Raw genomic sequence first — 57,671 nt, 5'->3', positions numbered from 1 at the left:
TGCTTGCTGAGGAGCTTCGCGTGGCTCTTGATCGTGGGGTCGTGCGGAGCGCCCACCACGATGGTGGTGAGCCCGAGAGGATCGATGTACAGCGTCACGTTGGGCACGAAGCCCACGTCGTTCAGCGTGACGTCGATCCCCAGCGGATCTGGCGTGAGGAAGACGTGCAGCGCGGGGGCGTAGTGCCGGTGATGGTTGTAGTGCAGCCCGGTGAACGCGTCCTCGCGTTGCCCGGCGAACCGCAGATCGCCCGGCTGGCCGCTCCGGCGAGCGACCGTGCCCCACGCCGAGAGATCGATCTCGTCGCAGCCGTGGCTCGGATCCACGTAGAGCCACGGCGTGCCCGCCGCGTCGGTGGCGATCATCCGGAATGCGCGTCCGTCCTCCGCCTCGAGCAGCGGCACATACCCGTCGTCGCGGAAGACGCGGCGCACAACGCCTCCTTTCGTGCTGCGTTCCTCGACGGGGCTGTCGACGTCCCACCCGAACCAGGTGCTCTCGCCGTCGTCATACGTCTCCGCAAGGCGCCGCCCGAACGGGTCATAGAGGTACCGCACGCTTCGGCCGTCGCCGCGCCGCGCCTCGATCAGGCGATCGTTCTCGTCATAGGTATACGCCCAGCTCCGCAGCGGATCGGGGGTATTCTGCGCGGCGAGACGTCCGAGCTCGTCCCACGCGACGCGCACGTCACCGGCGTTCGTCGGGCGCCCGCCGCGACCGATCGCCCACGGCTGTGCGCGGGGCACCGGAGTGCCGTGAGGAGCGTAGTGGAAATGCTCCGCAGCTCCGAGCCCCTCCGCCGCGAGCGGTCGTCCGAGCGGATCGAGCTCGTACCGCCGCTGCCCGGCGTGGGTGTCGACGACTCGCCGCAGCGGCCCACCCACGGCCCACTCGTACCGTCGCTCGCGCAGCATTGCTTCGTCCTCGCCCAACACGGAGACGCGCGTCGGGAGCCCGTACGCATCGCTCTCCGTCGCGATGGCGCCTGGGCCGGCGGCGCGCCGGCGGAGCGTCTCCACCCCGCGATCGTCGTACTCGAAGCGCAGCTCTTCCGGGGTCGTCGCGACGGCACGCAGCGCGAGGGGGGCGCCGTCTCCCGGGCGTCGCATGAAGGAGACGCTCCAGCCGGTCGAGTACGCTTTCCCGAGGACGCCCCCGTTGTCGTCGTACTCCGTGCCGATCTCGAACCGCCACCCGCCCGCCTCCTGGATCTCGCGCAGGATGCGCCCGTCCTCGTCGCGCTCGAACTGCACGCGAACGCCCTGGCTCTCGGCCGCTGTCAGCGCGCCGCCCGCGCCGTAGGTGAACCGCTCGACGAGCCCGGTCGAGTGCTCCCGTGCCACGATTCGCCCCTCCGCGTCGCGCAGCAGGTGGATCCACGCGCCGTCCGCACGGGTGACGGACACGAGCTGGCGCGAGCCGTCGTAAGCGTACTCCGTCGTCACGCCCGCGAACGAGGTCTCGCGGACGATGTTCCCCGCGGCGTCGTAGGTGCGCTGGTAACGCTCGCCGGCCGGGTTTTCGATCCACACGAGGCGGCGCAGGGCATCATGACCGAACGCGTAGCGGGTTCCATCCGCGCGCACGCACTCGACCAGAGCGCCCGCGACGTGACGGTAGCGCGTCACCTCGCCAGACGGATCGCGCATCGCCTCGATCAGGCGGGTCGGGCCAACCCGGAACTCTGTCGTTTTGCCGCCTGGCTCGGCGATGAACACGAGATCGCCTCGCGAGTCGTAGCCGAGCTCGTACTCCGCTCCGCGCGGCGTCCTGATCCACACGGGGCGACCGAAGAGATCGAACGTGTACCGCGCCCGGCTGCCATCCTCGAAGGTATGCTCGCTTATGTTGCCGTGAGCATCGTACGAGCGCGTCTCCACCGTGCCGTCGGGATAGGCGATGTCGCGCAGCAACCCGTGGGCATCGTAGGCGAAGCGGGTGATGCGCCCGCGGGCGTCCTGGTGCTCCACCGTCCGCGTGCCGCACGTCGTCTCGATCTCCCGCTTGCCAGCGGCGTCGACGCTGACGACCTTGCTCTGCTCGTCGTCTCGCTTCCAGGCCCACCGCGCGCCGTCTGGCCTGGTGAGGCCGAGCATGCGGCCGTGCAGGTCGAAGCTGCGTCGCTCGACGCGACCCCCGCCGTCGCTGACGGAGATCAGGCGGCCCGCCCCGTCATAGCGGTAGGTCCAGCAATAGCCGCACGGATCAACGTACTCCTCCACGAGCCCGAGGGCGTTGCCCCGGTAGCGGTGCGCCCCGCCGGCCGCGTCGATCATCCGCGTCTCGAAGGGGCCAGGCCCGTAGTCGATACGAGCGTGGAAGAGGCCTCTCGCCTGCACAGGCGAGCCCGCGGAGCGCGCGCCGAGGGAGTCCAGTATGTCGCCTCCCTGCAGCTCGCCCCAGGTCTCGACACAGCGACGCTGCCCGGCGTGGTCGGCGTAGACGAAGCGATAGACCGTCCCGTCCGGCGAGCTCTCGCTGACGAGGTAATGCTGTTCGTCGTAAGCATAGCTCGTCTCGACGCCGCCCGCGTCGATGACCCGCACGAGATCGCCCCGCGCGTCGATCTCGTACGTGACGAGGCGTCGCTCGTGCGCCTTGCCGTCCTCGCCAGCGACCGACTGGATCCAGCTCCGGTAGGAGCCGTCGCGCCGCAACGTCGCGCGCCGTCCGGCGGAGTCGAGCAGGGCGACAAGCTCTCCGGCTTCCCAGACGCACTCGATGGCATTTCCGGTCTCGTCCCGCAGCGCCGCGAGCCGGTAGACAGGGGAGCCTGCCGCGCGGCGCAGCACGCGGAAATAGCCGTCGTCCAGCGCGACCACGATGTCGTCACCGACGAAGCGAACCTGGACGCCGAACGGGAGCGCGATGACCTCGTCCTCGCCTCGGAGCACGAGGGGAAACTCGCGGAAGTCGGGATCGACGAGGACGACGCGATCTCCGGCGCGCGTGGCGTGCCACGAGAAGCCGTGCGACCAGCCCCAGCCGAGGCCGACCTCGTGTCGCACCGCAGAGCTGCGGTATCTCCGGGTCATCTGCGTCGAGAGGCAGCCCGGCATCGAGAAATCGATCGTGGGATGGGTGAACATCGTGCCGGTCACGACATCGACCGGGTGCCCACCGCTGGCCTGCCCCTCGGCGCCCGGCGGCGCGGGCGGGCTCGGAGGCGCGGCGCCGCTGCTGCTCCCGCCGCCGCCCCCTCCGCCGTTGCTCCCCCCTTGCGGGCCGGCGCCGCCGGGGCCCCCGGCGCCGCCGGCGCCGCCCCCTCCACCGCCGCCGCCCCCGCCTGCGCCGCTCGCGCTGGCGCCGGCGCCGACGGTGATGGACTTGTTCATCTGCCCCATGCTGCCGGTGATGCCGGCCATGCCGAGCTCGATCAACACGTTGGGCGCGCCGAGCCAAGGGAAGCAGGGGCCGCCGGTGTTGAGGCTGACGACCTCCTTGAGCGTGCCCGGCTCATTGCCGTGGCACGCTTTCATGCAGCCGCCGACCGTGAGGATCTTCGCGCTCTCGATCTTCGTGCGCATGCACGGGTCGATGATCCCCTCCGCGACGGTGCCCATCGTGGGGTAGGGAATGGGCAGCGGGCTCGGCGCGGCCGGCGTGAGGCACACGCTCACGGCCATCCCCGTCATCTGATGACCGGATTTCTCGGTGATCGTGTCCATGCCGAGCGCGGTAACCTTCGCCATGGCGCTCGAGCGTCACATCTTCGGGGAGGGGAGGGCAAGGGGTGATGCAGGTCGAGCAAAGGGCTGCGCCTGACGCGCGGGCGCCGTCACGGAAGCAGGTGCGCCTGTCACCGGTGAAGGCGATGCGCCACGGGCGCGTCGTGCGCGCGTTGTGTGTGCGTCGTGTGCGCGGCGTCGGCGGCCGTCAGCGCCGCCGCGCGACGGCCCCCGGTCGCCGCCGGCCGAAGTAGATCTCGAGCAGCTCGCGCCCCACGAGGTTCGCCTTGGTCCGCCACGCGATGTCGTTGGCGAGCATCACGGAGACCGCGATCTCGGGGCGATCCGACGGCGCGAACGAGGCGAACCACGAGAACATCCGCGACGGGTTGCCCCCGACCAGCGTGCCGGTCTTGGCGGCGACGGGCATGGTGCCGAGGGCGCGGGTGCCGTCGGGCTTGCGGAACGCCTTGGCGCAGGTGCCCCGCCGCGTCGTGACCTCGAGCATCGAGCGGAGCGTGCGCGCGACCTCGGGCCGGAGGACCCGGCCGTCGGTGGTCCGCGTCGTGAGCGCGCCCGCGTCCTCGCGGGCCTGCGCGCCTGGCGGTGCGAGCAGCGAGAGGCGGACGCGCTCGCCGTCGTTGGCGATGGTCTGCATCGCGAACAGGGCGCCGAGCGGGCTGAGCCGCCCGCTCCAGAACCCCGCGGCGGCGCGGGCGAGGCCGAGCCCTTCGGCGGGGATGTTGGCGGTGCTCGGCGCGACGGGGACGTCGATGGGGACCTCGCCGTCGAAGCCGAGGTCGCGGGCCTTGTTGCGCAGGTCGTCGGCCGTGAGGTGCTGGCCCGCGAGGCGGGCGAACACGCCGTTGATGCTGCGGCCGAGCGCCTCGCCGAAGACGGTGCAGGTGGCGCCGCGCCCCTCCAGATCGCGCGCGGTGATCGCGCTCATGCCGCCCGTGTAGCAGACGGGCGTGGCGATGTTCACCTTGCGGCGCTCGAGGAGCGTCGCCGCGGTGACGATCTTGAAGAGGCTCGCGCTCGGCGCGAGCGGCGTGGCGACGTAGTCCCGGTCTCCGCGGCTCGCCCACACGAGGATGCGCCCGGTGCGCACGTCGGAGGCGACGATGGCGCCCTCGGGGGCGCCGGAGCGCGCGAGGAGCCGCTCGGCGGCGCGCTGGAGCTCGGGGTCGAGCGTGAGCCGGACCTGCTTGCCCGACGCGCCGACCGTCGCGTGGACCGCGCCGGCCTCGACGTGGAGCTTTCGGACGCCAGGCGGCGCCGGAGATGCCGTCGCCGGCGCGATCCCGACGGCGATCGCGGCGGCGAGCGCGAGGAAGAGACGCGATCGCACAGCGCGGAGATGCCAGGGGGCGCGGCGGAGGGCCAAGTTCCGCGCGGCGTTCGTGACGGGGTACCTGGCCGCCCGACGAGGAGGCGCGGGAGCGGCCCGGGAGGTGCTGTGCCCCCTGCTTCGCCCTGGAGCAGCTCAGCGCTCTTGTTCCAGGGCGATCTGATGGCCGTCGGGATCGACAACCGTCACGGGCGAGCTGCCTTCGGGGTCGATCGTGCCAACCGCCGCGCCCGACGCTCTCAGTGACGTCAGGATCCCACCGAGATCGGAGACGACGAGCCCCAGGCGGAGACCGGACGTCGTCTTGTCTCTGAGCGGATAGAGCTCGAGGACCATTCCTCCCACGTTGCACGCGTAGTGCTTCGGTCCGTTGCCGTGCTGCTCCGGGGACAAGCGCAGGCCAAGGCCTTCATAGAACTGCCGCGAGCGCTCGAGGTCAGCGCATCGGAGGACCACGTAGGCGACACGCTGCACGCTCATGGGAGGGGAGCCGCGCGCCCTGACCGAAGTCAGCGCCGCCCTTCCGGCACGATGGTCTCACCGCGCGCCAGCATCGCCACGAGCGCCGCGATCTTCTTCGCGCGCCCGGCGGGCGTCTTCACGTTGTTCATGCGAAACGCCAGCGAGAAGAGGTTCTGGCGTCCGAGGGTCTGGAACGTCTTGCGCGCCTGCGGGCTCGCCTCGATGGCCGCGCGGAGGTCCTCGGGAAGGGTGGCTTCTGTCGCGCTGCGCATGGGGGCGTAGGCGGCCTCCCAGCGACCGTCCGCCTTCGCGGCGTCGACGTGCCGCTGGCCGTGCGGGGTCATGCGGCCCGCCGCCGTCAGCCGGGCGACGTGATCCCTGTTGATCTGGCTCCAGACGCTCCTCCCCTTACGAGGGGTGTACCGCTGCAGAAACGAGACTTCGTCGAAGGCCTTCCGGATGCCGTCGATCCACCCCCAGCACAGGGCCACGTCCAGCGCTTGCGCGTAGGTCACCGTCGGCACGCCCGAGTCCTTCTTGTGAATCTTCAGCCACAGCTCGGTCTCGCGGGCGTGGTTCGCGGCCATCCAGGCTTCGAAGGTCGCCTCGGTGGGGAAGCTCTTGATCTTGTCTGGATTCGGGATGATCGGCGCCATGAAACGGCCCAGGTTGAAGCCTGTCGATCAAGAAGTCAAGGGAGCCGGCGCGCCGGGGCCACTGCATGTGCCACCGGCGGGACACGGAGAAGGCCATTGTGCGTCGTTTACGGGTACGGACTGCTCAGCTCTTTCTCGGTGAACGCGAGGTTTGTCGTCGGCCCGTCATCGGTGATCACCTTGCGTGCGACATGCTGTGTGATCGGCGCGAGGACGCTGAAGTGATCCATCCCTTCGACCGGAAGAAAGCGAATCGCCGGGTTCGATGACATCCTCGCCATCGCCCTCAAAGATCGCAGATTGCTCGGGGACTGGGCGCCCTCGAAGACAAAGGTGGGACTCTCGATCGACCGCAGCCAAAGTATCGGCGCCCGAAGCTCGCGTTCACGTGCCGACGACGTGTCGAACGGCAAAAACTCTGGACCATACTCGGCGACGTCCTCCACGGGCCCAAAGGAAAAGACGGCCCGAAAACGGTCGGATACCTCGGCCACGAGGAGAGCCAGAGTACCGCCTGTGCTGTGCCCACCCAGGTAGATCCGCTTGGGATCGACAAAACCCTGAGCGGCGAGGTAGTCCGCGGCGGAGAGGACGTCGTCCACTTCGCCGAAGAACCCCTCTCTGAAGCCCGGGTTGTCATTCCCTCCGCGAAGCGACGGAAACATCATGATAATCCCAGCCTTGCGGAACGCGCTGGCGGTCTGGTCGTTGTTCGCCGTCGCGTCCGACCAGACGTCGCCGATGGTGTTGCAGTCGCCGCCGGTGATCCAGATGATCGCCGGATGCTTCTTTCCGTCTTGCGGGTCCGGGGTGACGTACGCACCCAATTGACCTGCCGTGGAGCCGTACCGAACCGTGCGAAAGAGGTTGGGCGGAGGCGCTGGAACTGGCTCCTTCGCCGACTCACGCCGAACGAGCCCGGTCCGCGCGCCGCGCCTTGCCTCCGCCAACGACGGCGCCTTCCCTTGCGGGCGCGCGAGGGGAGACGGGGAAGATGTGTCCGCCAGCGGTTCATGCTGGCGCCCGCATCCGGTGAGGGCCACCCATGCCGTGACGACGAGACAGAACTGCGCACCCTTCATCATGAACAGAGCATCTCCTTGAGTGACGATGGAGAAGGCATCCCCTGCACCCATTCGAAGAGGCCGCAGGGACCGTCCTTTCCTTGCCAGCCGTCGAGCGGCGCCCGACACCTGGGGCAGGCGAGCTGCGGCAGCGGCGTGTACCAGTCGAACATCCCCATGCTGGAATCCCGTCATTATGGTCCGGCTGCCCAATGCTGCAATGCCGGCGCCCGGACCGCCCCCGGCGCCCGAGGTCACGGCGCCCGAGGTCACGGCGCCCCCGCCGTCACTTCTGTGACGGCCTGTCCGATCCTTTGATCATCGCCGAGATCCTGGCCACCAGCGCGTCGACGCTGCAGGACTTCGAGAGATATCCCTCTGCGCCATGGCTCTGGGCGAGCCGATCGAGCTCCTCCGGATCCATGCTGCTGTAGAGCAGGATCTTTGTCTTCTGTAGCTCCGGAGTCGAGCGGATGAGCTGCATGATGCGCGATCCGTCCAGCGCAGGCATGAGGATATCGAGGAGGATGAGGTCGTAGTCGCCTCTGCGGACGGCATGGAGGCTGCCGAACGGCCCGTGATGGCAGGTCACGTCGAACCCCGCGCCCGTCAGCCTAACCCTGGTCAGCTTGCTGGAAACCTCGTCGTCATCAATGACAAGAATGCGTGCCATCGTGTCTCTCCCGAGCAGTGCCAGAACAGCCGCGCGTCGCGCATTGTCAGAAGGACGACCGGCGGGCTGAACCAGCGATGTCAACGCGCGGAAAGGCGCTGCGCGATCGTGCTGGCCAGCGCGCGCGTGTCGATCGGCTTGGAGACGTATCCGTCGCAGCCGGCCGCGCGCGCCCTCTCTTCGTCTCCTTTCATCGCATAGGCCGTGACGGCCAGAATGGTGATGTCTCGAGTCCGAGCGTCGGCCTTGAGCAGGCGCGTCAGCTCGAAGCCGCTCATCCCCGGGAGCTGCAGATCCATCAGGATGAGGCGAGGCCGGAAACTCTTCATGACCTCGATGGCCTCCCTCGCGTCGACGGCGGTGCGTACCTCATACCCCTCCGTCGTCAGCAGGACGCGCAGGAGCTTCATGTTCGTCGCGTTGTCGTCGATCACCAGGATCGGTTCACCAGCCATGCCGCGTTCCCCAAGATCGATGTGGTTTGCTCTCGCGCGACGTCGCGCGCCTACGCCGGTGCTCCTGGCGCCGGCCTCTTCGACGCTCCGCCGTCCGTGTCCGCCTCGCGATGCGGCGCGCGCACACGCCGGATCTCCGCGAGGAGGACGCCGATGCTCTGCCGGCCCTTCTGGATGATCGCGTGCGCCGGCGCGCGGAGCCTCGCCCGTTCATCGTCTGTCAAGTCCTTGACAGTCCACACGAAGACGGGGATGCCGGTGGTACCAACCAGATCGCGGAACCGTTCCAGAAACTCGAATCCGTTCATCCCGGGCATCAGAAGATCGAGCACCACGGCCGCCGGGCGCTCCTTCACGACCGCATCGAGCCCGTCTGCCCCGTCATGGACGCACACGGCCTTGTATCCGAGCTGGGCGAGCGTCGCCGCGATGATCTTGCAGGCGTGCGGGTCGTCGTCGATCACGAGGATCCTGCGCTTCTGGTCCGCGAGCACGCCTGCTCGCCTCAAGGACGCGAGCAAAGCCTCTGGCTGGAGCGGCTTCATCAAGGCTTCGTGGATGGAGAAGCCGCTCGCGAGCTCTTGCTCGGCAGTGCGCGTGACCGCGATGACCGGCGTCGTCGTGTTCTGACCGCCCTCCCGCATCCGCCTCAGCAGATCGAGGCCATTCGCCCCCTCGATCAGGACGTCCAGGGTGATGGCGTCAAAGGCGCGCGTCTGGCAGAGGGCCAGGGCTGCAGCGCCCGTCGCGACCGCCTCGACGACGTAGCCGGCCTCCGTGAGCGTCCGGGAGAGCCACGACCGCTCTTGCGGGTCGTCCTCGATCACCAGCACCGTCGGGGCGCCGGCACGCTCGGCCTCGATCGGCATCGTCCGGCGTGGGAGCTCGGGGTCGCTGAGCCTCGCCGTGACCCTCGGCAGCACGGCGAAGAACGTGCTTCCTTGACCGACGCTGGTCACAACGCCGACGCGACCGCCGTGGGCCTCGACGATGCGCTTGGTAAGGGCGAGCCCGAGCCCGGTCCCCTGGTGCCTCTTCGACGCGCTCGCGTCGAGCTGCTGGAACGCGATGAACAGGTGATCGACATCCTCGGGTCGGATGCCCATCCCCTCGTCCTCGACCTCGACGCGGAACATCTCCGGGCCCTCGGCCTGCACGCGCACGGCCACGCGGCCGCCCTCATGCGTGAACTTCAGGCCGTTGGACAGGTAGTTGTAGAGTATCTGCTTCAGCTTGGGGACGTCGACGACGACCGAGCGCAGCGTCGGGTCGATCTCGGTCTCTATGCGTATCCCTCTCCGCGCCGCCATCTCGCGGAGCACATCTCGGATCTCCGTGACGACCGCGCTCGGATCCACCGGCTCGGGTCTGAGCTCCATCTTGCCGGCCTCGATCTTCGCGAGGTCGAGGATGTCGTTGATCAGCTGGAGCAGGTGCTGCCCGCTGCTCAGGATGTCTCCGATGTACTCCTTGTGCACCGCTGACAGCGCACCCACCTTGCCGTCATACATGAGCTCCGCGAAGCCGATGATGGCGTTGAGCGGCGTCCGGAGCTCGTGCGACATGTTCGCGAGAAATTCGCTCTTGAGCCGGTTCGCCTCCTGGTTCTGCAGGCTCATCGCCTCGAGCTCCTCGGTCTTCTTCCGGAGCTCCTCGCTGCGCTTGCGTTCGGTGATGTCCGTCTGCGTTCCGGCCATCCGGAGCGGTCTGCCAGCGTCGTCGCGCGCCACGACCTTGCCGCGCGTCAGCATCCACTTCCATTCGCCGCTCTTGCAGATCATCCGCTGCTCCACCTCGAACTGCGGCGTGGTACCCGCGAGGTGCGCGTCCAGCACGGCCCAGGAGGCTGCGCGGTCCTCGGGGTGCATGCGCTCGTCCCAGGTGCGGGTGTGCGGCGCGAGGTCCTCCAGCCGCTCGCCCAGCATCTCCGCCCACCGCCCGCTCAGCTGGAGGGCACCGGTCACGACGTCCCAGTCCCAGAAGCCGTCATTGCTCCCCTCGATCACGAGCTTCAGCCGCTCCTCGCTCGTCCGCAGCGCCTGCTGCGCCTCCCTGCGCGCGCTGATATCGACCGCCGTCACCACGGCCCCGAGCACCCTGTCGTCATGGCGAATGGGATGGGACCAGCACTCGACAATGACCCTCGTCCCGTCCTTCCGCCGCAAGATCACCTCCTCCGCGTGCGCGGGGGCGCCGCGCGCGAGGCTGTCCTGGATGAAGGTGCTCTTCCCCTCGGGGGTCAGCTCGCCCTCCAGGAGGTCGATCGGCGCCGAGAGGAGCTCGGACTCCTTCAATCCGAAGAGCGAGAGGCCCGCCTGATTGACGAACGTACATCGCCCCTGCCGGTCGAGCCCCACGATCGCCTCGGCCGTAGAGTCGAGCAGGAGGCGGATCTGCCTGCCCTGCTCCGCGAGCCGCCGCTGGTCCTCCGCCGCCTTCTCGGCCATCGCGTTGAGCGCCTCGCCGATCTGCACGAGCTCTCGAACGCCTGAGGCCCCGAAGCGCTGCTCGAGATCACCCGCCCGGAACCGCCCCGCCGCCGCGACGAGCTGCCGTACGGAGGGCAGGGTCACCCGCATGACCACGAGCACCGGCAGCATCACGAGCGCCAGGATCAGCCCCACCCCGGCGAACCAGTACCGCCGGTACGACGCCTTCACGACGCTCGCGAGCGCGCTTTGCGGAACTTCGGTGATCAGGTGCCAGTCCGGACCCGGGATGTGCGCCGCCATGAAGACGCGTTGCTGCTCCCCATCGATGATCGCGCGCGCCGCCCCGCTGGAGCGCTGCTTTGCCGCGTCGAACGCGCCCGTGAGCTCGGCGTCCCCGAGCGAGGCGAGCTTCAGCGTCCCCTTGCTATCGTGGATCCGGTCCTGGTGGAGGCTCGAGATGAGCAGGGTTCCATCGCTCCGTACGAGGGCGTGCTGCGTCCCCGGATACCGCGAGAGCTCCCGGAAGCTGTCCATCACCGCGTTGACCGTGACATCGTGCCCGCAGCTGCCCGCGAACACTCCGTCGCGGAAGAACGGCACCACGACGCTCACCATCCACTCGCGTGCCCCTGGGTCGTAGCTCGTCGGCGTCCAGCGCGGCTTTCCTTCAGGGTTGTTCGTCGGGAGCACGAGCGTCGTCCACTCCGAGTTGACGAAATCCACGGTCGTGTCGACCTGGTCGATGTAGTTCGTGTGGCTGGGCCAGTACATCACGAGCCCGTTCCGTCTGGGGATGAGCCAGGTGTTGATGGGCTCACCGGGCGCCCCCGCCGAGTACAGCTCGGTCATGCGCTTCAAACCCAGGAGAAAGACCTTCTCCTGGTCGTCGAGCGGGTACCCCGCCGGCAGCCAGACGACGGCATCCCGCTTGCGCTCGAAGCCCGCGCTGCGCGACACCATGCCGCCGTCGCGCGACGGCCCGACGATGGCGTCGAACTTCTGCGGGGTTTCTCCCTCGACTTCATGCAACGCCGAGGTGAGCATGCGGCCATACCGCGCGACGCTCACCTCTGCCTGGATCAGGCGGTCGCTCATGCGGCGGGTCCACTCGTCGTGCGTCCGCGCCAGGACGCGCATCTCCTCGTCCATCACCGCGCGCTCGATGAGCTGCGAGGTGAGCCACAGCCCGGGGAACACGACCATAAGCAGCGCCAGGACAAGCGTGCCCGCGACCCATATCGAGAGGCTGGGCACGACGACGCGGCGCTTGCCCTCTCGTGACCCCTCTCCCATAGAGATTGTGCTCGTACATGGACCTTGTGGCGGAGTAAATTGTAAGCCGGAATCCTTATGGAAGTCGGGCTTCTGCGTTGACCGCTCACGGCGTCGGCGTCGCCGAGTGGCTTTCGATCGTCGGAGGCGCCGTCGCGCGCGGCGAGGCGCCGCCCGGGGCCTGCGTCGGGGCGCAGCCACGATCCCTGGTTGCGCCCGCGGTACTTGCCGGACTTGGGCATCCCGCGCGACACGGTGGCAGGATGAGTCTTTCAGGCGCCGCGAATGAGCCAGCGATCGCGAAGGAGAGCCTCGCGCGGCTCGGGCTTGCGTTGGAAGTGCCGGCGAGCGCAGCGGCTCTCGCCGCCGGTCACTCGTACCACGTCGGCACGATCGCCCGCACCTCGGGCAGCGCGGCGATGCGGCAAACCTTGTCCCACGCCGCATCCTGGAGCGCGCCATGGCGCTCCGTGCACTCGGCGTCTCCCGTGGGGAAGAGGTACAGCGTCTCCGCGGGCGCATCGCAGCCGGCGCGCCCTCTCCCCGAGGCCGCCTGGACCGTCGGCGCGATGTCCCGCACGCGGGCGAGGAGCGCCTCGTCGCCGGTCGGCAGGCAGAACTCCACGGAACCATCGCTCCTGCACCCTGTGTCCCGGGTGAAGGCGAGCTTCTCGCCCGGACACGACGTCGCGGACGTCGCGGGGGGCAGAGGCCCCTCGGCGACCCCCTCGCCGGGCGTGGACGGCGGCGCGGACGTGCAGCTCGACAGGCACGCTGCCAGCAAACCGGAGATGGCGAGTCGTCGCATGGCGTTCCCTCCAAAAATCGAGCATGCCACGTGCGTGCGGCGCCGGCAGGTGAGTTCACCGCCTGCCCTGAAAAGCTCATCGCGGCGCGGCCAGCGCCTGGAGCACCGGGCGCTCCGCCTCGGCTCGCTCGCAGGACGCGCCCGGCCCGGCGGGCGGCTCGGGGAGACGCGCCAGCCCGGGGAGGCGCGCCGGTCGTCGCCGAGCGCCGGGTCTGGTAGGGTGCGCGCAGAGGTGCCCGTGCTCAAGCTGCCGAAAGATCTCGTCGCCGATCCGCGCCATGACGCGGTGTCCGATCTCCTCACAAAGCACGCGGGTCTCCTGTGGGAGAGCGGCCGGAACCAGGTGGCGACTCTCCCGATGACCGACGCGCTGGCCGTGGAGCTCCGCGGTGCGCTCGCGGCCGAGCACGCCTGCCACGGCCTCGAGCTCATCGCCGACAAGCTCGCCGGCGAGCAGAAGGGGCTGGACGCGGCTGCCAGGAGGGCCCCGGAGAGCCCGCAGAACGCCCGCGCGTCTCGCATCCTCTTCCTCGCGAGCGACGGCAGCACCCGCTTCTATCGCGACTGCGACGCGCTCCTCTCCCGCTACCCCCAGCGCCTCCTGGCCTGCCGGCTCGAGATCACGGGCGAGGCGCTGGGCGAGAAGCTCACGGGGAGCGCAAGGATGATCCGGAGCGTGCTTGTCCTCGACAAGAAGGTCGCCGCCAGAGCGCTTCTCGCCCTGCTCCCGCCGGGCTGACACCCTGCTCCCGCCGGGCTGACACCCTGCTCCCGCCGGGCTGACACCCTGCTCCCGCCGGGCTGACGCCCGGCAGCGCCACGGCGCGCTCCAGCGCAGCGCGCCCTCGATCTGCGCGGCGTTCGCGCGCAGGCAGCGCCTTCGCCGCGGCGTCCTGGAGGGGCGAGGCTCCGTGCCTGGAGGTCATGGCCTCCAGGCCACAGCCTCCACTCCGGTGCCTGGAGCACTTTAGCAGGAGCGTTGGCGTGCTCCCATGCCGGCGCTCGCTCCACGACCACCCCCTCAAGCTCGCCGGAAATCCCCGCCCGCCGCACCGGCACGCTGCGTGCTCAGCGTGCCCAGGAGAAAGGACAGCCAGTCGAACAAACAATCCCCGACCGGAGAGAACGCATCATGAAATCTACCGCATCCATCCTCAGCAGCCTCGTTGTTCCCATCGCCCTCATCGGTTGCCTCTCGGCCTCTGAACCTCCCGACGAGGGCCTCATGGACGTCGAGGAGGCCGCCGCCTTCCCCGAGGCGGCCCGCGTCGCGGCGGAGGCGCGGCCGTCCGAAGGCATCGGCGCGCAGAACACCGCGCCGGCCGCGGACGCCCTGGTCCAGCAGACGCCGATCCCCGTCGGTCAGCCTGGCACGGAGATCGCGGTCAGCTCCGGCGGCGCCGCGCAGCCCCTCGTCCTCCTCCAGCTCCCGATCGTCAACCTGCTCTATAACCCCGGCTTCGAGACCGCGCAGGCCGGCATCCCCTCGGGCTTCATCGATCATGGCAACGCCAACGCCTCGTGGTTCGCCGGCTGGGGCACCGCGGCGGACTCCTGGCCTGCCACGAGCAATGACCTGAACTACGGCGCCATCGCGACATGGCTCAAGACCGACGTCGTGCACACGGCCAACAAGCGCAGCCTCCTCGTGTCCGCGACGACGACCAACGGCGGCATCGCCCAGCAGTACTGGACAGCTGCCAGCCCGCCGCCGAACAACACCTACCTGCGGTTCAGCGTCTGGGTCTATACGGTGACAGGTCAGGTGACGATCGGGCTCGGCAGCGGCGCGACGGGCTACACAACCAGGACCTCGACCCAGACCGGAAAGTGGGAGTACCTCCAGACCTGCGGCACGTCGTTCAACAACGAGGTCTATATCTACACGATCGGCGGGCCGGCCGTGTACTACGTGGACGACGCCAACGTGTCGGCGACGCCTTCGCCCCTCCTCGACCAGTATTGCACGCCCGGCGCCGTCGTCTTCTGATCCACACCTCCGCCGCTCGGCGCGCGATCCCGAGCAAGCCGCAGCGCAGCGGCGCGACGCGCCGGCGCGGCTGCAATTCGCTCTTGGCCACGCGGAGCATCGCGTCGTCACAAGAGAGCGACGAATCGTCCGACGACACGCTCCACCTCGTCCATCGCGTCGATGCGCGACGCGAGCGCCACGGGTACTGACGACCCAGACGCGCCGACGAGCTGCGCCGCGATGGCCGCGATCGTATCGGCGTCGCCGCCCATGGATACAGCAGTCCGGATGACGTCTTCGACCGCAGGGCTGCTCGACGTCGCCGCGGTGAACAGCGCAATGGGAACAGCGTCGACCACGTGTCCTGACGAGCCGAACCGGTCGGCGGCATCGAGCGGCGATCCATCGAACGCCGCCAGCTCCTCGGCACGATCGCGAACAGCCGTGTCGGGCAGCTCAGCGACGACAGACGAGAGTAGGTCTCTCGGAATCGCGCCCGCCTGGGCGCACGCGCGAATCGCGATGATGACCGCGAGCGCGCCAGCGTACGCTTCGTCGCTGTGGTGCGTGATCCGTGCGACGTCACGTATCATGCGGCGCTGCGCCTCGTCCCGAGGGTCGAGCAAGAACGCCAAGGGAGCAGCGCGCATCGCCGCTCCCGAGCCTGCGGCGAACTCTCCGCGGGCGCCAGCGAGCGCCCAGTGCGCGCCCGCTGAAAGATCACGTAGTGCCTTGAGCGTCGCGGCGCCGACGCCGGTAAGTCGACCCTCGTCGAACCAAGCGCGAAACCGGCCGGCGACTCGCTCCGCGTCGACGCGACCCTTCGCCGCCACGATGGCTTCGCAGGTAGCCAGCGTCAACCAGGTGTCGTCGGACAGCCGTGGGTCAGCGGGAAACCGAGGGTCCAGGGGGCCGGCAACCCCTTCATAGGGGCCGCCCCAGGCATCACCGAGCGCACCGGCGAGAAGACACTCGCGGGCGCGCGTTCGCAAAGCGGAGTTCGACGGCGAGCGCAGGCTCAATTGCGCACCGAGTCGGTGCAGCACGGCGCCCCGCCGGGGGCGTCGCAGGTCGCCGGATCGTCGCTGCACGGCGGCCCCCAGGCCTCGGTGGCGCCGAGGACGACCTCCACCTGCGCCGCGTGCTTCGTCGAGCCGTCGTCGTTGCGCGCCTCCGCCGCGAGGATCACGTGGGTCCCCTCCTTGAGCACGGCGGCCGGCTCCCACACCCTTCCCGGGAGGAACGCAATGAGCCCGAACGCGTGCGGGAACTCCCCGGGGCGGAGCTCGATCATCCCCTCCTGCGGCACGCCCGACGGGAACAGGTCCCCTGTCGCAGGGTCCTTGACGCTGTACCGCACGCGGGCCCTCGCGCCGCAGTCGCTGCAGCCGACCGCGAACCAGAGGTGATATCCCCCCTGGGGCCCGGCCATCACCGGGAGGGTGGCGCCATCCTCGATGCTCTCGAAGCAGGTCTCGCCGGTCCCGATCTCGAACACCGCGGGCTCGTCCGGCAGGCGGCATCCGTCGCCGCCGCCTTCCCCCGTGGAGCTGCCGCCGCTGCCTTCCCCCGTGGAGCCGCCGCTGCCTTCCCCCGTGGAGCCGCCGGCGCCCGATCCATTCGAGCTGCCGCCGCCGCCCTCGCCGGTCGAGGTGCCGGCGACGCTCCCCTCGCCGGTGGAGCTGCTGCTGCCGCCCTCGCCGCTGGAGCCACCGCCGTCCATCGAGCCCGCCTCGACGCTCGAGCTGCAGTGGAGACACAGCAGCGCGAGGGCGAACACGGGAGTCGATTGCCAGCGGGTCAAGGCGTGAAGGAAAGATCTCATGGGGAGCACCTGGAACACGCGAGAGCGCCGTACAGGGGAGAACCGGGGCGCCCCCTCCTTCAGCCGCAATGTCTCGGAGGGCCGCGGCGGACTCGACGGGAGCATCGGTCCTGGCGGACTTGGCAGCAACCATTCCATCGCGCGCTCCCCGCGATCAGGGCGCTTTCTCGAGCGCGCTCGGCGGCGCGCTGCGCCACGTGTGCCAGGCGCAGACAGCTCTGACAGAGGGACCAGGCGCCCGTCGCCCCGCCGGCGCAGCGCGCGCGCTGGAGAAGTGCCGCGACGACGCGCCCGGCCTCGGAGGGCGCTTTCGAGACCCACGACGCGTCCCGCCTCGGCCAGCGCTTTCAAGACCCACGCTGCGCCCGGTCTCGGCGGGCGCCTTCAAGACCCACGCCGCGCCTTAACGCGCTATGGTGTTGTCCCCCGGCCGGGGCCGGGGGTTCCCTGCCGCCCATGCCGACGACCCGCCTGCTGCGTAGCGCCGAGATCCCCCAGGCCGACAACCTCGCGAACGTGCGGCGCGTGCTCGAGGCGCTCTCGGGCGGGGTGACCGAGAAGGAGCGGATCTCCGAGCAGACGGGCATCTCCTTGCGGCACGTCGGTTATGCGCTCGCCGCTGCCCGCGTCCTCGGCTGGCTCGGCGACGAAGGCGCCTCGATCACGCCTGCGGCACGCGAGCTGCTCGCCACCCCGTCCGGCTCTGCCGACGAGCGGACGCACCTGCGGCGCGCGATCTTCGCGTGCGAGGTCGTGAAGGAGGTCGCGCCGGATCTCTTCGAGCCCGCGGCGCCCACGCGGGAGGCGCTCGCGCGGCGCATCTTCCGCTTCACCGCGGGCATCGGGAAGCAGACGGCGGCGCGGCGCGCGCAGACCCTGCTCGCCTGGCGGAGCCAGGTGCTGGAGCGGCAGCTCCCGCTCTTCCCGAAGCGTCCGAGGAAGCGCGGCGCCGCGGCGCCAGCGGGCGCCGGCGAGGAGACGGCGCCGGGCGAAGAGACGGCGTCCGGCGAGGAGGCGGCGCCCCGGCGCTGACGGACGCCTGGCGCGGTGGGGAGTACTTTGGCCGAAGGTGGGGGCTTTCGCACCGCCGAGCGCTCCAAGAACGCCGAGAAAACCACAAACGTCTTGGCATCTCATGGCATCTTGGCGGTTCATCTCTCGCTTGAGCAACGTGATCGGCGGTCTCGCCGGCCAGTTCAAGAGGGGCCTCGCGCGGGCGCGCGCCGCTTGCCCGATGTCACGTGACACCTGCCGGAATGTCGCGTGACATCGGCCCGATGTCACGGTCCGTGATGTCACGCTTTCGCGGGCGCCCGTGGCGCCTCGCGCGCATCGTCTCGCTGCCGGACGAGCGCGATCGCCGGCCCCGGCGCGGATCCGAGGCGATCGATGGACACGGGCGCAGCCGTCGGCACAGCGCGTGCTCTCCACCGCGGGGAACCCGCGACGGCCCTCGTGTCGCTTTAGGAAAGAACATTTACCATGCAGCTTCGCATGCGCCCGACCATCGGGCGCGAGCTCCGCTTCGCCTGCCGCACTGCGCCACCCGCGGGGATCGACGCGGCGGAGCGCTTTCTCGCGCTGTGCGGATCCACGAGCTGGCGAGAGGAGACGTCCGATGGTTGACGCACGTCGTTCCCGCGTTCACCCCCTGCTCCGCTCGACCGTGCTCGCCGCGAGCGCGCTCGCCTCGGCGTGCGGCGGCGGAGAGGGCGACGCGCAGTCCGGCGCCGCCGGCGTCGAGGTGGGCAGCGCGTCGAGCGCGCTCGTGGGCCAGGGCGCACAGGCGCTCGCCGTCGGGAAAATCCACGCGTGCGCGGTGCTGGCGACGGGCGGGCTCAAGTGCTGGGGGCACAACGGCTTTGGCCAGCTCGGGCTCGGCGACGCCGCCTCACGGGGCGACAGCGCCGGCGAGATGGGGGCGTCGCTCCCGCTGAGCTTCGGCGCGAACATCACCGCCGTCACCGCAGGGTCACAGCACACCTGTGCGCTGGAGCTCGATCCCTCCTCGTCCCAACCAGGGCTCAAGTGCTGGGGACGCAACACGTCTGGCGAGCTTGGCCTCGGCGACGTCGCATCCCGCGGCGACGAGCCGGGCGAGATGGCGAATCTCGGGTTCATCGACCTGGGCGCTGGTCGCAGCGTGAAGACCGCGAGCGCCGGCTGGAGCTACACCTGCGCGATCCTCGACAACGACCAGGTCAAGTGCTGGGGGTACAACGGAGCCGGGCAGCTCGGTCTCGGCGACGCCTCCCTACGGGGCGATGGGCCGGGCGAGATGGGAGACAACCTCCCTGTGGTCAACCTGGGCACGGGCCGCACAGCCAAGGCCATCGCCACGGGGACCTTTCACACCTGCGCGATCCTCGACAACGACCAGGTCAAGTGCTGGGGGAGCAACGGAACCGGGGCGCTCGGCCTCGGCGACACCGCCGAATGGGGCGATGGGCCGGGCGAGATGGGAGACGACCTCCCTGTGGTCGACCTGGGCACGGGCCGCACCGCCAAGGCGATCGCCACGGGCTCCTTCCACACCTGTGCCGTGCTCGACAACGACCAGGTCAAGTGCTGGGGGAACAACACGACCGGGGAGCTCGGCCTCGGCGACACCGCCGCCCGCGGCAAAGCGCCGGGCGAGATGGGAGACGACCTCCCCGCAGTCGACCTGGGTACGGACCGCACCGCGAAGACCATCGCCGCGGGAGGGCGGCACACCTGCGCGTTGCTCGATAACGACCAGGTCAAGTGCTGGGGTTTCAACTTCACCGGCGAGCTAGGCATCGGCGACACCTTCTATCGCGGGGACGGCCCCGGCGAGATGGCCGATCTGCTCCCGACCGTCAATCTGGGCACGGGCCGCACCGTGAAGGCCGTCTCCGCGGGCCAGTACGCCACCTGCGCGCTCCTCGACACGGACGAGATCAAGTGCTGGGGGGACAACGGGTCCGGCCGGCTCGGCTCCCCCGGGTGCTCCAGCCCCGCCGGGCCGTGCGGCGACGAGCCTGGCGAGATAGGCGACGCGCTCCCGGTGGTCGACCTCGGCCCGCCGGCCGCGGGCGGCGCCATCGCCGTCGACGGCTGCGGCTCCGCGGCCCTCTCGCTCTACGACACGCCCGTCGGCCAGCCGATCGCCCACGAGCTCTGCCTCTCCGGGACAGGCACGCCGCTCGATCTCGCCGCGCAGCCGCGGCCGGGCGGCTCGACCTGGGCCGGCGCCGTCAAGAGCTTCCGGCTGAAGCTCCAGCAAGGAGGCGGTTACGATCGCGGCGGCCTGCTGTCACCGTCGACGTGCGCCACCTGGGAATGCCCCTCGCACCATTTCACCGCCGTCGACAACGGCCTGATCGACGCGAACGCGGTCGGTCAGGCGGCCGACAGCGTCACGCTCTACCAGCTCAAAGCGCCCATGCTCTCGTCGGAGGTGGCGTCGCAGTCGCAAGTGCCCCGCTTCGTGGTCGTTGACCACCACATGACGCCGGGCGAGGTCACCAGCCTGGGACCGGAGCGCACCTTCGTGTGGTCCGCCGACCGGTACACGGACGCCCTGGCCGCCCCGAACCCGGACCTCCTCCTGGGCCACTACACACCCCTCGCGGCGTTCGACGCCGGCGCGACAATCGCGCGCTGCGAGGTCGACGCGGATTGCAAGCTGCCGGGCTATCACTGCACTCTTATGGACGCCGCGATGATCTCTTATCTCGGCAACCCGGAGCTGCTGTACAACCTCGACGAGAAGGTGTGCGTCCACTACAACTCGCTGCGCCAGAACACGTCACTCGATCTCAAGACATGCACGAATAACGGCGATTGCCTGGTCGATGGCGAGGCCGGCACGTGCTCGGATATGGGCAGCGGGCGGGGGCTGCGCTGCATCCTCTCGCCGACGCTCGTCGAGACCATCAAGTTCAACTACTGGAACACGAACCACCCGGACTGGATCCTCCGGAAATGCGCCCCTGCCCAGCTTCCCCCAGAATACGACCCGTTGGCAAGGGAGAACGCGGCGTGGTGGGGGAGAGGGCAGATCGCGTTCGATTTCACGAACGAGGCGGTCGTCCAGGAAGTGCTGAGAAAGATCCGGATCTTCTGGTCCAGAGACTATGATGCGCTGTCGCTCGACAACGTGAGGCTCACGAACAAAGAGGGAGCGTGCCGCGTCTACTCGGGCGGCGCATGGATCGACAAGTACAGCGGCCTGAGCCGCTACTCCACCACCTCGTGCGGCGGCGCGTGTGACCCCGATAGCCCGTCGTGCTTCGTCCGCGACGGCTTCTGTGACTGGCGCTGGACGCGCGATGTAACGAAGTGGCTGAAGCGGCTGCGCGACGAGATGCACAAGGACGGCAAGCGCCTCCACGTCAACATGGACTTCATCGGGCACGCGTGGCCCGTCACCCCGTTCGAGCCGAACGGCGTGACGCTCGAGGGCGTCTTCGACACCGTCGATGGCGTCCTGCACGAGGCAGCCTTCAACGCGACCGCATGCGGGTTCCTCTCCTATGACGGCCTCTACAGTTGCATCAACATGGGGGGCACGCCGGCGAACACGGGGGGCACGCCGGCAAACTTCTGGAGCAACGAGAAGAGTTACATGGCCGCCGTCCAGGATCTCGGAAAGCCGTTCTACGCCAAGACGAGCCTCTGGCTCGGCGACGCGAACAATCCCGTCGCCATCGACGAGAGCAGCGCGGATCCGGCGATCCGGGCCGAGACAGGGCGTCTGATCGAATGGGCGCTCGCGAGCTACCTGATGTCGGACAAGGGCCTCGCGAGCATGTACGTCGAGCCCCTCAAACGGGACAAGGACCTGAACTTCACGCAGCTCCAATTGAACCTCGGGGCGCCGTGCGGAGTGCCGGTCTTCGTCCAGGACCCGATCGGCACGGAGCGCAAGGCGTACCAGCGGCGGTACGAGCACGGCTTCGCCGTGGTCAACTTCGGCGCGCCCCCGGGCTCAACGAGCCCGCCGCCGGCCGCGCCCGAAGGCGGCGACGTCACGGTCGCCCTGCCCGCGGTCTCCCCGGACCCGGGCCCCGAGCTCTACGAGTGGAATCCCACCTCGAAGGGATACGATGTGCTCGTGAGCGGAAGCAGCATCACGGTCTCCCCGATCCATGGCAAGGTGCTCCTCAAGCCGGGCGGCGCCTCCTTGTGCAATTGAGCCGTTCGTCCCGCCCGCCGCCCCATGCCGCGGTCGCCTGAGATCTGCAGGAGACCGCGGGCAGGCTCTCTCCCTCTCCCTCTCTCTGCCCGGCCCGGTCAGGCGCGCGGCGCGCTGGCGGAGGTCGCCCCGCGCTAGCTCTACTGCGGGAAGTCGGGTTGGAAAGTGAACCGCCAAGGCCACCAAGGCCGCCAAGAAACCAGGGAAATGGGAGGGGAAACGCCGGGACGGCCCTTCTTCTCTCCGTTGGCGACTTGGCGGCTCCATCGTTCCGGCAGGGTGGTGGAATTCCCCCACCACCCCCGGCGCGGCCCGGTGCGCGTGACCGGGCGCTCGCCTCGATGCTCGGCCGCTCGCCTCGGAGCTACCGCGCTGCCGGCGGCTTGCGCGCGGCGCGCGCCGCGCGCAGCTCGTCGGGGCTCACCTTGCCGTCGCGGTTCGCGTCCACCGCCTTCACCCGCTCCCAGCGCTTCTCGCCCACCTCGTCCTTGGTGAGGAAGCCGTCGCCGTTCTTGTCGGGCCGGGCGAAGCGCGCCTTGTGCTTCGCTGCCCGGTCCTTCATGCGCTGCTCGGCGTGCGCCTTGAGCTCCTCGGCCGACAGGGCGCCGTCCTTGTTGGTGTCCGCCTTGCCGAGCCGCTTCTGCGCCTTCTCGGGCAGCTCGGCGACGGCCAGCTTGCCGTCGCCGTTCTTGTCGAAGCGCTCGATGAGTCGCGCCGGATCCTTCGGGCGGTGCTCGCGGCGGGCGTCCTTGCCCTGGTCCTTGCCCTGGTGGGGCGCCGGCTTGTTCCCGGTGCCACCTGCGCCGTTCGCCGCGAAGGCCGCTCCGCCGCCGGCGAGCACGGCCGCTGCGAGGAAGCTGCCGAGGACGAAGCGACGCATGGCGCTGTGGGTCTTGTTGGAGAAGGGGGCGAGGGTCATGGGGGTCGTGCTCCTTTGTGCAAGGGCCAGCCTGTTCTTGCCGGCTTCTGTTCCTGGGACGCTCCCTGGCCCGCCCTCCCTACGCGCCCCTCGATCTTTTTTCGGCGAACGCGGGCGTGACCGCGGCTTGCCGCTCTGAGGGCCCGGACGCGGGGCTCAGTCGGGGGTCGCCACTACCACGTGCGTCACGCCGCTGGTCAGGATCACCTGCGTCAGCACCTGGCCGCGGTCGTTCAGGTGGACAAGCGGCCAGGGGAACGAATAGCCATGGTGCCTGTCGTCGCCCGGCGGCTCCTCGTCGAGCGTCGCGACGACCGAGAATTCGTAACCGTCGTGCCCGGAGCCTCCTGCGAAGCTGGGCCGGACCGCGAGTCCCGCGGCGAGGATGACCGTCGTCGTCAGACCAGCCCTGTGCAGAGCGCGAGTGTCGTGGAAGTGGTGCATCGCGTACGTCTCCTTGTCCAGCGGCCGTCCCCCCAGGGGGCTCACTCGGGAGTGACTGCAATGGTGCGATGTCACGACGGCCGATCTCGCGGCCCCGTGACAAGGATTGCGTCAGACCTCACAGTCACTATCCAGGAAAGTGGGGTAGTCTGAAGCGGGCGATGTCGGCGTCAAGGCGCGAATGGACCTCGGTCGGTCGCAGCACGCACGGCTCATGCGTCCAGGCCAGCCGAACGCTCGCGCTCGTACAGGCGCACGCCCGACGGGAGAGTCACGGATCCCACAGGCTGCGGAGTGACCGCGGCCCTTTCGGCGCATGGATAGGTTGTTGATACAGATTCGATTTCCCAGAAGAGATGTGGATCGCGTAAGGGCTGTCCCGTCACTCGACGTGAGCGTGGCGATTCGCCCTTAACGTCCTTGAATCGTTCTTCTTTGCACTTGCTGCCAGGGCGGGGAACGGGGGCAGCATGGCGCGCCGGGTCATCGCATTGGGCATCTCAGCGGGGACGGCTGGAGAGAGGAGAGCGGGCCGGCGACGGGGGCGGCGGCGTCCTGGCGTCTTGGCTGTTCCATCATGCCGGCAGGGTGGGGGAATTCTCCCACCACCCCCGGCGCGGCCCGGTGCGCGCGACCGGGCGCTCACCTCGATGCGCGGCCGCTCACCTCGCCGCTCGCGTCGATGCGCGGCCGCTCGCGTCGATGCGCGGCCGCTCGCCTCGGCGCTACCGCGCTGCCGGCGGCTTGCGCGCGGCGTGCGCGGCGCGCAGCTCGTCGGGGCTCAGCTTGCCGTCGCGGTTCGCGTCGCCCGCCTTCATCCGCTCCCAGCGCTTCTCGCCCACCTCGTCCTTGGTGAGGAAGCCGTCGCCGTTCTTGTCGCGCTTGGCGAAGCGCGCCTTGTGCTTCGCTGCCCGGTCCTTCATGCGCTGCTCGGCGTGCGCCTTGAGCTCCTCGGCGGACAGGGTGCCGTCCTTGTTCGTGTCCGCCTTGCCGAGCCGCTTCTGCGCCTTCTCGGGGAGCTCGGCGACGGTCAGCTTGCCGTCCCCGTTCTTGTCCAGGCGCTTGATGAGGCGGGCCGGGTCCTTCGGGTGGTGCTCGCGGCGGGCGTCCTTGCCCTGATGCGGCGCCGGCTTGTCCCCCGTTCCGCCTGCGCCGTTCGCCGCGTAGGCCGCTCCGCCGCCGGCGAGCACGGCCGCCGCGAGGAAGCTGCCGAGGACGAAGCGACGGATCGCGCTGTGGGTCTTGTTCGAGAAGAGGGCGAGGGTCATCGGGGTCGTGCTCCTTTGTGCAAGGGCCAGCCTGTTCTTGCCGGCTTCTGTTCCTGGGACGCTCCCCGGCCGGCCCTCCCTACGCCGCCCGTCGAACTTTTTTCAGCGGGCGCGGGCGTGCCCCACCGCACCTCGCTCCGTCCCGGGCCGCCACCACGCGCCCGTGGGCAGGGGCCGCGTGAGGCCCGCTGGGGTGAGCCTCGCGCATCGCGTCGAGGTCGCAGCGTCGGCTCCGGCAGACTGGCCCTGGGATCCACGTCCAGCGGGGGTATAAAGGAGCAGAGACGACGATGATCCTGTACCGACCCGTGGGCCTCGCCGAGCTCCGGCTCATCGCAGAGGCCGGTTATCGAGCCTTCCCGCCGCGCCTTTCGCATCAGCCGATCTTCTATCCGGTGCTGACGGAGGAGTACGCGCGCAAGATCGCCCGCGACTGGAACACCGTCGATGAGACCTCCGGGTTCGCGGGGTGGGTGACGCGGTTCGAGGTCGAGGACGACTTTGCCCGCAGGTATCCTGTGCAAATCGCGGGTGGACGCTCCCATGAGGAGCTCTGGGTGCCCGCCGAGGAGCTGGAGGAGCTCAACCGGCACATCGTCGGGACCATCGAGGTCACCGAGGTCTATTGCGGGCCGAAGTTTCAGGGAGACATCGACCCTGCGACCCGTCTCCCCGCCGACTGGCTCCGCAACCCGCCCACGAAGGTTGGTTGACGCCATGGAGATCTCCAGCGCCGCAGCCAGCGCCTCCTCCCGCGAGATGGAGGTGCGCCTTGAGCAGCACCGGCAGGAGCTGACCGGCCACTGTTACCGGATGCTCGGCTCCGCGTTCGACGCGGACGACGCCGTGCAGGAGACGATGGTGCGGGCGTGGCGGAGCTCCGATCAGCTCGAGGGCAGCGCGGCGCTGCGATCGTGGCTGTACCGCATCGCCACCAACGTGTGCCTCGACATGCTGCGGAGCCGGTCGAGGCGGGCTCGACCGATGGATCTCGGCCCGGCGGGCTCGGCCGAGAACCCGGTCCTCGACACGCTGGCGGAGGCGACGTGGGTGCTGCCGATCCCTGACAATCGGGTGCTGGCGGCGTCCTGCGACCCGGCAGAGCTGGTCTCGTCGCGGCAGACGATCCGGCTCGCGTTCGTGGCCGCGCTCCAGCGGCTCCCGCCCCGGCAGCGCGCGGCGCTGCTGCTGAAGGAGGTCCTGTCCTGGGAGGCCGCGGAGATCGCCGAGCTGCTCGGGATGACCGTCGCCTCGGTCAACAGCGCGCTGCAGCGCGCCCGGGCGACGCTGGGCCACGAGGAGAGGGCCGATCTCCATGAGCCGACGGACGAAGCGCAGCGGTCCCTGCTCGGCCGCTACGTCGCGGCCTTCGAGCGGCAGGACGTCGACGCGCTCGTCTCGTTGCTCCGCGAGGACGCGACCTGGTCGATGCCGCCCTACCGCCTGTGGCTGCGGGGCCGCCCGTCGGTGCACGCCTGGCTCCTCAAGGTGGGCGAGGGCTGCAGGGGCTCGCGGCTCCTGCCCGTGGCGGCGAACGGATCGTTCGCGCTGGGGCAGTACCGGCCGGGCGGTCCGGGCGGCGCCTTCGTCCCGTGGGCGATCCAGGTCATCGAGGTGTCCGCCGGGGAGATCGTCGGGGTGTGCTCGTTCCTCGACGCCGAGCGGCTCTTCCCGCTCTTTGGCCTGCCCCTCCGGCCCGAGACGTAGCCCCGAAAAAATCTTCCGGTCGACCGATGAATCGGGCGCTGTCGCGCGGTCCTAGGGATCGAATCGGCCGCGCCGCGCCACCGTGACCCCGGGGCGGGCGGACCGATCTGTCCAGATCGACCCGGAGGAGACCATGGAGATGAGCGCCTTGATGTCGGAGAAGCACGTGGAGCCGGTGGTTGTGTCGAACAAGAAGGTCTGGGCCGGGCGGGTGCTCAGCGGCCTCTCGGTGGCGTTCCTGCTCTTCGACAGCATCGGGAAGCTGATGATGGTGCCCCAGGTGCTGGAGGGGTCCGAGCAGCTCGGATATCCCGTGAGCTCGGTCCGCGGCATCGGGCTGGTCCTGCTGGCGAGCGTCGTCACGTACGTGATCCCGCGCACGTCGGTGCTCGGCGCGGTCCTGCTGACGGGCTTCCTGGGCGGCGCCATCGCCACGCACGTGCGTGTCGACAACCCGCTGTTCAGCCACGTCCTGTTCCCGGTGTACGTCGCCGCGATGATCTGGGGCGGGCTGCTCCTGCGCGACGAGCGGCTGCGCGCGCTGTTCCCGCTCCGGAAGTAGCGGGGGTAGCGGGGATCGATGGATCGTCGCGCGACCGAGGCGTCCGAGCGGCGCGCGCGGACTGTGAGCGAGGAGCGCCCGCCGTGCCGGGCGAGCACCCGAGGAGAGACGACGATGCGATTTTTGATGCTGTATCGACCCGACAAGCGCCAGCCGGAGCTCTGCGCGCCCGATCCGGAGCACATGGCGCAGATGGGGAAGCTCATCGACGAGATGACGCGGGAGGGCGTGCTCCTAGGCACCGACGCGCTCCTCCCCACCGCGACGGGCGCGCGCGTCCGGAGAGCAGGCGCCGAGCTCACCGTGAGCGACGGGGCGCTCCCGGACATGAAGGATCCGATGGTCGGCTACGCGCTGATCCGGGCGGCCTCGAAGGAGGAGGCGATCGCGGGGGCGAAGCGCTTCCTCCAGGTCGCGGGGGATGGCTACTGCGAGGTGCTGCCGCTGATGGATGGGCCTCCGCCCTCCTGAACGCGCCAGCCGTGATCGATGCGTCTACAGCTGAATCGTACAGCGTGACGGCTGACCGAAGCCTCCGACCAGAGTGTCAGCCCTCCCGGGAGGGTGTCGACAGCCTCCGGCCAGAGATTCATCTCTCCCGGGAGGGTGTCTGAAGCTTCCGGCCAGAGGTTCAGCTCTCCCGGGAGGGTGTCTGAAGCCTCCGGCCAGAGTTTCATCTCTCCCGGGAAGGTGTCGACAGCCTCCGGCCAGAGTGTCAGCCCTCCCGGGAGGGTGTCTGAAGCCTCCGGCCAGAGATTCATCTCTCCCGGGAGGGTGCCAGCACCCTCCAACCGGTCGCTCGAGGGTGTCGAACCGCCCTTGACTTCGTGCGCGCGCTAACTTTTACGTTGGCGTCCGCCGCCGCGGCCTCTCCGTGGCGCCAAGGAGCACCACCATGCACACGCGCAAGCTCGGAACTCTGCAGGTCTCCGCCCTCGGCCTCGGCTGCATGGGCATGAGCGATTTCTATGGTGAGCGCGACGAGGCCGAGTCGATCGCCACGATCCATCGCGCCATCGAGCTCGGCGTCACGCTGCTCGACACCGCGGACATGTATGGTCCCTTCACGAACGAGGAGCTCGTCGGCCGGGCCATCGCGGGCCGGCGCGATCGCGTCGTCCTCGCGACAAAGTGCGGCATCGTCCGCGACCCGAACGACGTCATGGTCCGCGGCATCAACGGCGCGCCGGCGTACATCCGCTCGGCCTGCGACGCGAGCCTGCGGCGCCTGCGCGTCGACGTCATCGATCTGTACCAGCTGCACCGCGTCGATCCGAAGACGCCCATCGAGGACAGCGTCGGCGCGATGGCGGACCTCGTGAAGGCCGGCAAGGTGCGCGCGATCGGCCTCTCGGAGGCGAGCGCATCGACGCTCCGGCGCGCCCACGCGGTTCACCCGCTCGCGTCGGTGCAGACCGAATACTCGCTCTGGTCGCGCGATCCCGAGGACGACGTGCTCGCCACGTGCCGCGAGCTCGGCATCGGCTTCCTCGCGTACAGCCCCCTCGGCCGGGGCTTCCTCACGGGGCAGATCCGGCGCTTCGAGGACCTCGCGCCGGACGACTACCGCCGCATCTCGCCGCGATTCCAGGGCGAGAACTTCCAGCGGAACCTCGATCTCGTGGGGAAGGTCGAGGGCATCGCGCGGGAGAAGGGCGTGAAGGCGTCGCAGCTCGCGCTCGCCTGGGTGCTCGCGCAGGGGGACTTCATCGTCCCGATCCCCGGCACGAAGCGCCGCAGCTACCTCGAGGAGAACGTCGCCGCGGAGGCGATCTCGCTCAGCGAGGCCGATCTGCGGCGCCTGGAGGCGGTGGTGCCGAAGGGCGCGGCCGTCGGCCTCCGCTATCCGGAAGCCGGAATGCAGTCCGTGAATCGGTGAGCGACCCGGCCTGACGAGCGGGTGGTGGGGTCATTCCACCGAAAGTGGGGTCTTTGAACTGCCAAGCGCCACGGACGCCGAGAAAAACACAAAAATCTTGGCGTCTTATGGCGGCTTGGCGGTTCCATCATTCCGGCAGCGTGGGGTAAGTACCCCACCACCACTAGGCGCGTGCAGGTCTTCGCCCAGGAGGTGGGGCGGGTAGGGTCGAAGAGGTCGTCACGCGGCGTCGGGTGGGGAGGGCAGGGCAGAGAGGACGGCGGTGGCGAGCCTGAGCGCGTAGCGGTTCTGGGCACGCTCGGCGAGGGGGATGGCGCGCTCGGCGGCGACACGGGCTTCGGTTGGTTGACCGAGGAGCGCGTGGGTGGCGGCGAGGACAGCGAGGACGTTGGAGAGACCGAGGGGATCATCGATGGCCTCGTACAGCGCCAACGCGGCCTGGTAGTGGGGCAGTGCGGCCGCGGGGTTCTCGCGGGCGATCTCCAAGGCGCCGCGTGCTCGAAGGACGTTTGCCTGTCCGAGGCGGTCGTCGACGAGGAGGAAGAGCTCCAGAGCGCGCTCATAGTCGAGGAGAGCGCCGTCGAGGTCGGCCTTTCTTTGTCTGAGCTCGCCGCGTGCTCGAAGGACGTTTGCCTGTCCGAGGCGGTCGTCGACGAGGAGGAAGAGCTCCAGAGCGCGCTCATAGTCGAGGAGAGCGCCGTCGAGGTCGGCTTTGAATCGCCGGATGTCGCCGCGTGCCTGAAGGACGTTTGCCTGTCCAAGGCGGGAGTCGACGAGGAGAAAGAGCTCCAGAGCGCGCTCATAGTCGAGGAGAGCGCCGTCGAGGTCGGCCTTTCTTTGTCGGAGGTCGCCGCGTGCTTGAAGGACATTTGCCTGTCCAAGGCGGTCGTCGACGAGGAGGAAGAGCTCCAGAGCGCGCTCATAGTCGAGGAGAGCGCCGTCGAGGTCGGCCTTTCTTTGTCGGATGTCGCCGCGTGCCTGAAGGACGTTTGCCTGTCCAAGGCGGGAGTCGACGAGGAGGAAGAGCTCCAGAGCGCGCTCGTAGTCGAGGAGAGCGCCGTCGAGGTCGGCCTTTCTTTGTCGGAGGTCACCGCGTGCTTTCAGGACGTTTGCCTGTCCGAGGCGGGCGTCGACGAGGAGGAAGAGCTCCAGAGCGCGCTCATAGTCGAGGAGAGCGCCGTCGAGGTCGGCCTTTCTTTGTCGGAGGTCACCGCGTGCTTGAAGGACGTTTGCCTGTCCGAGGCGGTCGTCGATGAGGAGGAAGAGCTCCAGAGCGCGCTCATAGTCGAGGAGAGCGCCGTCGAGGTCGGCCTTGAATCGTCGGAGGTCGCCGCGTGCTTGAAGGACGTTTGCCTGTCCAAGGCGGGAGTCAACGAGGAGGAAGAGCTCGAGAGCGTGCTCGTAGTCGAGGAGAGCGCCGTCGAGGTCGTCCTTGAATCGTCGGAGGTCGCCGCGTGCTTTCAGGACGTTTGCCTGTCCGAGGCGGTCTCCTGTCTGGTCAAACGAAACGAGCGCTCGCTCCAGATCCTGAAGGCTCGTCTCCACATCGTCCGACGCCTGTGCGCGCTTCAAGAAGATGCGCCCGCAATCCGCGGCTCGCTCGAGTGCCTGGTACATCGCCAGCGCACGACCATAGGCGGCCACGCCCTCGCGGGGGCTATGCAGCCAAACGTCGACGTCCCCCCGCAGCTCCTCGCAGAGCGCCTCCTCGTAGGTGCCGTGCAACGACGCGAGGCCTCTCAGGATCGCGGTCCCCTCGGCAAGACGAGCCTCTGCGCTCCGTGGCTCCCCTTGAGAGAGGAGCTCCCGCGCATGACGCAGCAGCAACCGCCCGAGGTTCCTGTCATCCCCGACCTTCCGCGCCGCCTCGATCAGGCGCGGCGTCTCATCGCGATCGCCCTCCGAGCTCCCCGGCATCGTCGTCGAGGAGGCTCGCTGCCTTTCGTTCACGCCGAGCAGCGGGATCCGGAACGTCAGATCGCGGATGGACCAGAGATCCGGCGCCTCCTCCCACGTCGCGTTCAGGAACGTCCGGAGCCCACACCAGACCAGCGTCTTCCCGAGCCGCTTCGCCAGCGTGTCCCGCTGCAGGTTGAGCCGGTTGAGGCCCTCGCGAACGTCGTCCGTCACGTCCCGTGGTCCGAGCACGATCACCACGTCCACGTCGCTCGCCGGCACGGCCAGCAAGGTCGTCGCGAGCTCGGCGCCCTGCCCGGGCGTCACCACCACACGCGCTACCTTCGTGCCCGCCCGCTCGAACGACGCCGCGAGCTCGCGGCCGACGTCCATCGAAGGCACCTCCACCGGCGCGAGCACGAAGCCCTCGTGCAGCGCGAGCGCCGCGCGCAGCTCCGCGAAGTGCCCGAGGTAGGGCCGCGCGAACGGCGGCGCCTCCGCGGTCGGGCTCAGCTCCCGCTCGGTGCCGTCGAGCTCGGCTTGGCCAGGCGTGCTCGGACCCTCGGATCCCGGCGCGCCATCGGGTGCAGGTCGTACCATTCCTTCCCGTTCCTGTAGGCCAGCACGAGCCAGCGATCGAGCAGGCGGATGAACCGCGCCACCTCTCCGTCGTTGTCCAGCGGGACCGCGTTCGTCTTCGCGACCCCGACGAGCACGTCGATCTCGTCCCCGTAGAGCGCCATCGCGTAGTCCTGCGCGAGCCTGTCGATCTGCCGCTCGACCTGCTCGGGCGTCACCGGAAAGCCGCCGCCCGAGGTGAGCAGATTGCGCACGACGCGCAGGAGATCCCGCGGATAGCCGCCCGTCGCGAGGAGGATGGGATCGAGCGCGCGCGACGGCTCGGCGCCGAAGATGCTCGCGAGATCGAGCCGCTTGCCGACGACCTCCGTCAAGCACGCGATGCCTTCCCGCACCGGCTCTCCCCCGGGCTTCGTGACCTTCACCATGGGCAAGACGAGCGGCTCGCCGTCGTAGGTCGCTCCGAGATCGGGGCGCCGGTACCTGAGCCACAAGGGGAACGTGTAGATGACGTGGCAAGGCAGCCGCAGGAGCGGGGCGTGCGTGGAGAACAGGAGCTCCACACCCGCGGTGATCGCCTCCCGCTCCTGCTCCTTGCGCGGCCGGAGCTTCTCCAGGCCATCGGCGATGACCACGATCCGCTGGGCCTGGGAGCCCCGCGCGCTCTTCAAGCGCAGCACCGAGCGCGTCATGCTCTGCTTCGCCTCGTCGACGAAGAGCTGGAACCGCCCGCTGAGCGCCTTCTCCACGCGCTGCGAGAAGTCCGGGTTGTTCTTGAGCTCGAGCATGAGCTTCGCGCCGAACGCCTCAACCTCGCCCTTGGGAAGCTTGATCTCCGTCCGCTCCAGGAACTCGATGAACCGCTGGAGATAGCCGGGCTTCTTGTCAGGATCGTCTCCCTCCATGCGCGTCGCCTCGCGATCCATGCAGTACGCGAGGATGCGCAGGACGTCGGTGATGGAGATCGGCGAGAAGATGTCGATGTACTCTTCGAGGTCGACGTAGACGACGTGGGTGGGCAGGTCCTTCGCCTCGTCGAGGCGCTGATGGAGCCGACGGAGCTCGGTGGTCTTCCCCGTCCCGGGGAACCCGGTGAAGAGCTGACAGGACTCCTCGGCGATGAGGACCGTCTGCTCCAGGAGGTCCACGCAGCTCGGACCGATGCTGCCACGGGCCCGGTCGAGGGGGACGTACCGCTCGTCCGTCCCCGAGAGGGACTTGTTCGGATCGCAGGCGGCGTAGAAGCGCTTCAGATCTTCACGCGGGACCGTCATCGCGCGGCACGGTACCGCGGAGCGCATGCGGGCGCCAAGGAGGCCGCGGGAGGTCGCCCGTCAAGGCGTCCCAGGCAGAGGCGCGGGGATCTCCCGCGGTCTCGCCCTTGGCTTGCGACCTCCCCCGGCGCCGCGCCGTCGCGCGACGAGGGCGAGGCCGACGAGGGAGACGGCGAGCCCCGAATGGCCGGACAGGTCGGCGCCGCCGCGGAAGCTGCACTGCGTGTCGTCGCCGGGGCCGCTGGGCCCGTCATCGCCGCCGCTGGAGGCAGAGACGCTGGAGGGGCCGCTTCGCGATGCCAGCGATCGAGGGAGCGGCGTCCGTGGCGTCGAGCCGGGCGCTCACCCGCACGACGAGATCGCCGTGGCCGCCTGGCCGCTCGGGGAACCGGAACGCCTGCTGTCCTGCTCGCGGCTACTTCGATGCAACTACTTCCGCGCGCTCCTGGAGGCGCACGGCGAGCCACGCCTCTTCGGGCACGCCGGGCAGCCGGAGGACGCGCAGGGGGCCCTCGGACGAGACGAGGCCGGCGAGCGCCGGGTCGGTCATCACCTCCAGGAGATCGCGCTCCTCGTCGTCGACCGTGCACCGTCGCCGCACGAGGCGGACGACTTGCGAGTAGTCCACGTGATCCGGGTTGTGCGCGAGCCCCAGGGGCTGCCATAGGGTCTGCTGGCCGTCCTTGTGAGCGGCGCCCGGGTCGAACCAGCCGTAGTTGGCGGCCCGGTCCGGGTGATCTGCGAGGCGGTTCGTGAGCACCCAGTGCTTGCCGACGTTCTCGATGAGCCCCGTCCGCCCCGCGACCCGCTCCTCGACGCGGCGGTGGTGCTCCAGCATGCGGGAGGTGTTCGCCATCGCGGCGTCCGGGGCGCCGATGCACGGCGGGATCCGCACGCTGGCCTGCTCCCACACGAGGTCGCAGAGGCGCGTCGTCAGCATCGCGCACTCGAGCAGATCCGCGATGCGCTGGGCCGTCCGGGCGGAGGCGTTGATGCGGACGGAGTCCTCCGCGTCCCCGATGCGGAGCGCGTCGGCGCTCACGAGGAAGGTCGCGCGGCGCTCTCCGAGCTGGCTATGCACCGGGACCCAGCAGACGGGCGCCAGATGGCCGGCGTGCACCGCGGCGAGGATGGCCTCCTCGCGCGCGGCGCAGGCGTGTTCGGGAAGGCGTGCGACGAAATCGGTGCCTCTCAGGACGTCTGTCATGCTCCCCCCTCCAGCGAGCGCGGCTGCGGCGCTCGGGCTGCGCTGTCCGGGCGAAGCGTCGCGGGCTGCGCTGTCCGGGCAAGGCGACGCGGGTCGGCCGGCTCGCTCGGTGGAGTGTGGAGAGCGCGCGAGATCGGCGCAAGGCGCGCGGCCTCTGGAGCGTCGGAGCCGTGCTGACGGCGCGGCGCTCGAGGCGGATGGCGCGGCGCTCGAGGTGGAAGCGTGAGCGGAGGCGGACGCGGAAGGACGATGGTTCGTCCGCTCGCCCTTGGCTCTCTCACGGCCGCGCGCTCCTGCGCCGCTTTGCGCTGCTCGTCCGACCGCCCTAAGCTCCGCCCTATGTCGCCCCCGGCGAGCCGTCCCTCCCTGCGTCCCTCGCGCGCGTCCCGCGCTTCCCTCCTGCTCGTCGCCTTCGCCGCCGTGCTCGCCGCGCAGACGGCCGGCTGCGGATCGAGCGCTGCCCGGCCCGAAGCGGGCGCCGAGGTCGCGTCGATCGACGCGCGCCTGCGCGGCACCTTCCGGCTCGTCCGGTTCGAGCCCGAGGTCCCGCTCGAGCCGATGCTCGCGTCGATGCTCGAGTTCCAGTACGCGCACCTGGTCGTCCGCTTCGACGGAAAGCGCATCCTCGCCGACTCGCCCGGCCTCCACGTGGACCGCGCCTACGAGATCCGCGACCCCGCGTGGGACCGGTTCAAGCTCGTCGCCTATGACGAGGCGGGGGTCGCCTACGAGGCGCTGTGCGAGTTCTCGGGCCAGGACGAGCTCGTCGTCCACGCGCAGACGCCGCCCTGGAAGGGGCTCGCCACGCTCCGGCGGGCGCAGTAATCCGGCGGGCGCAGCAATCCGGCGGGCGCAGTGATCCGACGGCGCGCCTCTCCCGCGCGCGGCCTATCGACAAGGAGCCATCTCATCGCCTCCGCCACGATGTGGACGGAGGCGCGGAGGACGTGAGATGGCGCGGACGGCGCAGCCCCGTTTGCTGTAAGCTCGGTCGCCAACTCAAAGGAGGCAGATCGCGATGATCGCCGGCCAGCAGGTGACCGATACGCTGAGGCTAGCGCGCCCCCTCGGGCAGGGCGCGATGGGGAGCGTGTGGGTCGCCGACCACCTCGCGCTCAGGACCCAGGTGGCCGTCAAGTTCATATCGCCTGCCTACGCGCAGAACCGCGGCCTTGTCGAGCGGTTCCGGCGCGAGGCGCTGGCGGCGGCGCAGATCAAGAGCCCCCATGTCGTGCAGGTCTTCGATCACGGGGTGACCCCGGACGGCGCGCCGTACATCGTGATGGAGCTGCTCGAGGGCGAGGACCTCAAGCGCCGCCTGGAGCGGCTCGGCGCGCTGCCGCCGCCGGAGGTCGCGCGCATCGTGTCGCAGGCGGCCAAGGCGCTCGGGCGCGCGCACCAGCTCGGGATCGTCCATCGCGACATCAAGCCGGACAACCTCTTCCTGCTGGATCTGGACGGAGAGCCGTTCGTCAAAGTGCTGGATTTCGGGGTCGCCAAGCACGCCGCCGAAGGCGAGCTCGCCATGACGGCGACAGGGAGCGTCCTGGGGACGCCGCTCTACATGAGCCCGGAGCAGGTGCTGAGCTCGAAGCACGTCGATTTCCACGCGGATCTCTGGGGGCTCGGCGTCGTCGCTTACCGTGCGATGACCGGGCAGTTCCCGTTCTATGCCGAGACGTTCGGTGCGCTGTCGGTGGCGCTGCACAACGGCGTGTTCGCGCCGCCAAGCCACGTTAGGCCGGGGCTCCCGGCAGCCGTCGACGCGTGGATGCAGCGGGCGCTACAGACAAGGCCGGAATTGCGCTTCGGGTCGGCGAAGGAGCTGGCCGAGGCGCTCGAGATGGCGGTCTTCGGGGCGCCGCGGGCGTCGTTCCCGTCGGGTGGGGAGATCGCGGCCGCGGCGCGGTCGTCCGGCGCCGAGCGGCTCAGCCAGTCGGGCTCGATGAACAGGAGCTCCGGCCATGGCGCCGTCGGTGGCGCCGGCCATGGCGCTGGCGGTAGCGCCGGCCAAGGCGCTGTCGGTGGCGCCGGCCATGGCGCTGTCGGTGGCGCCGGCCAAGGCGCTCTCGGCAGCTCCGACCATGGCGCCGTCGGTAACTCCGGCCATGGCGCCGCGCAGCTCGCTCAGAGCGGGCCGCCTGGCCGCACGCTCGGCGGGATGGCGAGCACCGGCAGCGCGGTGAAAAGCCGGGCGCCCGTGATCGGCATCGTCGGGGCGGCTATCACGGCCGTCGCGCTCGCGGGAGCAGGCGTGTACTGGGCAGCGCGGGGACGAGCGACGGATGACGCTGCGACGGTCATGGCGAATGCGCCCCCGGCAGCGCCGAGCCTGAGCGCTGAGGAGCGGAGTGCGGGCGCTGAGGAGCGGAGCGCGGGCGCTGCTGAGGAGCGGAGCGCGAGCGGCGCGGAGCGGAGCGCGGGCGCCGCGGGCCCGGCCGCCAGCGCTGCGCCGGAAGCGGTCGCTGTGCCGCCTGTCGTGCCGGCGCCTGTGCCTGCGGCAGAGACGACGCCTGTCGCACCGGCAAAGGCCGTTGTCTCGCCGGCCGCGAGCGCGAGCGCGAGCGCGACGCCGGCGCCCGTCGCGGCGCCGGCCGCCAAGGTGACGAGCGCGCCGCGGCAGAAGCTGGAACCGTCGCTGCCTGCGGGCGCGGCGAGCGCCACGGCCAAACCACCGACACGCAAGCCGGCCAAAGACACAATCGGTTTCTGACGCGGTATGGCCGCGCAGGCAGAATCTGACGCGGCTTGGCCGCGCAGGAAGAAATGGCGTAGTGCGCCTGTGCGAATGTCGAACGGGGATATTCATATGGCTTCATCACGCACTCGGCTTGCCCTTCTGGCGAGCGTCGCGCTCGGCCTGACGGTGGCGCTCGCGCCGGGCGCCGCGCAGGCCGAGCCTTCCGCCGCGGATCGGCAGACCGCGCGGACCCTCTTGATCGAGGGGCGCAACAAGCTCGCCTCAGGTGACGCCAAGGGGGCGCTCGTGGACTTCAGCGCCGCGCACGCGCTCATGCAGGTGCCGACGACCGGGCTCGATCTCGCGCGGGCCCAGGTCGCGCTCGGCCTGCTCCTCGAGGCGCGCGTGACCGCGCACGAGGTGACGCAGCTGCCGGTCACCCCCCGGGAGCCCGAGGCGTTCGCCGAGGCGCGCGCGGCGGCCGCAGACCTCTCGACCGCGCTGGAAACCCGGATCCCGTCGCTCCGCCTCCGCGTCCAGGGGGCGCCGGAGGAGCTGATCGTGGCGCGGGTGGACGGCGAGCAGATCCCGCGCGTGGCGCTCGGCCAGCCGCGAAAGCTCAACCCGGGATCCCACGAGGTGACGGTGGAGGCGGGCGGCTTCGTGACCGATCGGCGGGAGATCACCTTGAAGGACGCGGAGATCGCGCCCGTGGAGGTCGAGGTCGTCCTCGTGCCGGTCCAGGCGAGCGAGGTCCCTGCCAAGAGGGGGCCGCTGGCGCCACAGGCGCCTGTGGCGCCTCGCGACGAGCGCGTGCCGGTGCCGACGTGGGCCTGGGTCGCCGGCGGAGCGGGGCTCGCGGGGCTGGCGGCCAGCGTGGCATTCGCGGTGGATCACGCGGCGGCGCGGGCGAAGATCGACAGGGAGTGTCCGGGCTCGGTCTGCGATCGGCGGGAGTACGACGTGGAGAGCATGCAGGCGCTGAGATCGCGCTGGAACTGGAGCCTCGGCCTCTCGGTGACGCTCGGCGTGGCCGGGGTCGCGGGCGTCGGCGCCGCGGTGGGCGGGGTGGTGCTGCGGCCGCAGGTGAAGAGCGAGCGAGCGGCGCTCGTGCCGCTCGTCGGGCCGGGCGTGCAGGGCGTCGCGTGGAACGGGGTGTTCTGATGAGAACCACGAAGCGAGCGGGCAGCGCGATCGTCGCGATGGCGCTGTGGACCGGCTGTGCGCCGGAGCTCTACCTCTCCGAGGCGGAGGACGGGTCGGGCGGCGCGGGCGGCGCGGGCGGAGCGGGCGGCGGCGCCACGGGAGCGCCGCGTGGCGAGGTGATGTGGGCGCGCGCCCTCGGCGGCGACTCGGACCAGGCCGGGCCGAGCGTGGCGGTGGCCGGGGACGGCGCGGCGGCGCTGCTCGGCAGGCTCGCGGGCGACGTGAAGCTCGATGAGGAGCGGGTGTCCGCGATCGGAGGGGACAACGTGTTCCTGGCGCGCGTCGCCGGGAGCGACGGGGCGGGGCTCGGGCTGCGGAGGTTCGGGGCGTTCGATCCGCAGATCGTCAATGCGCTCGCGGCGGACGGGAACGGCGATCTGCTTATCGCCGGGGAGTTCTCGGGGACGCTCGAGTTCGGTGGCGCCCCGCGCACGAGCACCGGAGGGCGCGACGGCTATCTCGTGCGGCTCGACGCCGAGGGACACGAGGCGTGGCTGCAGCCGCTCGGCGGGATGGGCTACCAGGCCGGGACGTCTGTGGCAGCGGGCGTGAACGGGCGCGCGGTGGCGGCGGGGCGCTTCTCCGGGACGCTGGCGATCGGGGCGGCGACGTACACGAGCGCAGGCAGCAACGACGTGTTCGCGGCGAGCTTCGACGCCGCGGGAGCGCTGCTGTGGAGCGAGCGGTTCGGGGACGGCTTCGATCAGCGGGCCCGGGCGGTGGCTGTGGACGCGCAGGAAAACGCGATCGTGGCCGGCGAATTCGCGGGAGCGATCGATTTCGGGGGTGGCCCGATCGAGAGCGCCGGGGACTACGACGTGTTCGTGGCGAAGCTCGATCCCGAGGGGAACCACGTGTGGAGCCGGCGGTTCGGCGACGCGGGGGCGCAGCGGGCGCTGGCGGTCGCGGTGGATGGGGCCGGCGCCGTGGTCGTGGGCGGGGCGATGGTCGGGACTGTCGACTTCGGGGGCGGGGCGCGGAACGCCGGCGCGGGAGAGGCGGTCTTCGTGGCGAAGCTCGATGCGGAGGGGAAGCACGTGTGGAGCCGGCGGATCGGCGAGCAAGGCGCGTCGCTGGGGCAGGTGGTGGTGGACGGGGTGGGCAACGTGCTCGTGGTCGGCAGCTTCCGGGGTGAGGCCAGGATCGGACGGCGCATGCTGGTGAGCGCGGGAGAGGACGACGCGTTCGTGGTGAAGCTCGATCGAGACGGCGAGGTCGTGTGGGCGCGGCGATTCGGCGGGGCAGGGGAGGACCGGGGGACGGGGGTGGCGATCGATCTGGACGGGGCGGCGGTCGTGACGGGGGCGTTCAGCGGGAGCGTGGCGTTCGGGGAGACGTCGCTCGACAGCGGCGCGGGGGCGGATGTCTTCGTGGCGAAGCTGTCGCCGTGAGCGGGGGAGCGATGAAGAGGCCGATGAGCACGGGTGTGCGGCGATGGGTTGCTGTGGCTGCGGGGGCGAGCTCGCTGGGGCTGGCCTTGGTGCTCGCGCCGGGTGTGGCGTATGCGCAGGATACTGATGCTGATGGTGTCTCCAGCGCTGTCGACAACTGTCCTACTAGGTTCAATCCAGGTCAGAACAACCAGGATGGAGACAGTTTCGGCGATGTTTGCGACAACTGTCCCAGTGCGTTCAATGATGACCAGCGGGACAGAGATGGCGATGGCGTAGGAGATAGCTGCGATAACTGTACGAATTTCGCAAATTCTGATCAGGGCAACATCGACGGTGATCTCCATGGCGACGTCTGTGATAACTGCCCTGCTACTGTCAATCTCAACCAGCGGGACAGCGACGGCGACGGGGTCGGCGACGCGTGCGACAACTGCTCGGGCACGTCCAACACCAACCAGGCGGATGGCGACGGCGACGGGGTCGGCGACGCGTGCGACAACTGCCCGGACACGTCCAACACCAACCAGGCGGATGGCGACGGCGACCGAGTCGGCGACGCCTGCGACAATTGCCCCTCCACCCCGAACGCGGCTCAAGCGAACACCGACGCTTCCACCGGCGATACGCTGGGGGACGTTTGCGATGACGATGACGACGGCGACGGCGTTCCCGACGCCTCCGACAATTGTCCGTTCGCGCCGAATACGAGCCAGGGGAACACCGACCGGACCCTGCCCGGCGGCGATGCGCTGGGCGATGCGTGCGACGACGACGACGACGCCGACGGGGTGCCGGACGCCTCCGACAACTGCATCGAGACCCCGAACCCGGGACAGGAGAACAACCCGAAGAACGGGCCCGAGGATGCGCTCGGCGACGCGTGCGACGACGACGACGACAACGACGGCGTGCTCGACGCGGACGACAACTGCCCGTACGACGTCAACACCAACCAGCTCGACACGGACAATGATGGTGCGGGGAACGTCTGTGATCCCGACGATGACGGTGACGGTCTCACCGATGCCGTCGAGGCTGCGCTCCGCACCGATCCGACAAGCGTCGACTCCGACCGTGACGCTATCGGGGACTTCGAGGAGGTGGCGAACCCCGACGAGCCCGCCGATCCAGCCAACGACACCGACGGCGATGGGACGATCGACGCAAGGGATCTGGACAGCGACAACGACGGGGTGCCCGATCGCAAAGAGGCTGGCGACACTCTGCTGAACACGCCTGCGGTCGACACCGACAACAACGGGACTCCTGACTACCGGGACACCGACTCGGACGGCGATGGCGTGCCCGATGCCGACGACGACTGTCGGCTCGTGCCCGACCCGCCGCCGGGGCCAGGCGAGCCGCAGCCCGACAGCGACGGCGACGGCACGGGTGACGCCTGCGACAATGACGCCGACAACGACGGCGTGCTCAACGGCGCCGACAACTGCCCTTCGATCCACAACCTCTTCCAGGAGAACACGGACCGCGACGCTCTGGGCGACGCCTGCGACGAGGACGACGACGACGACGGCTGGCCCGATAGCGACGACAACTGTCCTTTTGCCGCGAACGAGGACCAGGTCGACGCCGACCGCGACGGCCGCGGCGATGCCTGCGATCCGGACCCCGCGCTCGACGCCGACGGCGACGGCGTGAGCGACGCCGACGACAACTGCCGACTCGTCCCCAACCCCGACCAGACGGACGCCGACGATGACGGCGTGGGCAATGTCTGCGACGACGGCGACGGCGACCTCATCTCGGATCTCGCGGACAACTGCGCCTCGACCGCGAACCCCGACCAGGCCGACAGCGACGGCGATGGCGCCGGCGACGCGTGCGACGACGACTCGGACAACGACGGCTTCCCGGACGCCTCCGACACCTGCCCTCTCGTTCCAAACCCCGACCAGACCGACGCGGACGGCGACGGCCTCGGCGATGCCTGCGACGGCGACGACGGTGACGACGACGACGACGGCATCGCCGATCCCGACGACAACTGCCCTCTCGCCGCCAATCGCAACCAGGCCGACGGCGACGGCGACGGCACCGGCGACGCCTGCGACGATGACGCGGACAACGACGGCATCGCCGATACCGATGACGATTGCCCCCTCGGGGCGAACTCCGGTCAGACCGGCGCCGGTGACGGCGGCAGCGATGACCCCTGCGACGGCACCGGCGGCGCAGCCGGCGACAGCTCCGGCGCAAGCGGCCCGACGCCCCCCTCCTCCTCGGAGGTCGCGTCCGGTCTCGCGTGCGCGCTGCAGCCCGGCGCCCCGCGCGACGCGGCGCTCGCTCTCGCAGCGTCGCTCCTCGGCGCCGCGTGCCTCGGCGCGCGCCGGCGATCCCAGCGCCCCGCCGCTGCCCGCCTCCGTAGCTGAGCCGGAGCCACGGCAGCTGAGCCGGAGCCACGGCCCTCCCATCCCACATCAGCCCCGTGTAGCTGTCGCCTTCCGGTGGAGCTCCCGTCGCTCCGCCGGAAGGCGCTCAGCCAGCAGCAGCCGAGGAGCGGTGTGCGCCCGTCACATCGGCTGTCCGCCGAGGAGCGCGACGCGTCGAGTCACGACGCGCCCCGATCCGCTCGACCGGCCCTGAGCGCTCGTCCTGCGGCGACGCAGCCGCCCGTCATCCGGTCCCACCCCGTGTCTGCGCCCCTCTCGAAGCGCGCGCTCACACACGACCCGCAAGCTCCCGGAGCGGACGTCAACTCCGACGCTCCAGAGCATCGATGGGACGATGTCGTGCGCTGTGGGAGACACTGCGCGCGACTTCGGCACGCTCGAAGTTGACCCGGCGCGATCGTCCTCTGGTAAGATAGCTTGGACGGACGTTGCTGTCCACACAGCGCGTCCAGGGGCACCGGATCATGAACGACGGCGAAGCGGATGTTCTCGCTACGATGCGAGCGGAATTGGAGCTCCTCCGCTCGCGCAACGCCGAGCTCGAGCGGGAGCTCGCCGAGAAGCGGCGGGTGGAGACCGACCTGCGGGAGAGCGAGGCGCGCTACCGGGGCATCGTCGAGGACCAGACCGAGCTCATTTGCCGCTTCCGGATGGATGGCACGCTGACCTTCGTCAACGACATCTACTGCAGGTACTTCGACAAGACGCAGGAGGAGCTGGTCGGCCACCGCTTCATGCCGATGGTCCCCGAAGAGGACGGGCCGCTCCTCGCCCGGCAGTTCGCGAAGCTCGGCCCCGAGAACCCCATCGTCCACACAGAGCACCGCGTCATCCTCCCGAACGGCTCGGTCCGCTGGATGCACTGGACCAACCGCGCCCCGCTCGGCGAGGGGGGGCCGCTCGCCGAGTTCCAGGCGATCGGCGTCGACGTCACCGAGCGCCGGCACGCGGAGGACGAGGTGAAGCGCCTCAACGCCGAGCTCGAGCAGCGCGTGGCGGACAAGACGAAGCGGCTCGAGCAGATGGTCCGCGAGCTGTCGACCCCGCTCATGCCGGTCGCAGATCAGGTCATCGCGGTGCCGCTCATCGGCTTCCTCGACAGCGACCGCGCCGCGGCGACGCTCGAGATCGTGCTCAACGGGGTCGTCACGCACAGCGCCAGGACGGTGGTCCTCGACATCACGGGCGTGAGCGTGATCGACTCCCACGTAGCCGACTCGGTGATCCGGCTGGCCAAGGCGGTGAACCTCCTCGGCTCCCAGGTGGTGCTCACCGGCATCCAGCCGCGGATCGCGCAGACGCTCGTCGCGCAGGGCGTCGGTGTAGGCGGCGTCGTGACGCTCCGGACCCTGAAAGAGGGTATCGCATTCGCCCTGAAGCGCGGGCTCACCGCCTCTCGACCCGCGGTCCACCAGGGCGGCTAGCGCCGAGCCTCGGAGATCCCGCCAAGGGGGGATCACCGCACAAGGGGACCAGAACAACCGAGAAGCGGACGCCGAGGCTCGGCACGTAACATCGAGGAAACAAAGGAAGCAAAGCGAACAAAGCGAACAAAGCGAACAAAGCGAGCGACGCGGCGCGCTGCGCACGGTCGTCCGCGCTCACCGGACAGCCGGTGTAAGCCGGCGAGGGCGCGCCTGCCCACTATCCAGTCTCACGTCCGTCGTGTAGCCTCGGAGACGATGTCGCACACGCAAACGACTGCTCAACCCGACGTGCAATCGGCTGCTCACGGTGCGAAAGCCAGCGAGGGCTTTCTGGAACTAGGAGGGGACATCGACTCGCGCTACGTCAACGAAGATATCGCGCCCGTGCGCTGGGATCAGCGCAAATGGGGGATGAAGGACATCGCTGCGCTGTGGGTCTCCATGTGCGCCTGCACGCCGACGTACATGCTCGCCTCGGGCCTGATCGCCGAGGGCATGAGCTGGGGGCAGGCCGTCCTCACGATCCTCCTCGGCAACGTCATCGTGCTCATGCCCATGATCCTCAACGCGCACGCGGGCACGAAGTACGGCATCCCGTTCCCCGTCTACTGCCGGAGCGCCTTCGGCATCCGAGGGGCCAACGTGCCCGCGGTGCTGCGCGCCCTCGTCGCCTGCGGCTGGTTCGGGATCTCGACGTGGCTCGGCGGGTGGGCCATCTACAAGATCCTGGCGGTCTTCATCCCGTCGATAGAGCAGATCCCGCCGACGGCGCTCGGCATCAACGCCCCGCAGCTCGCCTGCTTCCTGTTCTTCTGGGGCATCAACATCTGGATCATCCGCATGGGCATCGAGTCGATCCGGATCCTGCTGAACGTCAAGGCGCCTCTCCTGATCGGCCTCGGCCTGCTCTTGCTCCTCTGGGCCTACAGCCGCGCCGGCGGGTTCGGCCCAATGCTCGAGAAGCCCTCGTCCTTCGGGGTGGGGCAGCCCAAGGAAGGCCAGTTCTGGACCTTCTTCTTCCCTGCGCTCACGGCGATGGTCGGCTTCTGGGCCACCCTGGCCCTCAACATCCCGGATTTCACGCGCTACGCGCATTCGCAGCGCGATCAGGTCATCGGACAGGCGATCGGCCTGCCGCCCACGATGGCGTTCTTCTCGTTCATCGGCGTCGCCGTCACCTCCGCCACGGTCGTGATCTACGGCGAGACCCTCTGGGATCCGGTCGTCGTCATCACCCGCTTCGAGAACCCGGTCGTCCTGATCATCTCGCTCGCGGCCCTCTGCATCGCCAACCTGGCGACAAACATCGCCGCGAACGTGGTGAGCCCGGCCAACGACTTCTCGAACCTCTGGCCGTCGAAGATCTCCTTCCGCACCGGCGGCCTCATCACCGGCATCATCGGGATCCTGATGCAGCCGTGGCGGCTCGTCAGCGACCCGACGGGGTATATCTTCACCTGGCTCGTCGGCTACTCCGCGCTGCTCGGCCCCGTCGGCGCGATCCTGATCGCGGAGTACTACGTCATCCGCAGGACCAACCTCGAGCTCGCCCAGCTCTACAAGCGGGAAGGGATCTACTGGTACGCGAACGGATGGAACCCCATCGCGATCGTCGCCCTCGTCGCCGGCATCTTGCCCAACCTGCCTGGCTTCCTCGGCACCATCAAGGTCGCGACGGTCTCCAGCACATGGATGGATCTCTATAGCTACGCCTGGTTCTCGGGCTTCGCCATCTCGTTCGTCCTCTATGTCGGCCTCTCGCTTGTGCGCCGCCCGGCCAAGCTCGCCGCGGCCTGACCTTCGCTGCCTCGCGTCGAGGCGCTAGTCCCCACCGCCCCTCGCTATCTGCCCGAGCCCTCGGCGACCGCTCCGTCCTTCCCCGCGGAGCGCGCTCCAGAGGACACCCTCTCCCTCGGGAGCGCCGCCGGCTCCTCGCCGGTCCACGCGACGGCCCCGCGCGGCCCGATGGGCTGTCTTTGTGTGCGGGCATTCATGCGCCGGACATCGACGAGACTCCTCCACGTCCGCAACGTCGTTGTGGGGCGGGGCCTTACCGTGGGAGACGTGTGGTGTGTTGTGGAGCGCTCGCCGCCGAGGCACTCCGCGCTTGAAAAGTGTCTTGCCAAACAACGTGTGTTGATTCCACTCGTGTCTCTCTTGCTCCGTGGGCGCGGTTCGATCGAACATAAAATGTCGCTCTTCTCCCGCCTTCGAGGTGCCCATGAAAAAGCTCGTCCTCTGGTCGATCCCGGCGCTCGCCCTGGCCGCGTGCGCTGATAACGGCACATCTGTCGACGAACCCCAGACCGTCGCGAGCGCGCCGAGCACGCTCGCCGCCGCCCGGCCCTACTCCCTCTTCGAGAGCGGCCAGGTCCGCCCTCTCGCGCTCTCGCCCGACGGATCGACGCTCTTCGCCATCAACACGCCTGACAACCGGCTCGAGATCTTCAAGGTCAAGACGGGCACGCTCGAGCACCGCGGCTCCGTCGCCGTGGGCATGGAGCCGGTCGCCGTCGCGGCGCGCAGCAACGACGAGGTCTGGGTCGTCAACCACCTCTCCGACAGCGTGAGCGTGGTCGACGTGTCGAAGCCGAGGAAGCCCCGCGTCGTGCGCACCCTGCTCGTCGGCGACGAACCTCGCGATATCGTCTTTGCCGGCGCCAACAAGGGCCGCGCCTTCATCACCACGGCGCACCGCGGGCAGAACAGCCCTGTGAACCCGGCGCTCACCACGCCGGGCGTGGGCCGCGCCGACGTCTGGGTGTTCTCGGCGGCGAGCCCGAGCCCCGCGCCGCTCACCATCGTCACCCTCTTCAGCGACACGCCGCGCGCGCTCGCGGCCACGCCCGACGGCTCGCGCGTCTACGCGGCGGCCTTCCACTCCGGCAACCGCACCACGGTGATCGAGACAAACGTGGTGAACCTCGGCCTCGGCCTGCCCCCGCCGACGACAAACGCCGCGGGGGTCACGCAGCCCTCGGCGCCGCTCATCGTCAAGTTCAACGGCACGCACTGGGTCGACGAGCTGAATCGATCCTGGGACGACAAGGTGAACTTCACGCTGCCCGACAAGGACGTCTTCGTCCTCGACGCCCTGGCCAACCCGCCCGCGCCCGTCGACGGGCCCGGGGGCGTGTTCCGGGGAGTCGGCACCGTCCTCTACACCATGGCCGTCAACCCGGTGAGCGGGCGCGTCTACGTCGCCAACACGGAGGCGCTCAACGAGAACCGCTTCGAGGGCCCCGGCGTCTTCGCCGGCCACACGGTGCGCGGCCGCTTCAACCACAACAACATCACCGTGATCGATCCCGCGACGGGCACCGTGGCCCCGCGGCACCTGAACAAACACATCGACTACAGCACGTGCTGCGCCCCCGTCCCGAACGCCGAGAACCGGAAGAGCCTCGCGCTGCCCCAGGGAATGGCCGTCTCCAGGAACGGAAAGAAGCTCTACGTCGCCGCGCTCGGCTCGGACAAGATCGGCGTCTTCAACACCGCGGCGCTCGAGGCCGACACCTTCGTGCCGAAGCTCGCGCGCCAGATCCCCGTCTCCGGCGGCGGGCCGACCGGCGTGGTGCTGGACGAGGACCGCGGGCAGCTCTACGCCCTCACGCGCTTCGACAACTCCATCTCGATCATCGACGTCGATGGCAGGGCCGAGATCGCGCACGTGCCCATGTACAGCCCCGAGCCGGAGAGCGTGGTCCGCGGCCGCCGCTTCCTCTACGACGCGTCGTTCACGTCGAGCCACGGCGACTCGGCCTGCGCGAGCTGCCATGTCGACGGCGACCTCGACAGCCTGGCGTGGGACCTCGGCGACCCTGACGCGGTGACCACGCCGATGCCGGGCCCGTTCGCGCTCGATCCGGCGATCTTCGGCGCGCCCCGCGAGTTCGCCGCGATGAAGGGGCCGATGACGACGCAGAGCCTGCGCGGGATGGCCAACCACGGGCCGATGCACTGGCGCGGAGACCGCACCGGCGGGAACGACGCGCCGAGCGCGCAGCCGGACAGCGGGACCTTCGACGAGGAGGCCGCGTTCAAGAAGTTCAGCGTCGCCTTCGTCGGCCTGCTCGGGCGGGACACGACAATCCCCGCGGCGGACATGCAGGCGTTCACCGACTTCATCATGCAGGTGATGTATCCGCCGAACCCGATCCGGAGTCTGGACAACTCGCTCACCGCCGATCAGGCGGCGGGCAAGGCCTTCTTCACGCTGCCGGCCAGCGAGGGCGGCGCGTGCGCTTCATGCCACGTGCTCGATCCCACGGCCAACAGCGAGTACGGGGTCCCGTTCCCCGGCTTCTTCGGGACCGACGGGCGCTACACGTTCGATTTCATCTTCCAGAGCTTCAAGGTCGCCCAGCTCCGGAACGTCTATCAGAAGGTGGGTATGTTCGGGATGGTGCAGAACCCCCGCTACAACAACCGGAATTTCGAGTTCCAGGGCGATCAGATCCGCGGGTTCGGCTTTGGCCACGACGGGACGATGGATACGATCTTCCGGTTCCACGATCAGAACGGCTTCAACGAGGCGCCGGGGATCGCCGGATTCCCGCCGGGCGCGGCGGGCGACGTGCTGCGCCGGCAGGTGACCGACTTCCTGCACGCCTTCGACAGCAACCTGGCGCCCATCGTGGGCCAGCAAGCGACGCTCGCCGGCGCGGGCGACGCGGCGGCCGATGCGCGCGTGGATCTCCTGATCGCGCGCGCCGACGCGGGGGAGTGCGATCTGGTGGCGAAGGTCCGCATGCACGGCGATGAGGTCGGCTTCCTGTACCAGGCCGGTGGCACGTTCCGGCGCGACAGGGCGGCGAGCGCGGCGATCAGCGCGGCGGCGCTGCGCGGGATCGCGGCGCCGGGGAAGGCGCTGACGTTCACCTGCGCGCCGCCAGGCTCGGGGGTGCGGATGGCGCTCGATCGCGACGGCGATGGGGCGCTCGACGGCGACGAGCTGGACGCGGCGACCGACCCGGCCGATCCGGCGAGCACACCCTGAGGCGCCGCGCGGCGCGCCGTCGGCGCCGCGCGCCGCCTCGCGCGCGATCATCCGCGCCCGAGGGCGATGACCGCGCCGCTCACCGCGGCCGAGGCTTCCTCGCGAGCCACGCCCGCTCCCCCCAGGGGCACGTGAAATCCAGCGGCTTCGTCAGGATCCAGAGCACCGGCAGCGGCGGCGGCGCCGGGGGCGTGGGCCCCGCGCCGTCCGTGAAATAGATGACGCCGGAGACCTTCCGCGCCGCCAGGAACTCCGGGGCGAACACCGGCCGGAGATCGGTCCCGCCGCGGCCGCCTACCTCGTCGAGCCGCCCCTCGAACGCGTAGACGCGCCCGATCTCCACGTCGCACTCGACGACGGTGATGCGCGCGACCTCGCTCATCGCCTGCAGCTGCCGGGCGATCTCCGAGAGCTCCTCGCGCCGCATGCTCATCGACGTGTCGATCGCCACGAGCACGGACGGCTTGGCGATCGCGCGGGGCGCGTACGTCCTGCCCGGGACCTCGCCGATGCGGTGCGGGAAGCGCCGGTTCGGCCGCGCGTACGTGTGCACGGGCGCGCGCTCCCGCGCCACGAACATGCGCAGCGCGGTCTTCCAGTCGAGCGGGTACGCGCGCGGGCCGAGCGCGTCCGTGAGCTCCTCGATGAGGCGGCCCGGCGTCTTGCCCGCGAGCAGCGGGCCGGGGAGGTCCGCTGGGTCGCCGTCGCCCGCGAGCGCGTCGGCCTCCTCGGCGGCGCGCAGCAGGAGCTGCCGCGTCTGCTCCACTGCGCCCGGCTCCCGCGAGGGGCGCCGGAGCACGCGGTGATCGTCGACGGCCTCGCCGCCGCGCTGCGGGAGCTTGCCCTCGCGCGCCGCGCTCACGAGCAGCTCGTAGCGCTCGAGCGTGCTCTGGCCGCCGCGCAGGCCGATCGGGGCGTAGGGCTGCCAGCGGATCGGATCGGGCAGCGGCTCCTCGATGTACTCGTTGGCCGACATCTCCAGGGCGAGGTCCATGAGCTCCGGCTCGTCCGCGCCCGCGAACTTGGGGTGGCACAGGTGCCCGAGCGCCACGTGGTGCACCTCGTGCAGGAGCACGCCCCGCAGGAACACGGGCTCGTTCATGAACGACTCGACGTTGACGTGGAGAAAGAAGCGGCCATCGAACAGCGAGACGGCCATGCGCTTGACCGAGGGGTCCGCGACAGGCGCGAGCCGCGCGAGGATCGCGGCGTAGCAGGGGTACCGCTCCAGGAACCCGGGATCGCGCACGAAGGCGTCGAGCCACGCGGCGACCGCGTCCTCGGGCACCTCGGCGCGCGCCGCGGCTTCCGGCGCGGGCATGGCCGCGTCCCCGCGCCCTCTCATTGCGGACGGACCGGCGTGACGCCGTGCTTCTTCAGCGCGCCCGCGAGCCGGAGGGCCCAGTGCTCCGGCAGCTGCGCGAGCAGCTGGCCCAGGCACACCCGCGCGACGTTGCTCCGCCGCACGTCGACGAGCTTCGCCTGCTGCGCGAGGTGCGCGGACAGCGCGGTCACGACGAGGCCGACGCGGTGCTGCCGCAGCGGATCGGCGCGCCACGCCAGCACCTTCTGCTCGGCGGCGCTGCCCGCGTAGTTCTGGAGCAGCTCCTCGGGGCGGACGTCGATGAGCTGCGTCGCCGTCGCGTTGCCCCCGAGCGCGTCCTGGAGGCGCTCGCGGTGATCGCCGGGCAGGTCGGCGAGCAGCGCCTCGAACGCCCCCAGCGACAGCTTGCGCTGCGCCGCGAGCACGCCCACCTCCGGCCCTTCGAGCAGCGGCGCGAGCCGCGCCGTCACCTCGTCGAACCGGTCGGTCTCCCCGCGCTCGCGCGCGGCGCGCAGCACCTTGCCCGCCGGCGAGCTCGGCCCGTAATCGGCGAGCAACGAGCGCAGATCGAACGGCAGCCGCGTCGACCAGGCGTCCTTCGACGCGAGCAGCAGCTCGACCCAGCTCGGAGGCAGGTACCCGCCGAGCGCGTCGCGCAGGAGCACGCCGTCCGAGAGCTCCTCGGGGCGGAGCGCGCTCAGCACGTGCGACGTGTACGTCCAGGTGCGCGGCGGGATGTCATCGAGGATGCGCTCGTGCGCCTGCGCGAGGGCGATCACGCCCGGGTGGAGTCCGTTCACCTGCGCCCAGGCGAGCCAGGACGCCCGGTCGGCGCGGACGTTCAGGTGGAGGAACCGCGCCCGGAGCGCGCGATCGAGGGGCGTGACCTGGTAGTCGGCCGACTCCGGGTTGACGGCGGCGAAGCACACCCAGCCCGCGGGCAGCTCGTACTCGTGCAGCCGCCGGGCGCTGAGCAGCTGGAGCGCCGGCTGCTGGATGTACCGCTCCGCCCGGTTGAGCTCTTCCAGCATCAGGATGCCGGCGCCGTCCTGGGGCAGCACCGACGGCGCCGCGTAGGTGGTCCGGCTGTCGCGGATGACCGGCAGGCCCACGAGGTCGGGCGGCTCGAGGAGGCTCAGGTCGAGCACGACGGTGGCGATGCCGAGCCGCTCGGCGAGCTGCCGGACGAGCTCGCTCTTGCCGATCCCCGTCGGCCCCTCGAGCAGCACCGCGCGGCGCGCGCGGTAGGCGAGCTCGAGCACGGCCTCGAGGCGCGGCCCGACCGGGACGGGCGCGGAGCGCCCCTCGAGGAGGCTTTGGGAAGTCGCCGCGGCCGGCTTGACCGGCGCGTTGCCATCGGATCTGGGCTTCGTCACGGAGGTGGGAGCGGGGGCCTCGCGAGGGCGCGAAGAAAGGACCGCCGAGGCCCGGGGCCCAGGAGGATCGGCCCTTCCGTGCCCGACGGGTCTTCGGCGCGCTTCGTCTTTCTTGCCAGGTCGCCCGGAGCTCTAGCAGCCGCTGCGCGGCCTGTCATTCGCCACGCGACGGGGCGGGCTGCGGCGCGCTCAGGCGCGCGCTCAGGCGCCAAGGAGCAGCCCCAGGGCGGTCGCGAGCGCGGCGTCGCTCCACGAGGCCAGCCCGCGGGGGAGGAGGACGGTCACGTGGTGAGGCTGGCCTTCGCAGCTCCGGGACCCCTCGTAGGTGCGCCCCGTCCGCGTGAGCTGGTAGCTGCAGCGCCCGATCGTGCCCGTGAGCTGCCGCTCGTCCAGGCGATAATCGGAGGGGGCGCCGGCCAGGAGGCCCTGCGCGCGGAGCGCTGCGTCCGCCCGGCTCACCGAGAGGTGGAGCGGCATGGCGCCGACGATGCCGGCCGCGCCCTGGTCTGTCGCGGTGACGTTCACGGCGCGGTCGAACGCCACGCCCCGGACTGTCTGCGCGTCGCGCCCTCTGTCGGCGGCGTACACGCCGAGGTTCACGTCCGGGCCGACGACGCGCCCTGGCTCGATGTCGGCGCTCACGAGGTCGCCCCGGGCGGTGAGCAGGATGAACTCGCTCGGCCCCGCGGCGCGCAGGATGTCCTCGCGTACAGGGGACTCGGCGGCCGGCGCCGTCCCGCACGCTGCGGTGAGCGACAGCGCGAGCGCGAGCGACCAGCGAGCGTGCCCGGGGAGAAGGTTCATCCGCATCGCAACACCTCGACGCCCGATCGGGTATGCCCGATCGGCCACGCGCAACGTGATGCCGGTGATGCCGGACCGGTAGACGCCTGTACCGCCGGGAGCGCACTTCGAGGATCCGTTCCTGATGACATCAGGACGAACCTGGCTCCTCCGTCCCGAGGGCTCCTCCGATTCCGCCCCCCTCTGCACCATGCACAGCAGAGCGGCGGTCACCCGCACAGGAGACGGGCCCAGATCGGCGTTTTCGGCGCGGAAGCGCACTCCTGTGCGCCGAGTACCGAAAACGTCGAGGTGGGCCCGTCTCCTGTGCGGGTGACCGCCGCTCTAGCGGGGCAGCTCGAGGGGGGCGCAGGTCGAGACGCCAGCGCCGACGATGCGGAAGCCGATGTCCGTCATGTAGTCGACGTCGATCGAGCCGTCCGACGGGCGATAGCGGCTCACGTTGGTGGTCCGCGACGGGGACCCGAACGGGTCCGGGGCGGTGTAGAAATAGAAATCGCCGCCCCAGAACGAGAATGCCCACGAGCTGGGTCTCTCGATGCCCGGGAGATCCGTGGCCTCGATGATCTCGCCGGTATCCTTGTCGATCTCGGCGAGCTGCACCGGCGTGGTCGTGAAGAACCCGAAGAGGCGCCCGTCCCCCGTGCCGGTGAGCTCCGCCGAGGTGTCGCGCATCGAGCCGCTGAACTCCCCGACCGGCGTCACCGACGCGCCCTCGATCCTCCCCAGCCCGATGCCCGGCGTCCCTGTGGCGCCCGCCACGAAGAGCTCCTCCGCGTCGGGGCGCGAGAGGTCGCTCGAGAAGCCCATGCCGAGCCGGGCCCACCCTTCGGCGAGCGTGGCCCCGGAGGGCTCGCAGCTCGCGTCCTCGGTGCTGACCTTGAACAGCGTCCCCTCGCTGTCGTCGGGCTCCACGTAGTTGACCCACGCCACCGCGTTCCGATCGACCGCCATCGAGTTCGGCTCCATGCCGGTCCGGCAGCCCAGGACACCAATCTTCGTGAACTCCTTGCGATCGGGCCTGAAGCTGTAGAGCTCGTTATCCTGTGAGAGCACGTACACGAGGGAGGCCCGGTCGATGCACCCATTGTCAGCGGGGACACTCCCTTCGTCCCCACTCCCGATGTCGCCGCTGTTCTCGCCGTGTCCAGAGCCGGTGCCAAAGTCGTCCTGGCCACCTGCGCCGCCTCCGCCGCCGCTATCGCCGGCGCCCGAGGACTGACTCGTGTCCGCCGCGGACGTGCCGCTGTTGGACGCGTTGCAGCCGCCCGCCGCGAGCGCGATCCAGAAGCACCATCGTGCGATTCGCATATCCGCTCTCCCTTTCGCGTGGTGCGCTCTTATAGCCGCGAAGCACGCGTCCGGGTACACGAAGTCGCGCTGTCGATCGAAGAGGCGCCCGGGTCGAATGGGCCATTGCGGGCGAGGTCATCCGTGGGTGAAGATGACTCCGCCCGACTGGCAACGAAGAGTCGCCAGGCTCCTCTGTGTCACCCGGCTGACGATCCGACCGGGAGCGCGAGGCGCTCTCGTCATCTCGGAGCCAAGGAGAGCTCGCAAACCCATCTCATCCGTGGGGCGGCGAGGACAAGAGGGCTCGATCTGCCGTGAAGATGCGATGAGTCGAGCGCATTCCGATTGGCTATGAGAGGTGAACGGTATTCCTCGTGCCCTACGCGCGCTCGAGCTCCTGGCCGAGGACGAGCCGGTCGCGTGTCCGCCGGGCGCGAAGGGGCGATGGCGCGCGACGTGAGGCGTCGCGGCGCCGGCGCGCCTACCGCTGCGACCGCTCGAGCGCGTCCACGGCGTCGAGCAGGGGCCGGAGCTGCGCGCGCTCCTCGTCGGAGAGCGGCGCCTCGTCGATCTCGTCGCGCAGGGTGCGAGCGAGCGCGTGTTCGCCCAGGACGATCGCGAGCTCGAGCCGGGCGGCGAGGGCGCGGGTGCGCTCGAGCGGGGCGTCCGGCCCCTTCCGGGCGAGCGCCACGTCGAGGACCTTGGCGGCCGCGGCGTCGTCGTTCTTGAAGTCGCGCAGCCGCGCCGCCGCGCGCAGGGCCTTGCCCAGCCTCGAGTCCGCGCGCGATCCGGCGACCCCCTCGTCGTCGTCCGGCGCGTCCCGACGGATGAAGATGACCGAGTTGCCCGCGACGTCGACCACCGTGAAGCGGCTCTGCCCCTTCTTCATGCGCGAGATCCGGGGCAGACCGGAGATCGGCAGCTTGCCGTACGCCCGCCGCAACCCCTCCGCGAAGGTCTCGTGGAGGCGCTCGACCTCGGGGACGATCACGAGGCATGTGCTGTACGCCTGTCTGGGATCCAGCGTCATGCCCATGAAGTGCAAATGGACCTCCCCGCGACGCGTCGCCGCATACACGTTCGGCGCTGTCTGCTGGTGGGTTACCTCGAAGCCCAGGGCGCCGTAGAACGCCAGGGTCTCGGGCAGCGACACGCACGGGAGCACGGGAATCGTCATCGCTCCGCTCATGAGATCACCCCTTTCGAGCGGGTCGCGCCGGCGACGCCGCGTCCTCCTCGAGCACCCGTCGGGCCTGTCGCAGCGCATCGACGGTCGCGCGCAGGCTCGACAGGTCGAGCCGCTTGCCGATCCGGTCCGCCCATGCGGCGTGGCGTGCCTCGACCTGCCGCAGGGCCTCGCGCCCCGCCGCCGTCATCGCGATGAGCTTGGCCGTGCGGTGGTGCGGGTTCTCGATGTACTCGACGAAGCCCTCGCGCTCGAGCGCGTCCGCTATCTGCTGCACGCCCTGGCGGGTCAGCCCCATCGTCCGCGCGACGTTCGAGACCGGCGCCGGGCCATGGTCCACCACCCCCAGGACCTGCCAGCGCGCGCTCGTAAGCCCTGTTGGCCTGGCCAGGTCGTCCCCGGCCTCGAGCGCCAGGCCGTTCAAGCGGAACACCTCGATCACGAGCTCGCTGAGCGCGGCCGCCTCTGCGGTAAGCATCGCCATTGGCAGTATGTTGTCGTATTGACAAGTTGTTGTCAAATGGCGCATCGGGCGGGCGCCTCGCTCGGCCGCCTGGCCTGCAGGTCAGGGAACTCGGCCTGGCATGGAACCTTGGCGGGGTATTCGGAGGCGCAGGCGGATCGATGCCAGATTTGAAAGCAGAGATCTCAAAATCGAAAGACGTCAGGGGCATCCTTAGGGGTAACCCCAGGAGTGGTGAAGGGAGGAGCCTTGGCCCGTGTCCTGCAAGACACGGACGCCAGAGCGCCCGTGACGGCTTCCCCCCCCCGCCGTCGAATGGGCGCTCTGTTTTTTGTGCTCCCGGGTCGGAGAAGGACACGCGCCGCCCCCGTCGAGGTGCTCACCGGAGCGTTGTCGCCGTTCGAGCGCGGGATGCGCGCGCAGGGGACGTGATCGACGGAGCTCGCAGGGGATTCCCAGGCTTCCGCCGCGCGGCTGAATTTGCTACTGCCGGGGCGACAGCGGGGTGGTTCTCCCTGCTCCCCGGCGGCGTATTTACGACATCCGCGTGAGATCCCCAGGCGCACTCCCCTCCCTCGCGCTCGCGGCCGTCGCCACCTTGTACGCGGGCGAGGCACGCCCTCAACCCGCAGGCCGTCCGGCCGGTGAACCGGCTGGAGCCGAGGTGGCGCCTGCGCCCGGCGCAGCCCCTGCCGAGCCGCCTGCGGCCGGCGCAGCCCCTGCCGAGCCGCCGGCGCCCGTGGTTCCCGTCGAGGCCGCCGCCGCACCCGCCGGGATCGAGGTGACCGTCGAGGGCAACCGGGCCCCGCCGGGCTCCGTCTCGCTCACGCGACGCGACGTCCGCGAGCTGCCCGGCGCCCTCGGCGATGCCTACCGCGCCATCGAGATCCAGCCCGGCGTGACCTCGATCGCGAGCGGCATGCCGTACTACTACATCCGCGGCGCGCCGCCGGGGAACATCGGGTACTTCTTCAACGGCATCCAGGTCCCGCTCCTCTTTCATGTCGGCGCCGGCCCCAGCGTCATCCCGGCCGCCATGGTCCAGCGCGTCGAGATGCACCTCGGGCCCTATCCCGCGGACATCGGGCGGCTCGCGGGCGCCGCGATCGAGGCCGAGAGCGCGCCGCCGTCCGACGTCTGGCGCGGGGAGGGGAGCCTCCGGTTCATCGACCTCGGAGGCGTCGTGGAGGGGCCGATGGACAAGGACACCCACGTCCTCGTCGGAGGGCGCTACGCCGCGGGCGCGGCGCTCACCTCGGCGCTCGTCCCGAGCGTCGACGTGGGGTACGCCGACTATCAGGGCCGGATGACCTACCGGCTCGGACCGGAGGAGCGCTTCACCGTCTTCGCCTTCGGCGCATACGACTACCTCGCCAGCATCGGCAAGGAAGACGGCGCCGAGGTGACCGACGTCCTCCTCGACAGCGATTTCCACCGGCTGGACCTGCGCTACGACCGCGACGAGGCCGCCTCGGGCGCTCGCGTCAGCTCGGCGCTCACCCTCGGGCTCGACCGGTCGCGCGGGGTCGGCGTGGAGAGCGCCGAGGCGTTGAAGCTCAACGCGCGGATAAGCCTGGCCCGGCCCATCCTCAAGGGGCGCGCGCTGCTGCGGCTCGGCGTCGACGCCGCGGTCGACCGCTACGACGTGACGCCGCGCTCCAGCACATCCGACGGCGCGCCCGACGACGGCGCGCCCGACGACGGCGCGGCCGGGGAGGAGGACACACCCGCCGAGGGGCCGGCCCAGCTCGACGAGAGCTTCCCCGAGCTCTTCCGCAGCCGGCTCGACCTCGCGCTGGGCGCGTGGGCCGACGCGCTCATCGTGCTCGACGAGCGATCGTCCATCACGCCCGGCGTGCGCGTGGACCACTACACCTCGCTCGGCAAGAGCGCGCTCGCCGTGGATCCGAGGATCGTCGGCCGCTTCGGCATCGGCGACCACGTGCGGCTCATCCCGGCGTTCGGCGTCGCCTCGCAGCTGCCCGGCCTCGCCCCGCTGCCGGCGCTCCAGATCGGCGGCATCCCAGGGGGGCTGCAGCGCAGCCTGCAGTCGAGCTTCGGCGTCGAGGCCGACGTGGGGCCGGTCAACTTCAGCGCCTCGGTGTTCCGGCAGGTGACCTTCGGCCTGAGCGATCCGATCGGGACGGGTCGCGGCACGAACCTGAACACGGAGCGCTTCCTCACGCGGAGCCTGGGCGACACGTACGGCCTGGAGCTCGGGGCGCGCGGGGCGCTCCGCCGCGACATGTTCTTCCTGGCGTCGTACACGCTGTCGCGCTCCACGCGCACGCGGGGCAAGGCGACGATCCCCTCGGCCTACGACCGGACGCACGTGGCGCACCTCGCGCTGCTCTACGACCTCGGACGCGGCTGGCGCGCCGGGATCCGCCACGTCTTCTACACCGGCTTTCCCGCCGACGAGGCCGCCCCGGGGCGGTCCCCGCGCGAGCATCCGGATCGGATACAGCCGTTCTACCGGCTCGACATGCGCCTGTCGAAGCGCTGGGCGCTCGGCGCGCGGGGCTATCTTGGCCTCGTGTTCGATGTGCAGAACGCGACGCTGGCGAAGGAGGTGTTCGACGTGAGCTGCGACGGAGGCCGGTGCACGCCGCGGAAGCTCGGGCCGATCACGATGCCGGGGCTCGCGATCGAGGGCGGGTTCTGAGGGGGAAGCGGCGGGCGCCCTCTGCGGGGACGCCCTCTTCATGCCGCCCATTGCACCCCCTGCTGGATCGCTGACTGCGAGCCCGTGGCGGCTCGCGCCGCGTGCCAGGCTCATCTTCTTCGCCGCTGCTCCCGCCTCCGTTTGTGGCTGAAGCCTGGCGCTGCACGTGTCCCACGCGACAAGGCCTAGACGGAACGCGCTGGATCCGCAGGGGCTGCCAACGCAGGATCCAGGTCGCCTGCCACGCCGGGCGATGCGTCTCGTGGAGCGCGCCACGGGCGCCGCACCTCGGGCAACACGTGGGCGCTGGCGAGCTCGCGCCAGACTGCGACCGAGGTCAGCTCGGTCGTCCCATCGGCGCAGCGGGCCCGCTCGAGGGCGGCGGCCAGCGCCGAGGCACGTTCGAGGATTGCGATCTGCTCGTCCGCGTCGAAGGGCAACTCCTCCGCCGTTGCGCCATCCTCGCGCATCCTGTCGAGCGCGGTGACTTCAACGAAGCGACTCAGCGCGCGAGAGAGCGCCTCCACATGGCGCGCCTCGAGGAGCGGCTGCCGCCGGTTGACGAGTGCTGTCACACCGGAGAGGGTATGGGTCAGGCCAGGATGTCGCCCCGTCTCGACGCAGGCGACGAGCGCGTCGACGAGGTATGCAGGCGGCGGCGGCGCAGGCCCGCCCTCCCCGCTGAGGTCGAGCCAGAGCACCAGGGCCGATACGCCACGGCGCACGTCCTCATCGCGGACCCCGAGCAGCGCGCGGTGTATGTCGGCCGCGGCCATGGCAGGCTCGATCATGCCGAGCAGCAGGAGCGATGGCAAGATGCACACGGCGGCTGCCCGGTGCTGGCAGAGCTCCTCGGCGAGCGCCACCGCTTGCGCGCGCGTCTGGGTATCTCCGAGATCGAGGAAAGGC

General features: G+C 70.2%; 42 protein-coding genes (2 of these 42 running past the window's edge). 18 read left to right on the top strand and 24 right to left on the bottom strand.

The window, feature by feature from the left end; genetic code table 11:
- The 9 genes from WME90_RS24760 to WME90_RS24720 all read right to left on the bottom strand — a co-directional run.
- Positions 1-3,692, bottom strand: the 5' portion of a protein-coding gene (locus tag WME90_RS24760; protein WP_437274448.1) for a PAAR-like domain-containing protein. The gene continues 529 nt to the left of window position 1, outside the view; 3,692 of the gene's 4,221 nt are visible here — the first part of the coding sequence; its start codon is at positions 3,690-3,692; its stop codon lies off the left edge, out of view.
- A gap of 184 nt (positions 3,693-3,876) precedes the next feature.
- Complete coding sequence (locus tag WME90_RS24755) at positions 3,877-5,019, bottom strand: penicillin-binding transpeptidase domain-containing protein (protein WP_437274447.1); 1,143 nt, start codon at positions 5,017-5,019, stop codon at positions 3,877-3,879.
- Positions 5,020-5,154: 135 nt separating this feature from the next.
- Positions 5,155-5,499: a VOC family protein gene (locus WME90_RS24750; protein WP_437274446.1), complete on the bottom strand. Its 345-nt coding sequence runs from the start codon at positions 5,497-5,499 to the stop codon at positions 5,155-5,157.
- Between the two features lie 29 nt (positions 5,500-5,528).
- On the bottom strand, positions 5,529-6,137 hold the full coding sequence (locus WME90_RS24745; protein WP_437274445.1) for a YdeI/OmpD-associated family protein: 609 nt from the start codon (positions 6,135-6,137) through the stop codon (positions 5,529-5,531).
- Between the two features lie 107 nt (positions 6,138-6,244).
- Positions 6,245-7,222, bottom strand: coding sequence for an alpha/beta hydrolase family protein (locus tag WME90_RS24740; RefSeq protein ID WP_437274444.1), 978 nt, complete (start codon positions 7,220-7,222; stop codon positions 6,245-6,247).
- 265 nt (positions 7,223-7,487) lie between these two features.
- A complete protein-coding gene (locus WME90_RS24735; RefSeq protein WP_437274443.1) occupies positions 7,488-7,874 on the bottom strand; it encodes a response regulator in 387 nt (128 codons plus the stop codon).
- An 80-nt stretch (positions 7,875-7,954) separates the two neighbouring features.
- Positions 7,955-8,329, bottom strand: coding sequence for a response regulator (locus WME90_RS24730; protein WP_437274442.1), 375 nt, complete (start codon positions 8,327-8,329; stop codon positions 7,955-7,957).
- A gap of 50 nt (positions 8,330-8,379) precedes the next feature.
- Positions 8,380-12,054 carry a response regulator gene (locus WME90_RS24725; protein WP_437274441.1) on the bottom strand — a complete coding sequence of 1,225 codons (3,675 nt, stop codon included), beginning with the start codon at positions 12,052-12,054 and terminating at the stop codon, positions 8,380-8,382.
- 349 nt (positions 12,055-12,403) lie between these two features.
- Entirely contained in the window at positions 12,404-12,841 is a 438-nt protein-coding gene (locus WME90_RS24720) for a hypothetical protein (protein WP_437274440.1), read from the bottom strand.
- Positions 12,842-13,073: 232 nt separating this feature from the next.
- Here WME90_RS24720 and WME90_RS24715 point away from each other — a divergent pair, with 232 nt between their 5' ends.
- Complete coding sequence (locus tag WME90_RS24715) at positions 13,074-13,580, top strand: hypothetical protein (RefSeq protein ID WP_437274439.1); 507 nt, start codon at positions 13,074-13,076, stop codon at positions 13,578-13,580.
- A gap of 393 nt (positions 13,581-13,973) precedes the next feature.
- Positions 13,974-14,831 carry a hypothetical protein gene (locus tag WME90_RS24710; RefSeq protein WP_437274438.1) on the top strand — a complete coding sequence of 286 codons (858 nt, stop codon included), beginning with the start codon at positions 13,974-13,976 and terminating at the stop codon, positions 14,829-14,831.
- 107 nt (positions 14,832-14,938) lie between these two features.
- Here the strand turns inward: WME90_RS24710 and WME90_RS24705 are convergent, their stop codons facing one another.
- Positions 14,939-15,859, bottom strand: a complete 921-nt coding sequence (locus WME90_RS24705) for an ADP-ribosylglycohydrolase family protein (protein ID WP_437274437.1) — start codon at positions 15,857-15,859, stop codon at positions 14,939-14,941.
- Positions 15,832-16,638 carry a hypothetical protein gene (locus WME90_RS24700; RefSeq protein WP_437274436.1) on the bottom strand — a complete coding sequence of 269 codons (807 nt, stop codon included), beginning with the start codon at positions 16,636-16,638 and terminating at the stop codon, positions 15,832-15,834. Before WME90_RS24700 ends, WME90_RS24705 begins: the two co-directional genes overlap by 28 nt.
- A 456-nt stretch (positions 16,639-17,094) precedes the next feature.
- Between WME90_RS24700 and WME90_RS24695 the strand changes: the two genes are divergently transcribed.
- On the top strand, positions 17,095-17,670 hold the full coding sequence (locus WME90_RS24695) for a hypothetical protein (protein ID WP_437274435.1): 576 nt from the start codon (positions 17,095-17,097) through the stop codon (positions 17,668-17,670).
- 586 nt (positions 17,671-18,256) lie between these two features.
- Complete coding sequence (locus tag WME90_RS24690; protein ID WP_437274434.1) at positions 18,257-21,799, top strand: RCC1 domain-containing protein; 3,543 nt, start codon at positions 18,257-18,259, stop codon at positions 21,797-21,799.
- A 364-nt stretch (positions 21,800-22,163) separates the two neighbouring features.
- Here the strand turns inward: WME90_RS24690 and WME90_RS24685 are convergent, their stop codons facing one another.
- The 3 genes from WME90_RS24685 to WME90_RS24675 all read right to left on the bottom strand — a co-directional run bounded on the left by WME90_RS24685 (position 22,164) and on the right by WME90_RS24675 (position 24,430).
- On the bottom strand, positions 22,164-22,718 hold the full coding sequence (locus tag WME90_RS24685) for an EF-hand domain-containing protein (RefSeq protein WP_437274433.1): 555 nt from the start codon (positions 22,716-22,718) through the stop codon (positions 22,164-22,166).
- Positions 22,719-22,874: 156 nt separating this feature from the next.
- Entirely contained in the window at positions 22,875-23,162 is a 288-nt protein-coding gene (locus WME90_RS24680) for a hypothetical protein (protein WP_437274432.1), read from the bottom strand.
- A gap of 725 nt (positions 23,163-23,887) precedes the next feature.
- Positions 23,888-24,430: an EF-hand domain-containing protein gene (locus WME90_RS24675; RefSeq protein WP_437274431.1), complete on the bottom strand. Its 543-nt coding sequence runs from the start codon at positions 24,428-24,430 to the stop codon at positions 23,888-23,890.
- A gap of 290 nt (positions 24,431-24,720) precedes the next feature.
- Here WME90_RS24675 and WME90_RS24670 point away from each other — a divergent pair, with 290 nt between their 5' ends.
- The 5 genes from WME90_RS24670 to WME90_RS24650 all read left to right on the top strand — a co-directional run bounded on the left by WME90_RS24670 (position 24,721) and on the right by WME90_RS24650 (position 28,578).
- Entirely contained in the window at positions 24,721-25,143 is a 423-nt protein-coding gene (locus tag WME90_RS24670; protein WP_437274430.1) for an ADP-ribosylation/crystallin J1, read from the top strand.
- Between the two features lie 4 nt (positions 25,144-25,147).
- Positions 25,148-26,137 (top strand): sigma-70 family RNA polymerase sigma factor, encoded by a 990-nt coding sequence (locus WME90_RS24665; RefSeq protein ID WP_437274429.1) that lies wholly within the window; start codon positions 25,148-25,150, stop codon positions 26,135-26,137.
- Positions 26,138-26,270: 133 nt separating this feature from the next.
- Entirely contained in the window at positions 26,271-26,699 is a 429-nt protein-coding gene (locus WME90_RS24660; RefSeq protein WP_373372156.1) for a DoxX family protein, read from the top strand.
- Positions 26,700-26,813: 114 nt separating this feature from the next.
- Complete coding sequence (locus WME90_RS24655) at positions 26,814-27,170, top strand: YciI family protein (RefSeq protein ID WP_437274428.1); 357 nt, start codon at positions 26,814-26,816, stop codon at positions 27,168-27,170.
- 424 nt (positions 27,171-27,594) lie between these two features.
- On the top strand, positions 27,595-28,578 hold the full coding sequence (locus tag WME90_RS24650; RefSeq protein ID WP_437274427.1) for an aldo/keto reductase: 984 nt from the start codon (positions 27,595-27,597) through the stop codon (positions 28,576-28,578).
- 219 nt (positions 28,579-28,797) lie between these two features.
- Here WME90_RS24650 and WME90_RS24645 read toward each other — a convergent pair whose 3' ends face one another.
- The 3 genes from WME90_RS24645 to WME90_RS24635 form a co-directional block, all read right to left on the bottom strand.
- Positions 28,798-30,894, bottom strand: coding sequence for a tetratricopeptide repeat protein (locus WME90_RS24645; protein WP_437274426.1), 2,097 nt, complete (start codon positions 30,892-30,894; stop codon positions 28,798-28,800).
- 89 nt (positions 30,895-30,983) lie between these two features.
- Positions 30,984-32,327 carry a hypothetical protein gene (locus WME90_RS24640; RefSeq protein WP_437274425.1) on the bottom strand — a complete coding sequence of 448 codons (1,344 nt, stop codon included), beginning with the start codon at positions 32,325-32,327 and terminating at the stop codon, positions 30,984-30,986.
- A 415-nt stretch (positions 32,328-32,742) separates the two neighbouring features.
- Complete coding sequence (locus WME90_RS24635; RefSeq protein WP_437274424.1) at positions 32,743-33,534, bottom strand: hypothetical protein; 792 nt, start codon at positions 33,532-33,534, stop codon at positions 32,743-32,745.
- A 339-nt stretch (positions 33,535-33,873) separates the two neighbouring features.
- On the opposite strand from WME90_RS24635, the gene WME90_RS24630 reads away from it, so the two are divergent.
- The 8 genes from WME90_RS24630 to WME90_RS24595 all read left to right on the top strand — a co-directional run bounded on the left by WME90_RS24630 (position 33,874) and on the right by WME90_RS24595 (position 47,651).
- Positions 33,874-34,359 (top strand): hypothetical protein, encoded by a 486-nt coding sequence (locus tag WME90_RS24630; protein ID WP_437274423.1) that lies wholly within the window; start codon positions 33,874-33,876, stop codon positions 34,357-34,359.
- 193 nt (positions 34,360-34,552) lie between these two features.
- Positions 34,553-36,247, top strand: coding sequence for a serine/threonine-protein kinase (locus tag WME90_RS24625; protein ID WP_437274422.1), 1,695 nt, complete (start codon positions 34,553-34,555; stop codon positions 36,245-36,247).
- A 96-nt stretch (positions 36,248-36,343) separates the two neighbouring features.
- Complete coding sequence (locus tag WME90_RS24620) at positions 36,344-37,378, top strand: hypothetical protein (RefSeq protein WP_437274421.1); 1,035 nt, start codon at positions 36,344-36,346, stop codon at positions 37,376-37,378.
- On the top strand, positions 37,378-38,811 hold the full coding sequence (locus WME90_RS24615) for a hypothetical protein (RefSeq protein WP_437274420.1): 1,434 nt from the start codon (positions 37,378-37,380) through the stop codon (positions 38,809-38,811). The genes WME90_RS24620 and WME90_RS24615 overlap by 1 nt, the downstream gene beginning before the upstream one ends.
- A gap of 23 nt (positions 38,812-38,834) precedes the next feature.
- On the top strand, positions 38,835-41,204 hold the full coding sequence (locus WME90_RS24610) for a thrombospondin type 3 repeat-containing protein (protein ID WP_437274419.1): 2,370 nt from the start codon (positions 38,835-38,837) through the stop codon (positions 41,202-41,204).
- Between the two features lie 518 nt (positions 41,205-41,722).
- A complete protein-coding gene (locus WME90_RS24605; RefSeq protein WP_437274418.1) occupies positions 41,723-42,649 on the top strand; it encodes a PAS domain S-box protein in 927 nt (308 codons plus the stop codon).
- Positions 42,650-42,907: 258 nt separating this feature from the next.
- The gene (locus tag WME90_RS24600; protein ID WP_437274417.1) at positions 42,908-44,449 is read left to right on the top strand and encodes an NCS1 family nucleobase:cation symporter-1; all 1,542 of its coding nucleotides are present in this window, start codon (positions 42,908-42,910) and stop codon (positions 44,447-44,449) included.
- A gap of 424 nt (positions 44,450-44,873) precedes the next feature.
- Entirely contained in the window at positions 44,874-47,651 is a 2,778-nt protein-coding gene (locus WME90_RS24595; RefSeq protein WP_437274416.1) for a beta-propeller fold lactonase family protein, read from the top strand.
- A 79-nt stretch (positions 47,652-47,730) separates the two neighbouring features.
- Here the strand turns inward: WME90_RS24595 and WME90_RS24590 are convergent, their stop codons facing one another.
- From WME90_RS24590 to WME90_RS24565, 6 genes are all read right to left on the bottom strand, one after another.
- The gene (locus tag WME90_RS24590) at positions 47,731-48,972 is read right to left on the bottom strand and encodes a vWA domain-containing protein (RefSeq protein ID WP_437274415.1); all 1,242 of its coding nucleotides are present in this window, start codon (positions 48,970-48,972) and stop codon (positions 47,731-47,733) included.
- Positions 48,973-48,992: 20 nt separating this feature from the next.
- Positions 48,993-50,351, bottom strand: a complete 1,359-nt coding sequence (locus WME90_RS24585; protein ID WP_437274414.1) for an AAA family ATPase — start codon at positions 50,349-50,351, stop codon at positions 48,993-48,995.
- Between the two features lie 201 nt (positions 50,352-50,552).
- Positions 50,553-51,155, bottom strand: coding sequence for a hypothetical protein (locus WME90_RS24580; protein WP_437274413.1), 603 nt, complete (start codon positions 51,153-51,155; stop codon positions 50,553-50,555).
- 324 nt (positions 51,156-51,479) lie between these two features.
- Positions 51,480-52,466: a hypothetical protein gene (locus tag WME90_RS24575; protein ID WP_437274412.1), complete on the bottom strand. Its 987-nt coding sequence runs from the start codon at positions 52,464-52,466 to the stop codon at positions 51,480-51,482.
- A 463-nt stretch (positions 52,467-52,929) separates the two neighbouring features.
- A complete protein-coding gene (locus WME90_RS24570; protein ID WP_437274411.1) occupies positions 52,930-53,625 on the bottom strand; it encodes a hypothetical protein in 696 nt (231 codons plus the stop codon).
- Positions 53,626-53,641: 16 nt separating this feature from the next.
- Positions 53,642-54,118, bottom strand: a complete 477-nt coding sequence (locus WME90_RS24565; protein WP_437274410.1) for a MarR family winged helix-turn-helix transcriptional regulator — start codon at positions 54,116-54,118, stop codon at positions 53,642-53,644.
- Positions 54,119-54,761: 643 nt separating this feature from the next.
- On the opposite strand from WME90_RS24565, the gene WME90_RS24560 reads away from it, so the two are divergent.
- Complete coding sequence (locus WME90_RS24560; protein WP_437274409.1) at positions 54,762-56,762, top strand: TonB-dependent receptor plug domain-containing protein; 2,001 nt, start codon at positions 54,762-54,764, stop codon at positions 56,760-56,762.
- A gap of 185 nt (positions 56,763-56,947) precedes the next feature.
- On the opposite strand, the gene WME90_RS24555 is transcribed toward WME90_RS24560, so the two are convergent.
- Positions 56,948-57,671, bottom strand: the end of a protein-coding gene (locus WME90_RS24555; protein WP_437274408.1) for an SIR2 family protein. It continues 3,137 nt past the right edge of the window; only the last 724 of its 3,861 coding nucleotides appear in the window; its start codon lies beyond the right edge, outside the window; its stop codon occupies positions 56,948-56,950.

Origin of the sequence: Sorangium sp. So ce375 (genome assembly GCF_051473855.1) — a bacterium.
Classification (GTDB): domain Bacteria; phylum Myxococcota_A; class Polyangia; order Polyangiales; family Polyangiaceae; genus Sorangium.
Note: the sequence above shows the minus strand (reverse complement) of the source record. Positions and strands in the feature narration are given on the sequence as shown.

Bases quoted from the DNA above. Each gene is read 5' to 3' on its own strand.
- WME90_RS24575 (WP_437274412.1), bottom strand. From the start codon at position 52,466: ATGCGAATCGCACGATGGTGCTTCTGGATCGCGCTCGCGGCGGGCGGC.
- WME90_RS24590 (WP_437274415.1), bottom strand. From the start codon at position 48,972: ATGCCCGCGCCGGAAGCCGCGGCGCGCGCCGAGGTGCCCGAGGACGCG.
- WME90_RS24695 (WP_437274435.1), top strand. From the start codon at position 17,095: ATGCCGACGACCCGCCTGCTGCGTAGCGCCGAGATCCCCCAGGCCGAC.
- WME90_RS24650 (WP_437274427.1), top strand. From the start codon at position 27,595: ATGCACACGCGCAAGCTCGGAACTCTGCAGGTCTCCGCCCTCGGCCTC.
- WME90_RS24660 (WP_373372156.1), top strand. From the start codon at position 26,271: ATGGAGATGAGCGCCTTGATGTCGGAGAAGCACGTGGAGCCGGTGGTT.
- WME90_RS24640 (WP_437274425.1), bottom strand. From the start codon at position 32,327: ATGACGGTCCCGCGTGAAGATCTGAAGCGCTTCTACGCCGCCTGCGAT.
- WME90_RS24735 (WP_437274443.1), bottom strand. From the start codon at position 7,874: ATGGCACGCATTCTTGTCATTGATGACGACGAGGTTTCCAGCAAGCTG.
- WME90_RS24720 (WP_437274440.1), bottom strand. From the start codon at position 12,841: ATGCGACGACTCGCCATCTCCGGTTTGCTGGCAGCGTGCCTGTCGAGC.
- WME90_RS24730 (WP_437274442.1), bottom strand. From the start codon at position 8,329: ATGGCTGGTGAACCGATCCTGGTGATCGACGACAACGCGACGAACATG.
- WME90_RS24710 (WP_437274438.1), top strand. From the start codon at position 13,974: ATGAAATCTACCGCATCCATCCTCAGCAGCCTCGTTGTTCCCATCGCC.
- WME90_RS24595 (WP_437274416.1), top strand. From the start codon at position 44,874: ATGAAAAAGCTCGTCCTCTGGTCGATCCCGGCGCTCGCCCTGGCCGCG.
- WME90_RS24565 (WP_437274410.1), bottom strand. From the start codon at position 54,118: ATGGCGATGCTTACCGCAGAGGCGGCCGCGCTCAGCGAGCTCGTGATC.
- WME90_RS24670 (WP_437274430.1), top strand. From the start codon at position 24,721: ATGATCCTGTACCGACCCGTGGGCCTCGCCGAGCTCCGGCTCATCGCA.
- WME90_RS24675 (WP_437274431.1), bottom strand. From the start codon at position 24,430: ATGACCCTCGCCCTCTTCTCGAACAAGACCCACAGCGCGATCCGTCGC.
- WME90_RS24665 (WP_437274429.1), top strand. From the start codon at position 25,148: ATGGAGATCTCCAGCGCCGCAGCCAGCGCCTCCTCCCGCGAGATGGAG.
- WME90_RS24690 (WP_437274434.1), top strand. From the start codon at position 18,257: ATGGTTGACGCACGTCGTTCCCGCGTTCACCCCCTGCTCCGCTCGACC.
- WME90_RS24620 (WP_437274421.1), top strand. From the start codon at position 36,344: ATGGCTTCATCACGCACTCGGCTTGCCCTTCTGGCGAGCGTCGCGCTC.
- WME90_RS24600 (WP_437274417.1), top strand. From the start codon at position 42,908: ATGTCGCACACGCAAACGACTGCTCAACCCGACGTGCAATCGGCTGCT.
- WME90_RS24610 (WP_437274419.1), top strand. From the start codon at position 38,835: ATGAGCACGGGTGTGCGGCGATGGGTTGCTGTGGCTGCGGGGGCGAGC.
- WME90_RS24625 (WP_437274422.1), top strand. From the start codon at position 34,553: ATGATCGCCGGCCAGCAGGTGACCGATACGCTGAGGCTAGCGCGCCCC.
- WME90_RS24605 (WP_437274418.1), top strand. From the start codon at position 41,723: ATGCGAGCGGAATTGGAGCTCCTCCGCTCGCGCAACGCCGAGCTCGAG.
- WME90_RS24615 (WP_437274420.1), top strand. From the start codon at position 37,378: ATGAGAACCACGAAGCGAGCGGGCAGCGCGATCGTCGCGATGGCGCTG.
- WME90_RS24635 (WP_437274424.1), bottom strand. From the start codon at position 33,534: ATGACAGACGTCCTGAGAGGCACCGATTTCGTCGCACGCCTTCCCGAA.
- WME90_RS24750 (WP_437274446.1), bottom strand. From the start codon at position 5,499: ATGAGCGTGCAGCGTGTCGCCTACGTGGTCCTCCGATGCGCTGACCTC.
- WME90_RS24700 (WP_437274436.1), bottom strand. From the start codon at position 16,638: ATGAGATCTTTCCTTCACGCCTTGACCCGCTGGCAATCGACTCCCGTG.
- WME90_RS24725 (WP_437274441.1), bottom strand. From the start codon at position 12,054: ATGGGAGAGGGGTCACGAGAGGGCAAGCGCCGCGTCGTCGTGCCCAGC.
- WME90_RS24580 (WP_437274413.1), bottom strand. From the start codon at position 51,155: ATGAACCTTCTCCCCGGGCACGCTCGCTGGTCGCTCGCGCTCGCGCTG.
- WME90_RS24740 (WP_437274444.1), bottom strand. From the start codon at position 7,222: ATGATGAAGGGTGCGCAGTTCTGTCTCGTCGTCACGGCATGGGTGGCC.
- WME90_RS24685 (WP_437274433.1), bottom strand. From the start codon at position 22,718: ATGACCCTCGCCCCCTTCTCCAACAAGACCCACAGCGCCATGCGTCGC.
- WME90_RS24655 (WP_437274428.1), top strand. From the start codon at position 26,814: ATGCGATTTTTGATGCTGTATCGACCCGACAAGCGCCAGCCGGAGCTC.
- WME90_RS24745 (WP_437274445.1), bottom strand. From the start codon at position 6,137: ATGGCGCCGATCATCCCGAATCCAGACAAGATCAAGAGCTTCCCCACC.
- WME90_RS24680 (WP_437274432.1), bottom strand. From the start codon at position 23,162: ATGCACCACTTCCACGACACTCGCGCTCTGCACAGGGCTGGTCTGACG.
- WME90_RS24630 (WP_437274423.1), top strand. From the start codon at position 33,874: ATGTCGCCCCCGGCGAGCCGTCCCTCCCTGCGTCCCTCGCGCGCGTCC.
- WME90_RS24570 (WP_437274411.1), bottom strand. From the start codon at position 53,625: ATGACGATTCCCGTGCTCCCGTGCGTGTCGCTGCCCGAGACCCTGGCG.